Source organism: Luteimicrobium subarcticum (assembly GCF_002798015.1).
Lineage (GTDB): Bacteria > Actinomycetota > Actinomycetes > Actinomycetales > Cellulomonadaceae > Luteimicrobium > Luteimicrobium subarcticum.
Map to the genome: position 1 here is coordinate 854,129 of NZ_PGTZ01000006.1, position 57,671 is coordinate 911,799.

Below are 57,671 nucleotides of genomic sequence, written 5' to 3' on the forward strand. Positions count from 1 at the left end.
TGTCGGACCCGAACAGGTCGCGCAGGCGCTCGGCGCCGACGACCGCGACCGCCTCGAGGCGCTGGAGCTCGGACTGGTCGGCTTCCGTCACGACGACGGACGCGGCCACGCCGTAGCGCGCCGTGACCCGCTGGGCCAGCTCGTTGACGTTGACGTCGCGGTGCACGGTGACGTCGACGATGCCCTCGGCGCGGGCCTGCGTGAGCATGCGTGAGATCGTCGAGCGCGAGAGGCCGGTGATCCGCGCCACCTCCTGCATGGTGCGGTGGTCCAGGTGGTAGAGCTCTGCGACCCGGACCAGGGTGCGCCTCCGCTCAGCAGTGGACGCCATCGCCGCCTCTCTCACGGTCGGACCGCGGCCCCGGGCCGCGGTGCAGCTGCGCGCCCATTGTCCCGACACGGGTCGGGGCCGCGCGCGCCGGGTGGACCGGCGTGCGCGACCCCTGCGGCCGGTGGGCCCGCGGAGCGCCTCAGACGCGCGTCAGCAGGCCACCGGACCGCGCTCCTCGCCGCCGTCCGCGGACGCGTCTGCGGCGAGTTCGTACGACCCGATCGCTGCCACCTTCTCGGCGGACGGCGACTCCGGGTCGAAGCGGTACCCCAGCCACTCGTCGACCAGCTTGCGCGCGAGCTCGAGCCCGATGACGCGCTGGCCCATGGTGAGCACCTGGGCGTCGTTCGACTTCACGGCACGCTCGACCGAGTACGAGTCGTGGGCGGTGACCGCACGGATGCCCGGCACCTTGTTGGCGCTGATCGCGACGCCGAGCCCGGTCCCGCAGAACAGCAGGGCCCGGTCGGCGTTGCCCGCGCGGACCTCGCGGGCCGCCTCGACCGCCACGTGCGGGTAGGCGACGTGCGCCCGCTCGCCACGTGGTGGGACACCGACGTCGATGACCGTCTCGACGCGCGGGTCCTGCTCGAGCTGCGCCTTGAGCGCCTCCTTGTAGTCCACGCCGGCGTCGTCGCTGCCGACGACGATGCGCAGGCGGACGGCGTCCGCAGCGGGGGTCGTGCTCATGGTTGGTTCCTCTCCATCTCGTCCAGCACGCGCGCGAACGCGTCCGGGTCGTGTGCACGTCGACCGAGGAAGATCCCGTCGACGCTGCCGCGCAGCTCGGTCCACGTGCCGGGGCCGGCCGTGCCGCCGTAGAGCAGCCGGACGTCGGTGCCCCAGCGGTCGGCTCGGCGACGCAGGGCGGCGGTGACGCCCAGCACGTGCTCGGCGTCGGCGGGCTGCGCGGCGCCGATCGCCCACCGCGGCTCGTAGGCGACGAGCACGTCGCCCACCCCGGACGTCCCGAGGACCGCGTCGAGCTGCTCGGCGCAGGCGGCCGCCGCGGCGTCGGCGGGGACCCGGTCGTCCTCGCCTACGCACACGAGCGGGACGATCCCCTGCTCGCGGCACCGGGCGACCTGGGCCGCGAACACCCCGTCCGTCTCACCGAGCACCGACCGGCGCTCGGCGTGCGCGATCTCGGCGTAGACGACACCGAGCTCGCCCAGCACGCTCGCGGGCACCTCGCCGGTGAACGCACCGGCCGGGTGCGCCGACACCTGCTGGGCGCCGAGCGCCGCCACGCCTGCCAACCGTCCGCCGACCGCGTCGAGCGCGGTCGCGACGGGGAGCACCACGACCTCGACCGCTCCCGCGGCCGCCCGCACCGCGGGCAGGACCGCGTCGACCCACCGGAGGGTCTCGGACTGACCGAGGTACGCCTTGAGGCTCACCGCGGCCAGCGGACGGGACGTCAGCGCCATGTCACTCACCTGCCTCCGCGGCGACGGTGGCGACGACGAGGGCCAGCGACGTCGCGCCCGGGTCCGCGTAGCCGAGGCTGCGCTCAGCGAGCGGACGCGCACGGCCGATCTGCGGCGTCAGCGACGCCGTGTCGGCAGCCTTCTGCGTCGCGACGCCCGCGGCGACGTGCCAGGCGTCCGCGGCGCCGTCGCCCGCGTCGAGCCGCGTCCGCAGGGACTCGACGAACGGGACGAGGGCGTCGAGCATCGTCTTGTCACCCACGTGCGCCTTGCCGAACGCGAGGAGCTCGTCGAGGCCCGCCTGGACGGCGTCCGCGACCGCGTCCGCGGTGGGGGCGACCTCGTCGTCGAGCGTGCCGGCGGCGGCGCGCAGCGCGGCACCCCACAGCGCTCCGGACGTCCCGCCCGCCTTGTCGCCCCACGCGTCTCCGGCGTCGGCGAGCGCCGACGCGACACCGGCCCCCTGCGTCACGGCCTCCCGCAGCGCCGCGACAGCGGCGAGCGACCCCTTGGTCATGCCCCGACCGTGGTCACCGTCCCCGGCGACCGAGTCCAGCTTGCCGAGGTCGTCCTCGCTCTCGCGGAGCGCGCCGGCGACGCGCTCCGCGTACGACAGCAGGGTGCGAGCGGCGTCCTGCGACTCGGCGCTCGCGACCGCGAAGATGCGGGCGCCCGTCTGCGACGCCGCGTGCTCCGTCTTCTGCGCCGCGTGGAGCCCGCCGCCGATGCGGAACGCGGGTGTCTCCGCTGGCGCGAGCCAGAGCTGCTCGAGCTCGTCGTCCAGCCAGGTCAGGGTCAGGGAGAGCCCGGCCATGTCGAGGCTCGTGATGAACTCGCCGACCTGCGGTGCGACGAGCTGTGTGCCCGCGGCCTCGAGCAGGGGACGGATGTCGTTCCACAGCACGAACAACTCTTCATACTTGGTCCCGCCGAGACCGTTGACCGTCGCGAGCACGCGGCCGTCCACACCGTCGGGCCGCTCCTCGAGGACCGTGTTGACGAGCAGCTCGGCGAGCTCGCGCGACGTGACGACGTCCTCCTCGGAGATGCCGGGCTCGCCGTGCACACCCATCCCGACGCCCATGCGCCCGGTGGGCACGGTGAACAGCGGCTCCGGGGCGCCGGGGAGCGTGCAGCCCGCGAACGCGACAGCGAACGAGAACGTGCGGGCGTTGGCCCGGCGGGCGACATCGGTCACGGCGTCGAGGTCGTAACCTGCCTCGGCGGCGGCGCCCGCGATCTTGAACACGACGAGGTCGCCGGCCGTGCCGCGGCGCTTGTGCGCCTCGTCCGAGGACGCGCTCGTGAGGTCGTCCGTGACGGTCACGGTCTGCGTCGGGATGCCCTCGGAACGGAGCCGCTCCTGCGCGAGGTCGAAGTTCAGGACGTCGCCGGCGTAGTTCCCGTAGCTGAGGAAGACGCCGCCGCCGCGCTGCGCGGCGCGGGCGACCGAGTAGACCTGCTGCGTGGACGGCGAGGCGAACACGTTGCCGACGACCGCGCCGTCCGCCATTCCGGGGCCGACCCACCCGGCGAACGCCGGGTAGTGGCCGCTACCGCCGCCGATGACGACGGCGACCTTGTTCTCGGGGGTCTCGGTCGAGCGGACGACGCCGCCGTAGACCGGCTCGACCAGCTCGGGGTGCAGGCTCGTGAAGCCGGCGATCATCTCGTCCGCGAACTGGGACGGGTCGTTGAAGACGGTGGTCATGACTGTTCTCCTTCGAACGGGTGGGTCACCAGGCGGCGGCGGCGAGGCCGGCGAGCGCTCCGCCGACGAGGGGGCCGACGACCGGGGGCCACCAGTAGCCCCAGTCGTTGGAGCCGCGGTTGCGCATCGGGACGATGGCGTGCGCGACGCGGGCGGAGAGGTCGCGGGCGGGGTTCAGCGACCAGTTGGTGTTCCCGCCGAGGGTCACACCGATGCCGATCACGACGAGCCCGACGGCGAGCGGGCCGAGCCCGGACGGCGTGCTGCTCTGGGAGAGGATCACCCACACGAGCACGAACGTGGCGATGACCTCGACGAGGAAGTTGTGCGAGTGCTTGCGGATCGCGGGGTACGTGACCATGGACTTGAGGCGCACGTCCGGGTCGTCGGTCGCGTCGAAGTGCTGGCGGTAGACGAACCAGGCGAGCAGCGACCCGACGAACGCGCCCAGGAGCTGCGCACTGAGATAGACCAGCGTGGACGCCACCGTGATCGCGATGCCGGGGGCGAACTCGCCGCTGCCCTCGAAGATCTTGCCGATCGTGACCGCGGGGTTGATGTGCGCGCCCGACCTGCCGGCGATGAAGATCGCGCAGTAGACGCCGAGTCCCCAGCCGAACGCCCCCATGAGGGTCGTGCCGTTGCCCCCGTACGTACGGACGAGCTGGAGGTTCATCGCGACCCCGAGGCCCATCAGCAGCAGGAGCCCCGTGCCGAGGAACTCGGAGACGAACACTGTTCCGAGAGAGACATCCATGTCGAACGACCTTTCTGCCCCGCCGCTCTGCGGGCGCCCTCCCATGGTGCGGAGGGGGCAGAGCGGCGTGCGGTCGTCTGCACAGATGCGTCAACCTGCGGCCGGAACGGACCCCGGATCGGCGCGATCCGGTGAGAAGATGCGTCAGCTCACCCCGGCCGACGCGATCGCCGACCCCAGGACGGGGCTCAGCAGCGTCACCGACGCGACCACGGGGACCCACCACGCCGGTCGCCCGGCACGCAGGCGCGCGACCGCCAGGACCACGGCCACGAGGACGCCCACCCAGGGCAGGAGCACGCCGACGTAGAACCCCGCGGTGACGAACCCGAAGCGGCACGACGAGGGGCTGCAGGCGTCGGCCGCCATCGCGATGAACAGGCCGGTGAACGACGCCCCGACGGCGAGCGCGGCCTGGAGCGTGAGAAGGACGACGGTCGCCGGGACGTCCCGGCGACGGCGTGCCGGGACGAGGTCCGCGTCGGGCGGCGCTGCAGGGGACACTGCGGGGGACGCTGCGGTCAGCGGGGTCACGGAGAGAGCGGCCTGCGGGTCCCCCGGCGGCGAGGTCGTCATGAGCGGTGAGTCTAGGGGCGGGCGGAGAATAGGGCCGTGAACCTCCCCCACCTGGCTTTCTACGAGCCGCGCATCGCCGGCAACACGGGCAACGCGATCCGGCTCTCCGCCGTGACGGGCACGACGCTCCACCTGGTCGAGCCGCTCGGCTTCGACCTGTCGGAGCCGAAGCTCAAGCGCGCGGGCCTGGACTACCACGACCTGGCGAGCGTCGTCGTGCACCCGGACCTCGAGGCGCTGCTCGCGGCGCTGCCGGACGCGCGCGTGTTCGCCTTCACGACGAAGGCGACGACGTCGTACACCGACGTGGCGTACCGGCCGGACGACGTGCTGCTCTTCGGCCCCGAGCCGACGGGACTGCCCGACGAGGTCCTGGCGCACCCGCGCGTGACCGACCAGCTCAAGATCCCGATGCTGCCTGCGCGCCGGTCGCTGAACCTCACGTCGGCGGCGTCCATCGCGATCTACGAGGCGTGGCGCCAGGTCGGCTTCGCCGACGGCGCCTGACCCTGCCCGGCGGACGCTGCAGCAGCGCCGCCGTCAGGCGGACGCGCGGACCGTCAGGGTGGGCTCGAAGATCCGGGACGCGGTGGCGGGCGCGGTGCCGTCGAGCTGTCCGAGCAGCAGGTCGACCATCGCTGTCGCCATCTCCTCGAGCGGCTGCCGGACGGTCGTGAGCGCGGGCCGGGAGTAGCGGGCGGGCGACGCGTCGTCGAAGCCGACGACGGCGACGTCGTCCGGGACGCGACGGCCGGCGGCGGCGAGCGCGTGCAGCGCACCGAGGGCCATGAGGTCGTTGGCGGCGAACACGCCGTCGATCGTGGGGTGCCGCTCGAGGAGCTCGCGCATGGCGGTCTCGCCGCTCTCGAGCGTGAAGTTGCCGCTCGCGACGGGGACGTAGGGGCGGCCCGCGGCGGTCATCGCGTCGCAGAAGCCGGCGAGGCGCTCGGACGCGGCGGGCACGTCGAGCGGGCCGGAGATCACGGCGACGTCGCGGCAGCCGCGGCCGACGAGATGGTCGGCGGCGAGGCGGGCGCCGGCCCGGTGGGCGACGTCGACGAAGCTCACGCCCAGCCCGTGAGCGGGCTGCGCGAACACGACGACGCGGCGGCCGGCGTCGAGCAGCTGGCGGGGCAGCGGGTCGGCCGGGTCGGTCGAGACGAGCAGCGCACCGTCGGCGCCGCCGCGCGCGAGGAACGCCTCGACGCGGTGCCGCTCGTCGTCGGTCTCGGCGATCATCAGGACGGGCTGGACGTCGCGCGGCGCGACCGCGCGGACCATCGCGCTGGTCAGCCGGCCGAAGAACGGGTCGCCGTAGACGTCGTCGGGGCTGGGCGCGCCCGAGGGTTCGGCACCGGACACGACGATGGCGAGCGACCCGGCGCGCCGCGTCACGAGCGAGCGCGCGGCGGTGTTGGGGACGTACCGGATCTCGGCCACGGCCCGCTGCACGGCCTCGACGATGTGCGGTGCCACGCCGTCCTTGCCGTTGACGACGCGGGAGACGGAGGCGCGCGAGACCCCGGCCACCCGCGCCACGTCCTCGAGCGTGGGGGTGCCCGTCGGGCGGGCCATCAGGTCGTCGCTCATCCCGGCCACGGTAGCACTCAGAGAACGCTCTCTGGATTCGGCCGCGACCCGGCGATTCTCCGTTCGGTGACAAGGTGTTGACATGCGGGTGAATTTCGGCGCACGCTTGCCCCGGCCCAGAGAGCGCTCTCTGGGATTTTCCCGAACCGCATGCCAGCTCGACGGAGAACTGCGTGCGACCCACCGAGGTCGACGACGTCCTCCGCCGGGCCGGCTCCACCCGAGGAGCCCCATGTCCCCCAGAACGACCCCCCGCGCCGCGCCCGCCGCGTCCCGGGTGCTCGTCGCGACGCTCGCCGCCGGCGCCCTGTGCACCGCGGCCGTCGTCGTCCCGATCGCGACGGCGCACGCCGACCCCGTCCTGCTGTCGCAGGGCAAGGCCGTCACCGCGTCGTCCACCGAGAACGCCGACTACTACCCCGCGAAGTACGCCGTCGACGGCGACGCGACCTCGCGGTGGTCCTCCCAGGCCAAGGACGGCCAGTGGATCCAGGTCGACCTCGGCGCCTCCGCCTCGCTCTCGCGGGTCGAGATCGACTGGGAGGGCGCGTACGCGGACGGCTACAAGCTCCAGACGTCCGCCGACGCGTCCACCTGGACCGACGCGTACACGACCACCACCGGCGACGGCGCCAAGGACTCCGACACGCTCGCCTCCGGGTCCGCCGGCCGCTACGTCCGCCTCCTGTCGACCCACCGCGCCACGGGCTACGGCATCTCGACCTACGAGCTGCGCGTCTACGGCACCGCCGGCGGCTCGACGTCCAGCCCGACGAGCACGCCCACCTCCACGCCGACCGGCGGCACCACCGGCGGGACGCTGCTGTCCCAGGGGAAGACCGCGTCCGCGTCCGGCACCGAGAACGCCGACTACTACCCCGCGAAGTACGCGGTCGACGGCAGCGCGACGACCCGCTGGTCCTCGCCCGCGCAGGACGGCCAGTGGCTCCAGGTCGACCTCGGCGCGAGCGCCTCGCTCTCGCGCGTCGAGATCGACTGGGAGGGCGCGTACGCCGACGGCTACAAGATCCAGACCTCGGCGAACGCCACGACCTGGACCGACGCGTACACCACCACCACCGGCAAGGGCGGCAAGGAGGTCGACACGCTCGCGGCGGGCTCGACCGGCCGCTACGTCCGCCTCCTGTCGACCCACCGTGCCACCGGCTACGGCATCTCGGTCTACGAGCTGCGCGTCTACGGCACGGGCGGCTCCACGCCCACGCAGACGCCCACCCAGACCCCGACGCAGACCCCGACGCAGACGCCCACGAACCCGGGCACCCCGACCGACGTCACCGGCCCCCTCACGGGCGCGAGCGTCGTCAAGGTCACGGGCGGCAACGGCAGCTGGGCGCTCACCGTCAACGGCCAGCCGTACACGGTCAAGGGCATGACGTGGGGCCCGGCGAACACCGCGGGTGACCAGTACCTGCCCGACTTCGTGAAGCTCGGCGCCAACACGCTGCGCACCTGGGGCACCGGCGCGGACAGCAAGCCGCTGTTCGACTCGGCCGCCAAGTACGGCGTGCGCGTGGTCGCCGGCTTCTGGCTCGGCCCGGGCGGTGGCCCCGGCTCGGGCGGCTGCCCCGACTACGTCAACGACGCGTCGTACAAGTCGTCGTCGATGACCGACATCATCAACCAGGTCAACACCTACAAGTCGCACCCCGCGGTGCTCATCTGGGACGTCGGCAACGAGTCCCTGCTCGGCCTGCAGAACTGCTACTCGGGGACGACGCTCGAGGCGCAGCGCGCGGCCTACGCGACCTTCGTCAACGACGTCGCCAAGGCCATCCACCAGGCCGACCCGAACCACCCCGTCACCTCGACGGACGCGTGGGTCGGCGCGTGGGACTACTACAAGAAGTACTCGCCGGACCTCGACCTGCTGGCCCTCAACTCCTACGGCGCCGTGTGCGACGTGGCGGCCTACTGGAAGAACGGCGGCTTCAACAAGCCGTACATCCTCACCGAGGGTGGCCCGGAGGGTGACTGGGAGGCCCCGAAGGACGCCTTCGGGCTGCCGAACCAGGGCACCGACCAGGACAACGCCGACGGGTACACCAGCTCGTGGAAGTGCCTCATGAGCAACACGGGCGTCGCGCTCGGCGGCACCCTGTTCCACTACGGGATCGAGGGCGACTACGGGGGCGTGTGGTTCAACGTCATCCCCGGCGGCAACAAGCGCCTCTCGTACTACGCGGTCGCCAAGGCGTTCGGCGGCTCGGCCGCCCAGCCCGGCGTCAACACCCCGCCGCGCTTCGCGTCGATGAGCATCGACAGCGCGAGCGCCGTCACCGCCGGCTCGACGATGACGATCCGGGCGAGCATCAGCGACCCCGACGGCGACGCCATCACGTACCACACGTCGCTCAACTCGATCGCGATCGACAAGTCGACCGGCACGCTCGAGGTCCCCAACACGCAGGTCTCCCCCGGCGTCTTCCAGATCACCGCACCCACCCGCCCCGGCGTGTGGAAGGTCTACATCTGGGCCGAGGACGGCAAGCACAACGTGGGCGTGCAGACCGTCGACATGCGGGTCGTCCCGCAGCCCGTCGCCGGCACGAACATCGCGAAGGGCAAGACGGCCACCGCGTCCTCGTTCGACGCCTACAACGGCAACTGGTCGCCCGGCCAGGCCGTCGACGGCGACCTCACCACCCGGTGGGCGAGCAACTGGGACGACGACGAGTGGATCCAGGTCGACCTGGGCTCGGTCCAGTCCTTCAGCACCGTCCAGCTCGTCTGGGAGTCCGCGTACGCGAAGGGCTACCAGATCCAGGTGTCGAACGACGGCACCACCTGGACCACGGTCAAGACCGTGACCGACGGGGACGGTGACGTCGACACGCTCGCCGTCTCCGGCTCGGGCCGCTACGTGCGGCTCCACGGCACGGCACGCGGCACCTCGTACGGCTACTCGCTGTACGAGCTCGGGGTCTACCGCTGATCGCACCGGTACCCCGTGTCGGCCGGGGCGGCGGACACCGCCCCGGCCGACCACCCGGACCACCCCGGTCCGGCCAGCACCTCTCAGACGAGCAACCCGTCTCGCACGAGCACGAAGGAGCACGGCATGAGAAACACCCACCACCCCGAGGAGCGGCGACGGAGCCGCGTCCACCTCGCCGTCGCCGGAGCCGCTGTCGCGGCGCTCGCCGCCGCCGGCGGGCTGATGGTCCTGGCGCCGTCCGCGAGCGCCGCGGCCGTCAACATCTCGGACGGCAAGACGGCGACGGCGTCGTCGTCGGAGGGCGCGGACTTCGTCGCGTCCAAGGCCGTGGACGACAACACGGCCACGCGCTGGTCGAGCCAGTGGTCGGACGCGCAGTGGATCCAGGTGGACCTGGGCGCCACGGCGTCGGTCGACCACGTCGACATCCAGTGGGAGGCCGCGTACGCGAAGGCGTTCCAGGTCCAGCTCTCGAACGACGGCACCACCTGGACGACGGTCAAGTCCGTCACGGGCGCCACGGGCGGCAACCAGAGCGTCGCCGCCTCCGGGTCCGGCCGCTACGTGCGCCTCAACCTCACGCAGCGCGCCACCCAGTACGGCTACTCGATCTTCGAGGTCGACGTGTTCGGCACGGGCGGGGCGACCCCGCCGGCGTACACGCCGCGGCCCCTGCCGACGCCGCCCGCCGGCGTCGACGCGACGGTCACGCACCACGAGTTCCAGATGAACTGCACGGTCAACCACACGGCGTTCGACGACCCGCTGGTCCTGCCGGGACAGTTCGGCAAGTCGCACAACCACTCGTTCATGGGCAACCTCGACACGAACGCGGCGTCGACCCCCGACACCCTGATGACGGGCTCGGGCACGAGCTGCACGGTCGCCCAGGACAAGTCGGCGTACTGGTTCCCGACGCTGTACCGGGGTGACAAGCAGGTCATCTCGCCCGACCTGCAGACGATCTACTACAAGTCCGGGATCGTCGACTACAAGAAGGTCCAGCCGTTCCCGGCCGGTCTGCGGTTCTACGCCGGCAGCCCGTTCTACACGTCGCCCACCGACTTCAAGAACGCCCCCGGGACCGTCGAGGGCTGGGAGTGCGGCGACAGCACGAAGAACTGGTCCATCCCGACGTACTGCGCACCGGGCAGCCAGCTCAACATGCGCTACCAGGCGCCGAGCTGCTGGGACGGCGTCCACCTCGACTCGGCGGACCACCGCTCGCACATGGCCTACCCGGTCAACGGCGAGTGCCCGGCCGACCACCCCGTCCCCGTGCCGATGATCGAGATGAAGATCAGCTGGCCCGTCAGCGGCGACATGACCGGCGTGCACCTCGCGAACATGACGATGTCCGACGGCTCGGTCATGTCCGTGACGTGGCACTACGACTTCATGAACGGCTGGGACCAGACGGTCCTGTCCGCCCTCACGCAGCACTGCATCGACGGGGGCCTGCAGTGCAACCCCCACGGCTACGACCTGTACAAGCCCTGGGCCGGGACCGTCCTCGACGACACCGGAAAGCTCGTCTGGCAGCCCGCCTGACGACCACGAGCAGCCGGGGGCGGCGGGCGACGGGAGACGTCCGCCGCCCCTCGGCACGACCTGACCGTGCTCACCGCCGAGCACGTGATCCCGACGGCAGCGACGCCGTCCCCGAACGAAGGACACCCATGAGCACCCCCACCCCAGCACGCCTGCGCAACGCGTTCGGCGTGGCGCTCGCGACGACGCTCGTCGCGGGAGGCGCCGTCGCGGCGCTCGCGCCGAGCGCGCACGCCGCGGACACCAACCTGTCGCAAGGGAAGACGGCGACGGCGTCGTCGTCCGAGAACGCGAGCTACTACCCCGCCGCGTCCGCGGTCGACGGCAGCGGCACGACGCGCTGGTCGTCCGCCGCGCAGGACGGCCAGTGGCTCCAGGTCGACCTGGGCCAGGTCTCGACCATCAGCCACGTCGACCTCCAGTGGGAGGGCGCGTACGCGAAGGGCTTCCAGATCCAGGTCTCGACCAACGGGACGACGTGGACGACCGCCGCGACCGTGACGAACGGGACGGGCGGCAACCAGACCGTCCAGGCCGCGGGCACGGGCCGGTACGTCCGGATCCTCAGCACGCAGCGCGCGACCGGCTACGGCATCTCGCTGTGGGAGTTCCAGGTCTTCGGGACGGCCGGGACCTCCGGCACGACGTCCCCGACCACCTCGCCCACCGCGAGCCCGACCGCGACGGCCACCCCGACGAACGGGACCGGCGGCGCGTGCGGCACGACGAACGTGGCGCTCGGCAAGGCGTCGTCCGCGTCGTCGTCCGAGAACGCCGACTACACGCCCGCGAAGAACGCGTTCGACGGCGACGGCGGCACGCGCTGGTCGTCGCAGGCGACGGACAACCAATGGATCCAGGTCGACCTGGGCAGCTCGCAGAGCATCTGCGGCGTCGAGCTGGACTGGGAGTCGGCGTACGGCAAGGGCTTCCAGGTCCAGACGTCCGTGGACGGCAGCACCTGGACGACCGTCAAGACCGTCACGAACGGGACCGGCGGGGTGCAGAAGCTCGACGTGACCGGCACCGGCCGGTACGTCCGGATGCTCGGCACCGCGCGCGCGACCGGGTACGGGTACTCGCTGTGGGAGATGAAGGTGTTCACGGGCGGCTCGGGGTCGACGTCCTCGCCCACCACCACGCCCACCCAGACCCCCACGCAGACCGCGTCGCCCACCCAGACCCCGACGCAGACGCCCACCCAGACGCCGACGGGAGGCACCGTGAAGGCCGCCGACCCCGCCAACCCGGACTTCGGCAAGAACGTCTACGTGTTCAAGCCGACGGACGACCAGGCGTCGATCCAGAACACGGTCAACGACGTGTTCTCGCGCCAGGAGTCGAACCAGTTCGGTGACGAGCGCGACCAGTTCCTGTTCCTGCCGGGCAACTACGACGTGCAGGCCAACATCGGCTTCTACACCGCGATCTCCGGCGCCGGCCTCAACCCCGACGACGTGAACATCGACGGCGGCGTGTGGGTCGACGCGCAGTGGTTCAACGGGAACGCGACGCAGAACTTCTGGCGCTCGGCCGAGAACTTCGCCGTGACGCCGTCGACCGGTCAGGCCCGCTGGGCGGTCGCGCAGGCCGCCCCGATGCGCCGCGTCCACGTCAAGGGCGACCTCGCGCTCAACTCGTCCGCGTACGGGTGGGCGTCCGGCGGCTACATCGCCGACACGAAGGTCGACGGCAAGACGTCCGCGTGGACGCAGCAGCAGTGGTACACGCGCGACTCGACGCTCACCGGCGGCTGGGAGGGCACGCTCTGGAACATGGTGTTCTCGGGCACCCAGAACGCGCCCGCGACGTCGTTCCCGTCGCCCGCGGTGACGACGCTGTCGACCACCGGCACGGTCCGCGAGAAGCCGTACCTGTACTGGAAGGACGGCAAGTGGGCCGTCTTCGTGCCGTCGGTGCGCACCGGCACGACCGGCGTGACGTGGCCGAACACCCCGGGGACGTCGCTCGGGCTCGACACGTTCTACCTCGCCCACCCGGGTGACAAGGCGTCCACGATCAACGCCGCGCTCGCGCAGGGGCTCAACGTGATCTTCACGCCCGGCGTCTACCACACCGACCAGACGATCAACGTGACCCGACCCGACACCGTCGTGCTCGGCCTGGGCCTCGCGACGATCATCCCGGACAACGGCGTCGACGGCCTGAAGACCGCGGACGTCAACGGCATCAAGATCGCCGGGCTCCTGTTCGACCAGGGCACGACGAAGTCGAACACGATCCTCACGATCGGCTCGTCCGGGTCGCACACCTCGCACGCCGCGGACCCGCAGTCCATCCAGGACGTGTTCATCCGGGTCGGCGGCGTCGTCGCCGGCAAGACGACGAACGCGATCGTCGTCAACGCCGACAACACGATCATCGACCACATCTGGTCGTGGCGGGCCGACCACGGCGCCGGCGCCGGGTGGGACCAGAACGTCGCCGACTACGGCCTGATCGTCAACGGCAACAGCGTCAACGCGTACGGCCTGTTCGTCGAGCACTACCAGAAGTACAACGTGCTCTGGAACGGCGAGAACGGCCGCACCGTGTTCTTCCAGAACGAGCTGCCGTACGACCCGCCGAGCGCGGCCGCGTGGTCGCACGACGGCAAGGTCGGGTACGCGGCGTACAAGGTCGCGGACACCGTGAAGAACCACGAGGCGTGGGGTCTCGGCTCCTACTGCGTGTTCACCACGGACCCGACGATCCAGGTCGCGGACGGCTTCGAGGTCCCTGACGTCCCGGGCGTGAAGATGCACTCGCTGTCGACCGTGTCGCTCGGCGGCAAGGGCTCGTACGCCCACGTCATCAACACCACCGGCCCGGTCGCGCAGGGCACCGACACCGTCCCCGCGACGGTGACGAGCTACGGCGGCTGACCCTCCGCACCACTCCTCCGCACCACGCGTCTGCCGAACGGGCCCTTGTCCACCCTCTGATCGCTCAGGGGGTGGACAAGGGCCCGTCCGGCGTGCGGAACCGCCCACTCGTCGCGCTCCTCTTGACATCAAGTAGTAAACGCAAGCAGGATCAATCCCGACGAGAACGGACTCGTCGCGTTCGACCGAGACATCCGCAACATCCCGCTACATCCGCAACCAGCTCAACGACGATCTGACTGCACCACGATCGGGACGCACCCCCGGTAGGGCTGGCTCTTCTCCCAGGAGCCTGTCGATGAACCTCGCACGACCCTCAGAACACTCAGCCTCACCAGCCGGGCGCAGCCGCGCCCGGGCTCGCAACGTCCTCGCGACGGCCGCCGTCACCGCCCTGGCGTGCGGCGCGGTCGTCATCCCCCTGACGTCGGCGCACGCTGCCGACACCAACCTGTCGCAGGGCAAGACGGCGACCGCGTCGTCCTCCGAGAACGACGGCGTCTTCGGCGCGAAGGCCGCCGTCGACGGCGACACCGGCACGCGCTGGTCGTCGACGTTCTCCGACGGCCAGTGGCTGCAGGTCGACCTCGGCCAGGTCTCCACGATCACGCGCGTCGACCTCCAGTGGGAGGCCGCCTACGCGGACGCGTTCCAGATCCTGGTGTCCAACGACGGCACCACCTGGACCACCGCGAAGACCGTCACCGGCGGCACGGGCGGCAAGCAGTCCGTGACCGTGAGCGCGACGGGCCGGTACGTCCGCATGCTCACCACGCACCGCGCGACCACCTACGGCGTCTCGCTGTGGGAGCTCCAGGTCTTCGGGACGGCCGGCACCTCCACGCCCACCCCGACGCCCACCCCGACCTCCACCCCCACGTCGACCCCCACGGGCGCGTGCGGCACCACGAACGTGGCGCTCGGCAAGGCGGCCACGGCCTCGTCGACGGAGAACGCGGGCACCCCCGCCTCGGCTGCCGTCGACGGCGACGCCGGCACCCGCTGGTCGTCCGCCTTCACGGACGCGCAGTGGCTCCAGGTGGACCTCGGCAGCTCGCAGAACGTCTGCGGCGTCGAGCTCGACTGGGAGGGCGCGTACGGCAAGGCGTTCCAGGTCCAGACGTCCGCGGACGGGTCCACGTGGACGACGGTCTACTCGACGACGACGGGCACCGGTGGCACGCAGAAGCTCACGGTGTCCGGCACCGGGCGGTACGTCCGCGTCCTCGGCAGCGCGCGCGGCACCCAGTACGGCTACTCGCTGTGGGAGCTCAAGGTGTTCACGACGTCGGGCTCCACCTCGTCGCCGACGAGCACGCCGACCCAGACGCCGACGAGCACCCCCACCCCGACCCCGACCTCGACCGGGAACCCGATCCCCGGCGGCGGCTCCCTCGGGTCGAACGTGCACATCTTCACGCCGTCCGACTCGGCCGCGTCGATCCAGTCGACCCTCGACAGCGTGTTCAGCCGGCAGGAGACGAACCAGTTCGGCGACGAGCGCGACCTGCTGCTCTTCGCACCGGGCTCGTACGACGTCAAGGCGAACGTGGGCTTCTACACGTCCGTCGCAGGACTCGGCAAGAACCCGGACGACGTCAACATCAACGGCGGCGTCTGGGTCGACGCCGGCTGGTTCGACGGCAACGCGACGCAGAACTTCTGGCGGTCGGTCGAGAACCTGTCGATCACCCCGCAGGGCTACCCGGAGCGCTGGGCGGTCGCGCAGGCCGCGCCGATGCGACGCGTGCACGTCAAGGGCGACCTGTCGGTGTACCCGTCGTCGTACGGGTGGGCGTCGGGTGGGTTCATCGCCGACTCCAAGGTGGACGGCACCGTGAGCACGGCGTCGCAGCAGCAGTGGTTCAGCCGGTCGTCGACGTTCGGCGGCTGGTCGGGCTCGGTGTGGAACATGGTGTTCGCGGGCGTCCAGGGCGCGCCGTCCGACGCGGCGTACCCGAACCCGCCGTTCACGACCGTGGCGACGCAGCCCGTCGACGTCGAGAAGCCGTACCTCTACATGTCGGGCTCCGCGACGACCGACCTGGCCGTCTGGGTCCCGTCGAAGCAGACGAGCACGTCGGGCGTCACCTGGCCGAACACCCCGGGCCGGTCCGTCCCGATCTCGCAGTTCTACGTCGCGCACCCCGGTGACACGACCGCGAAGATCAACCAGGCGCTCGCGCAGGGCCTCAACCTGATGTTCACCCCGGGGGTCTACCACCTGGACGGCACCATCGCGGTGAACAACCCCGACACCGTGGTGCTCGGGCTCGGGCTCGCGACCCTCATCCCGGACAAGAACGCGTCCGCGATGACGGTCGCCGACGTCAACGGCGTCTCCGTCTCCGGTCTGCTGTTCGACGCGGGGACGGCCGGTTCACCGTCGCTGCTGCGCGTCGGCACGGCCGGCTCGCACGCGGACCACGCGGCCGACCCCATCTCGATCCACGACATCTTCACGCGCGTCGGCGGGGTCGTCCCCGGCAAGACCGGCACGGCGATCGAGATCGACGCGGACGACACGGTCGTCGACCACGTGTGGTCGTGGCGTGCCGACCACGGCGCGGGCGTGGGCTGGACCGCGAACACCGCGGACTACGGGTTCGTGGTCAACGGCAACGACGTGACCGCGTACGGCCTGTTCGTCGAGCACTACCAGAAGTACAACGTCCTGTGGAACGGCAACGGCGGGAAGACGTACTTCTACCAGTCCGAGCTGGCGTACGACGTGCCCAACCAGGCGGCGTGGCAGAACGGCAGCACCCGCGGGTACGCGGGCTACAAGGTCGCGAGCACCGTCACCACCCATGAGGCGTGGGGGCTGGGCGTGTACTGCTACTTCAACGTCGACCCGACGATCACCGTGGACCGCGCCATCGAGGTCCCGGACGTCCCCGGCGTGAAGATCCACCACGCGGCATCCGTGTCGCTGGGCGGCAACGGCAGCATCCAGCACGTCGTCAACAACACGGGAGGGATCGCGCAGGGCACGGCCACCGTCCCGTCCTACGTGACCCAGTACGGAGGCTGACCCACCCCGCCTGACCCGCACCACCCGCACCGCCGAACGGGCCCCTGTCCACCTTCTGAGCGTTCAGGAGGTGGACAAGGGCCCGTTGGCGCGGGAACGACCCCGACCCCACCGCCCAGACCGAGACCGAGACCGAGACCGAGAAGGACCTCAGCGCTCCGGCGTGATGACGACCTGCCCGGCCCAGGTGAACCCTCCACCGAAACCGAACAGCAGCGCGGGCACACCGGCGGGGATCTGCCCGGCGTGCCACCACTTGGACAGCCCCAGCGGGATGCTCGCGGCGGACGTGTTCCCGGACTCGGTGACGTCGGTGACGACGACCTTGCTCTCGAGCCCGAGCGCCTTGGCGAGGGGCTCGATGATGCGCAGGTTGGCCTGGTGCGCGACGAGCACCTCGATGTCGTCGAGGGTCAGGCCGGACTTCTCGACGATGGCGCGGGCGCGGTCGGCGGCCTGGGTGATGGCCCAGCGGAACACGGCCCGGCCGTCCTGGTTGAACGTGCCGGAGGGCTGCTCGATGCGGACGGACTCGGTGATCTCGGGTTCGGAGCCCCACACGACGGGCGAGACCTGGGGCTCGTCCGACGCGCCGAGCACGACGGCGCCGGCGCCGTCGGCGGTGAGGATGCAGGTGGCGCGGTCGGTCCAGTCGGTCACGGCGGTGAGCTTCTCGGCGCCCACGACGAGGGCCGTGCGGGCGGTGCCGGTGCGGATGGCCTGGTCGGCGACGCCGACGGCGTACGCGAAACCGGAGCAGGCGGTGTTGACGTCGATGACGCCGGGGCCCACGATGCCGCGGAGGTCCTCGTCGGCGGGCCGCTCGCTGCCGACGGCGCGGCCGGTGCGCAGCGCGTGGGCGACGCGTCCGGCGGTGTTGGGGCTGATGTCGCGCGCTGTCGCGGTGGCGACGACGACGAGGTCGACGTCGGCGATCGTGATCCCGGCGTCCTCCAGGGCGTGCCGTGCGGCGGCGGTCGCCATGTCGGCGACGGTGGTGTCGTCGTCGGCGACGCGTCGCGTGACGATCCCGGTCCGGGACTGGATCCACTCGTCGTTGGTCTCGACGAGCCGGGCGATGTCGTCGTTGGTGACGACCTTCTCGGGCTGGTGGTGACCGAGACCGAGGATGCGGGAGCCGGCGGCACCGACGGCCGGACGCAGAGCAGGAGCCATGCACCGATCATCGCGGCAGCAGGCCGCTGGTTCCAAACCGAGCTCCCGCACCCGTGGTCCGGGTGGTGTCAGCGACCCGTGCCGTGGACGGCGTGGGGCTCGATGGCGGCGATCTCGTCGTCGGTGAGGGCGGGGGCGCTCGCTGCGGCGACGGAGTCCTCGAGCTGGCGGGCGCTGGACGCGCCGACGAGGGTGGAGGTGACGCGGTCGTCGCGCAGGATCCAGGTGAGGGCGAGCTGGGCGAGGGTCTGGCCGCGTCCCTGGGCGACCTCGTTGAGCGCACGGGCGCGCGCGAGGTACGTCTCGGAGAGGTTGTCGGACGACAGGAACGGCGAGGACGAGCGGGCGGCCCGCGAGCCCTCGGGTGCGGCGCCGGTGAGGTACCGGTCGGTGAGGAGCCCCTGCTGGAGCGGGGAGAACACGACGGCGCCGACACCGAGGTCGCCGAGGACGTCGAGCAGCGACTCCGTCTGGGTGCCGTCGTAGCCGTCCTCGTGGGCGGGGTCCTCGACGTGCCGGTTGAACATCGAGTAGGACGGCTGGTGCACGGTCAGCGGGACTCCGAGCCCGTCGAGGACGCGGGCGGCGTCACGCGTGCGGGCGGGCGAGTAGTTGGACACGCCGACGTACAGGGCCTTGCCCGACCGGACGATGTCGGCGAGCGCCCCCATGGTCTCCTCGAGCGGGGTCGAGGGGTCCGGGCGGTGGTGGTAGAACACGTCGACGTAGTCGAGGCCCATGCGCTGGAGGGACTGGTCGAGCGAGGACACGAGGTACTTGCGCGAGCCGCCGTCGCCGTACGGGCCGGGGCCCATGCGGTAGCCGGCCTTGGTGGAGATGATCAGCTCGTCGCGGTAGGCGCCGAGCCCGTCGCGCAGGTGGCGGCCGAAGTTGACCTCGGCGGAGCCGGCGGGCGGGCCGTAGTTGTTGGCGAGGTCGAGGTGGGTGACGCCAAGGTCGAGCGCGCGGCGCAGGGTCTCGCGCTGGGTCTCGTACCGGTCGACGTCGCCGAAGTTGTGCCAGAAGCCGAGGGAGACGGCGGGCAGGTCGAGGCCGCTGCGCCCGCAGCGGCGGTAGGTCGCGCGGCCGGCGCCCTCGTCGTAGCGGTCGTCGGCGGCGGTCCAGGGGGTGGCGGGGAGCGGCATGCTGTCATCCTCGCACCCGCAACCACCATGACGAAACGATTCGAGCGCGTGGCCCCCCGCGCCGGTGCCGGCGGCCTCCTGGGACAATCGACGGGTGGCACCGACCGACGACCTCCCGCCCGCCGCGCCCGCGACCCGGGTCGTCCTGCTCACCGGCGCGTCCGGCTCCGGCAAGACGTCCCTGACGAGGCGCCTCGGGCTCCCCGTCGTCCCGCTCGACGACTTCTACCGCGACGAGGACGCCCCCGGGCTCCCCCGCCGGTTCGGCATCGTCGACTGGGACGACCCCGCGAGCTGGGACGGCACGGCAGCGCTCGCGACGCTGCACACCCTGTGCACGACGGGTCGAGCCGACGTCCCCGTGTACGACATCGCGACGTCACGCCGCACCGGCACGACGCACCTCGACGTCACGGGAGCACCGCTCGTCGTCGCCGAGGGGATCTTCGCCGCGGAGCTCGTCGGGCCGTGCCGCGACGCCGGCCTGCTCGGCGACGCGATCTGCCTCACCCGCCCCCGCCTCCAGACGTTCTGGTACCGCCTCCTGCGCGACCTCTCCGAGATGCGCAAGCCGCCGTGGACGCTCGTCCGGCGCGGGATCGGGCTGCTGCGCGACGAGCCGCGGCTGGTCGCGGGCTGGACCGCGAAGGGCTGCCGGCCGCTGCACCCCGACGCCGCCGAGCGGGCCGTCCGAGCACTCCTGCCCTGACCTCCTGCGCCACGCGCCCGACCCCCACGCCAGCCCGCGAGAACGTCATGCACTCGTAACAGTCCCGTCATGCCGCGCTCACGCGCGTCCCTCACGCTCACGGCAGGAGGTGGCAACCATGAGCGCACCGGCGCTGCGGGTCCTGTCCTTGTACGAGGGCTTCTTCAGCGGGGGCGCGCGCGCCCTGCACACCACGGTCGTCGTCGGCCTGCACACCGGCGGCAGCCAGGTGCACTCGGCGCTCGCGATCCACCGCACGGTCCAGCGCGAGACGCTGCTGCAACGCATGACGGACGACCCCCGGTACCGAGCGCTGCGCCAGGCCGGGGTCCGCGTCGCCACGCTCGGACGGCCCCACGACCACGCCGCGCCCGGCTTCACGGACCGCGAGCTCGCGACCGTCGCGCGCCACGCCGCCGCCGCCGATCTCGTCGTGTCGCTCAAGGAGCAGCCGCTGCGGCTCGTCAACCAGCCGTCCTTCCCCGGCACCCCGGTCGTCGCGTGCCTGCACCGCTCCGACCCCGAGCACTCCGGCGTCGCGCTCGACGACCTGCTCGCGGCCTCGTCCTCCGGGCGCCTCGCCGGCGCGATCTGCTGCGCCTGGTCCACCCGCGACGCCTACGCCGCGGCCGGCGTGCCCGAGAGCCTGCTCCAGGTCGTCCCCAACGGCGTCGACCTCGCCCGGTTCCGGCCCGTCTCCCCCGCCCGCCGCGGCTCGCTGCGTGCGGCGCTCGGCCTGCCGGTCGACGCCCCCGTCGTCACCATCGCGGCCCGCTACGACACCATGAAGAACGTCGGGCTGTTCGTCCGCGCCGCCCGGGTCTGGCTCGACGCCACGCCCGACGGGCACGCGCTCGCGTGCGGCGCCGGCATGGACCACGCCAACGCCGACCTGCAGGACGACCTCGCGACCGTGTTCGCCGACCGTCCCGACCTGCTCGCCCGCCTGCACCTCCTGGGCGTCCGGCACGACATGCAGCACGTGTACGCGGCGACGGACGTCGTCGCCCTCACGTCGTCGTTCGGGGAGGCCGCGCCGCTGTGCCTCATCGAGGGCGCCATGTGCGGCGCGGTCCCCGTGGCGACCGACGTCGGCGACGCCGCACGGATCGTCGACGGCATCGGGCTCGTCGTCCCGACGGAGCCCGACGCCGTCGCCGCCGGGTGGACCGAGGCGGTCCGCCGACGCGAGGAGCTCGAGCCGGCGCGCGAGGCCGCCCGGACCCGGTTCAGCCACACCCGGATGGTCGCCGCCTACGCGACCGTCCTCGAGCAGCTCCACCGCGACGCCACCGGGATGCGTCGCGCCGCCCAGCCCCGTCCTGCCGTCCGGGTCGGCGCGCGCGGCGCGAGGACGACGGCGTGAGCGTGACGGCGTGAGCGTGACGGCGTGAGCGGGGTGAGGATGACGGGGTGACCACATCCCGAAGCATCCTGTTCCTCGGCGGCACCGGAGTCATCTCGGCCGCGTGCGTGCGCCACGCGGTCGACGCCGGGCACCGCGTCACCGTGCTCAACCGGGGGCGGTCGTCCGACCGTGCCCTGCCCGACGGCGTCGAGCACCTCGTCGCGGACCTGCGCGACCCGTCGTCGCTCGACACGGCCCTCGCCGGCCGCGAGTACGACGCCGTCGCCCAGTTCCTCGCGTTCACGCCCGACCAGGTCGCCGCGGACGTCGCCCGGTTCGAGGGGCGCACCGGGCAGTACCTGTTCGTGTCGTCCGCGTCGGCGTACCAGAAGCCGCCCGCGCGCCTTCCCGTGCGGGAGACGACCCCGCTGCGCAACCCGTTCTGGCAGTACTCGCGCGACAAGGCCGCGTGCGAGGACGTCCTCACCGGCGTGTACCGGGAGCGCGGCTTCCCCGCGACCGTCGTCCGCCCGTCCCACACCTACGACGAGACGGGGCTGCCGACGCTGTTCGGCTGGACGGACGTCGCCCGGATGCGGGCCGGCAAGCCGGTCGTCGTGCACGGCGACGGCACGTCCCTGTGGACCATCACCCACGCCCGCGACGTCGCGGTCGGGATCGTGGGGCTGCTCGGACACCCCGCCGCGCTCGGCGAGGCGTTCACCGTCACGGGCGACCACGCCCCCACGTGGGACCAGGTGTACACATGGCTCGGCCGGGCCGCCGGGGTCGAGCCGGATCTCGTGCACGTCGCGTCCGAGACGATCGCGCTCGCCGCGCCCGACCTCGGGCCCGCCCTGATGGGCGACAAGGCGCACTCGATGGTCTTCGACACGACGCGGCTGCGCGACCTCGTGCCGTCGTTCGGCACCACCGTGACGTACGACGAGGGCGCTGCGGCCCAGGTCGCGTGGTTCGACGCGCACCCCGACCGGCAGGTCGTGGACCCGGACGCCGACGCACTCAGCGACCGTCTGGTCGCGCACGCCCGCGCGCTCTGACCCGCCCCTCCCCCCCCTCTCCCCTCCCTCCGCCGCCGAGGCGCACGTTCCGCACGTTCCGCTCCCGCCGAGGCGCACCTTTCGCACCGTGCATCCGTCGGATGCGGTGCGCAACGTGCGGCTCGGCGGGAGGGGGCGGGCGTGCACATCCCCCGGCGACGCACCGCCCCTCCCCAGGTTCCCGCCACCACGGGGAGGCCGACGACGCTCCCCGCCCTGCCCGGGCACGATCGGCGCCATGCGTCCCGCCCGTCCCGTCCCGTCCGAGCTCGCGTCGGGACCGTTCAGCCGAGCCACCGCGCTCGCGCACGTCACCGACCGCACGCTCGGCGGGCCGGCATACCGCTCCCTCACCCGCGGGGTGCACGCCGCCCGGGAGCTTCCCGTCGACCACGGGGTCCGCATCCTCGCGGCACGCGCCGCGCTCGGCGAGCACGCCGTCGTGTCGGGCGCGAGCGCCGCGTGGGTGTGGGGGGCTCAGCTCGCCGCGCCCGACGAACCGGCCACGATGACCGTGTCCCGGCACGTCCGCCAGCGCCGGGAGCTGCGGGTTCGTGAGGACGTGCTGCGTGCGGGCGAGGTGGTCGTGACCGCTCGCTGGGGGCTGACGACCACACCGGCCCGGACGGCCTACGACCTGGGTCGCGTGCGCTCGCTGACCACGGCCGTCCAGCATCTCGACGCACTCACCGCCACGACCAGGGTCACGCCCGACGACGTGCTGGCCTGCACGGCGGGACGGCCCGGCTCCCGGTGGATCACCACGCTGCGGACCGCGCTCGAGCTCACCGACCCGGGTGCCGAGTCGCCTCGGGAGTCCGCGCTCCGGGTCCTGCTCGTCACGGCAGGACTTCCTCGGCCGGCGACCCAGGTCGTCGTGCGGGACGTCGCCGGGTTCTTCGTGGCGCGCGTCGACCTGGGCTGGCCCGATCTCCGGGTCGCGGTCGAGTACGACGGTCAGCATCACGACCTGCCCGAGCAGGTCCGAAAGGATCGAGCGCGCCTCAACCGGCCCCGGGTCGCCGGCTGGACCGTCATCGTGGTCGACCGGCACCAGATGCGTCGCCCGGACGACGTCGTCGCGACGGTGGCTGCGGCCCTCCGGGCGGCGCGTGGGCGGTGAGCCTCCCGCCGAGGCGCACCTTTCGCACCGCGAATCCGGCTGATGCGGTGCGGAACGTGCGCCTCGGCGGGAGCGGGCGCGTCGGGGGGGACGCGACGAGGCCCGGCCCCCCTGACGGGAGCCGGGCCTCGTGGCGGTCTCGGCCGCGCTCGGCCGACGGCGACCTCAGTCGGCCGTCGCGCCCAGCGTGCCGGTGGACGGCAGGTCGCGCGGGCTGATGCCGGCGGGCGAGTCGAGCACGGCCGCCGCACCCACGGACACCGGGCCGCGCTCGTGCTCGGACTTCGGGACGCCACGGAACGTGAACTCCCCGAGGAGCCCCTCGCCCTCGGCGTCGATGAGGACGACCTCGCCGGCCTTGATCTCGCCGAACAGGATCTTCTCGGACAGCGCGTCCTCGATCTCCCGCTGGATCGCGCGGCGCAGCGGACGCGCACCGAGCACCGGGTCGTAGCCCTTCTCCGCAAGGAGGTTCTTCGCGGCCCGCGTGAGCTCGACGCCCATGTCCTTGTCGTGCAGACGACGGTCGAGCTTCGCGATCTCCAGGTCGACGATCTGCACGATCTCCGACTGCGTGAGCTGCGGGAACACGATGGTGTCGTCGACGCGGTTCAGGAACTCGGGGCGGAAGTGCTGCTTGAGCTCCTCGTTGACCCGGGCCTTCATGCGCTCGTAGCTCGTCGTGGTGTCGTTGCCGGAGTTGAAGCCGGTCTGGACGCCCTTGGCGATGTCTCGCGTGCCGAGGTTCGTCGTCATGATGATGACGGTGTTCTTGAAGTCGACGACGCGGCCCTGCGAGTCGGTCAGGCGACCGTCCTCGAGGATCTGCAGGAGCGAGTTGAAGATGTCCGGGTGCGCCTTCTCGACCTCGTCGAACAGGACGACGGAGAACGGACGACGCCGCACCTTCTCGGTGAGCTGACCGCCCTCGTCGTACCCGACGTAGCCGGGGGGCGAGCCGAACAGCCGCGACACGGTGTGCTTCTCCGAGAACTCGGACATGTCGAGCTGGATGAGCGAGTTCTCGTCGCCGAACAGGAACTCCGCGAGCGCCTTGGCGAGCTCGGTCTTCCCGACGCCGGTGGGGCCGGCGAAGATGAACGAGCCGCCGGGACGCTTCGGGTCCTTGAGGCCGGCGCGCGTGCGCCGGATGGCCTGGGACAGACCCTTGATGGCGATGTCCTGGCCGACGACGCGCTTGTGGAGCTCGTCCTCCATGTGGAGCAGGCGCGAGGACTCCTCCTCGGTGAGCTTGACGACCGGGATGCCGGTCGACATGGCGAGCACCTCGGCGATGAGCTCTTCGTCGACCTCGGCGATCGCGTCGAGGTCGCCCGACTTCCAGGCCTTCTCCTTGTCCTGGCGCTTGAGCGTGAGCTGCTTCTCGGTGTCGCGCAGGCGCGCGGCCTTCTCGAAGTCCTGCTCGTCGATCGCGGACTCCTTGTCGCGGCGCGCCGTGGCGATCTCGTCGTCCAGCTCGCGGAGCTCCGGCGGGGCCGTCATGCGGCGGATGCGCAGGCGCGCGCCCGCCTCGTCGACGAGGTCGATCGCCTTGTCCGGCAGGTACCGGTCGTTGACGTACCGGTCGGCGAGGGTCGCGGCGGCGACGAGCGCGCCGTCGGTGATGGTCACGCGGTGGTGCGCCTCGTAGGAGTCACGGAGGCCCTTGAGGATCTCGATGGCGTGCTGCAGGGAAGGCTCGGCGACCTGGATCGGCTGGAAGCGACGTTCCAGGGCCGGGTCCTTCTCGACGTACTTGCGGTACTCGTCGAGCGTGGTCGCGCCGATGGTCTGCAGCTCGCCGCGCGCGAGCATGGGCTTGAGGATCGACGCGGCGTCGATCGCGCCCTCGGCAGCGCCCGCACCGACGAGCGTGTGGATCTCGTCGATGAACAGGATGATGTCGCCGCGGGTCCGGATCTCCTTGAGGACCTTCTTGAGGCGCTCCTCGAAGTCGCCGCGGTAGCGCGACCCGGCGACGAGCGCGCCGAGGTCGAGCGTGTAGAGCTGCTTGTCCTTGAGCGTCTCGGGGACGTCCCCGCGGACGATGTCCTGGGCGAGCCCCTCGACGACGGCGGTCTTGCCGACGCCGGGCTCGCCGATGAGGACGGGGTTGTTCTTGGTGCGGCGGGACAGCACCTGCATGACCCGCTCGATCTCCTTCTCGCGCCCGATGACCGGGTCGAGCTTGCCGTCGCGGGCCGCCTGGGTGAGGTTGCGGCCGAACTGGTCGAGCACGGCGGAGCCGGAGGGCTGCCCCTCGGCGGGACCGCCGGCGGTGGCGGGCTCCTTGCCCTGGTAGCCGGACAGGAGCTGGATGACCTGCTGGCGCACGCGGTTGAGGTCGGCGCCCATCTTCGTCAGGACCTGTGCGGCGACACCCTCCCCCTCGCGGATGAGGCCGAGCAGGATGTGCTCGGTGCCGATGTAGTTGTGCCCGAGCTGCAGCGCCTCGCGGAGCGAGAGCTCCAGCACCTTCTTGGCGCGCGGCGTGAACGGGATGTGACCGGTCGGCGCCTGCTGGCCCTCGCCGATGATCTCGATGACCTGCGCGCGCACGCCGTCCAGCGAGATGTCGAGCGACTCCAGCGCCTTCGCGGCGACGCCCTCGCCCTCGTGGATGAGGCCGAGGAGGATGTGCTCGGTACCGATGTAGTTGTGGTTGAGCATCCGCGCCTCTTCTTGGGCGAGGACGACCACCCGGCGGGCCCGGTCGGTGAAACGTTCGAACATGTGCTGCTCCTCACGAGCGGCGTGCGCCTGCTCGGGGTTGCAGGCCTGACCGCATCGACTCTAACGGCGGGGCGGGCCCCGGTGTGCCCGTGTTCGCCAGCGGCGTGACGCGGTTTCCGGGAGGGCTCGCCGCGCGCGCCCCGGAGGGTCGCGGGACGATCGGGACGGGCCCGGTGCGCGCCTGCGCGGGAGGGCCGGCACGGCGGAGCGAGCGGCGGACGAGCGGCGGAGCGGGGTGGGCGAGCGGTGGGTGGTGGTCTCGTGGTGGGGGCGGACGGCTCCGCCTCGGGCGGCGCGGCGCTGCGCTGGGCGGTGCGCGAGGCGGTGGCACGCGGCGTCCCCCTGACCGTGGTGCACGCGTGGGTGCAGACGTGGAACGACCCGTCGCGCCACCTGCACGCCCAGGAGCCCGCGGCGGGCCACGCCGTGACCGTCGGGGAGGGCGACGACGTCGAGCCGCACCAGGCGGCCACCGGTCCGGCCGGTGCGGACGCGGAGTTCGCACGGCGGCTGGCGTTCGTCCGGTCGCTCGTCGAGGACGCGGTGGACGCCGTCGACGGGCTCGACGGGCTCGAGGTCGTCCCGCGCCAGGTGCACGGCTGGCCCGCGCCCGCGCTCCTGCAGGTGGCGCGCGAGACGGACGCGGCGATGGTCGTGGTCGGCCGGACGGGCGCGGGCCGGCTCGGCCGGCTGATCCTCGGCTCGGTGTCGGCGTCGGTGGTCCAGGACGCGACGCTCCCCGTGACGGTCGTGCCGGGCGACGGGGACGACCCCGCCGCGCCGCCGGCGGCACGGCGGGTGGTGGTCGGCGTGGACGGCTCGACCGCGTCCGTCGCCGCGCTGCGGGAGGGTGCGCGCGTCGTGGCGCACGCCGGCGGCGTGCTGGAGGCGGTCGTCTGCTGGCAGCTCACGACGACCGCCCGCCCGCCGGAGGGCCACGGCTGGGTGCCACCGGTGGACGACTTCGCGGACTGGGCCCGCACACGCCTGGAAGCCACGATCGCCCGGGCCGCGGACGAGGGTCCCGGCCTCGCCGTGCCCGCTGACGACGTGGTCCGCGAGGTGCGGCACGCCCGCCCGGCCGCAGGGCTCGCGGAGGTCTGCCGGGGCGCCGACCGGGTCGTCGTCGGCGACCGCGGGACCGGCGGCCTCGAACGGCTCGTGCTGGGCTCCGTGAGCCGGCAGCTCCTCGAGGCGGCACCGTGCCCGGTGACCGTCGTGCGCGCCTGACGCGACCCGTCGGGCACACCGACCGCACCACCGGATCACCCGGGTGAACCGGACCGTTCCCGGCCGCCCTCCAGCGCGCGGCCCTAGAGTGTCCGCCATGTCCTCCGACCCCTCCCTGCTGCCGGGGAGCCCGTCGCACGCCGCGCGGCGTCCGCCGCGGCGCCGCCGCTGGGTGCGCTGGGTCGTGCTGGGCGCGTTCGTGGTCGTCGTCGTGGCCGTCGCCGCCGCGGCGTGGACCGTCAAGGGCGCGCTGACGGCCCGGGACGCCCTCACCTCGGCCGTCGCGGACGTCCCGACGGTCGAGGACGCGCTGCTCGGCGGTGACACGCAGAGTGCGCGCGCCGCGCTCGCGCGGGTCCAGGACGACACCTCCCGGGCGCGCGCGGGCACCAGCGGCCCGGTGTGGGCGGTCGTGGGCGTGCTCCCGGGCGTCGGGCACGACGCCGCCGCGTTCCGCGACGCGACGCACGCCGTCGACGACCTCGCGCAGGACGTCCTGCCGCCGCTGGTCGACGCCGCCGACGAGGTGGACCTCGACGACGTGTCCCTGCAGGGGGGCCGTGTCGACCTGGCTCCGCTCGAGCGCGCGGCTCCGCAGGTCGCGTCGGCAGCGACCGCCCTCGACGACGTGCGGGCGACCCTGGACGGCATCGACACGTCGACGCTGCGTCCCGCGCTCGGCGACCCGGTCGCCACCCTGCAGGGCAAGGTCGCGTCGCTGGCCGTGACGGTGTCGACCGCGCACCGCACGACCGCGCTCCTCCCCGCGATGCTCGGGGCGGACGGGCCGCGGACCTACCTCCTCCTCTCCATGAACAACGCGGAGCTGCGCTCCGCAGGCGGCATCCCGGGCGCGATCACGGTGCTGCGGGCCGACGACGGCAAGGTCACGGTCGTCGGGGACGCCTCGTCCGGCGACCTCGGGCCGTACGCGAAGCCGGTCGCTGACCTCGAGCAGGGTTTCGCGGACCTCTACGGCGACCAGCCGACCCGGTACCCGCAGGACACCACGATGGTCCCGGACTTCCCGACGGCGGCCGGCCTGCTCGCGACGATGTGGAAGACGTCGGAGCACCAGGACGTCGACGGGGTCGTCGCGACGGACCCGGTGGCGCTGTCGTACCTGCTGGGCGCGACGGGCGGCGTCACGGCGGGGCCGGTCACCCTCACGTCCGACAACGCCGTGGACGTGCTGCTCTCGAAGGTCTACGCGGAGCTCGAGGACCCGGACGCCCAGGACGCGTTCTTCAACGAGGCGGCGCACGCCACGTTCGACCGGGTGCTGTCGGCCCGGACGTCCGCGCGGGACGTGCAGCGGGCGCTGACCCGGTCGGCCGACGAGCACCGCCTCCTCGTGTGGTCGCGGCACGCGGACGAGCAGTCGCTGCTGACCGAGACCGAGCTGTCGGGCGCGGCGACGTCGTCGACCCGCGGTGACCACGCGCTGGGCGTGTTCCTCGACGACGGCACGGGCGGCAAGATGGACTACTACCTCCGCACGAGCGCCCGGCTGGTCTCGAGCACGTGCACGAACGGCGCACGGACCGACACGGTGCGCGTCACGCTGCGCTCGACCGCGCCGAAGGACGCGCGGCGGTCGCTGCCGAGCTACGTGACGGGCGAGGCGTCGCGCACCGTGACTCCGGGCGTGATCCGGACGAACGTGGCCGTGTACACGCCGGTGGGCGCCCAGCTGCCGGTCCTCACCCGCGGCGACCGGTCGGTGGGGGCGAGCACGTTCGACGCGCTGGACCGCACCCTGACGCAGATCTCGATCGACCTGGCTCCCGGTGCGTCGAGCGTCACGGACGTCACGATGACGACGCCGGCGTCGGCGCTGCGGTCGGGTCCGCTCGAGCTGTGGACGACGCCGACGACGACCACCTCGGGGCTCGCGGCGCTCGACGTGGCGTCCTGCGGCTGAGACGCCCGTCAGGGGTCGTCGTCATCCCGCCAGGGACCGTTTTCATCACGAGGTGGTCTCGATCCCGAGGATCACCCCCGGTTCACCCCGTGGGACTGGTCCCGGAGGGCGCCGATCTCAGTAGGATGCGTGGTGCCTCGCGATGACGTATGTTTCGCCGTCCTCCGGGGGCAGCACCTGTCCGGACCGCACCCGCGGTCCGAGAGCCGTGGCCCGTGATGACGAGAAGAGTCCGTCGATGAAGTCAGCAACCACCTGGCGCCGGGGTGCGGTGGCCGCCGCACTGGCCCTGCCCCTCGCGTTCGCGTCGGCGGGTGCGGCGCTCGCCGCGGACCCTGCCGGCACCCCCACCGGCGGCTCGACCGGCTACCCGGCCGAGACGCCTCCGCCGCCGCCGAGCCTGGCCGTCAAGTCGCCCGTGTGCGACGGCAACGTCCCGTACCTGAGCTACGTCGTGGACGTCAGCAACGACCCGACGGCCACCTCCGTCGACCTCACGTGGACCAGCCTCGACGGCACCCACTCCGAGACGCAGACCGGTCTGCCGGTCTCCGGCAAGGTCCTCTGGCTGGGCGCCACGGAGTCCGGCGGCAAGCCGACGGGCTGGCCGGGCTGGGTCTTCAAGAACGGCACGTGGGAGGAGGGCGGCGAGTACACCTGGGTCCGTCCGACGGTCCGCGTGACGTTCACCGTCCACGACAGCGAGTACACGTCCACCCCGACCGCCACCGGCGCCGCGGCCTCCTCGGAAGCGGCGTTCAGCGACGGGGTGTACCGCTCCGGCACCGGGTCGACCGGTGACGCCGCGCTCCGCCTCCCGAGCGTGAACGTCGTCTCCGGCATCGTGAGCTACCCGCCGGCCACCACGGCCTGCGCCAACCCGACGCTCACCACGCCGTCCGGCTCGATGACCACGCCGGCCGGAGGCCAGACCACGCCCGGCCAGGTGCCGACGACCCCCGGCAAGAAGACCCTCGCGGAGACCGGCGCGGACGTCGCGCCGTTCGCCGGTGCAGCGGTGCTGCTCCTCGGCATCGGCGGGGTGCTCGTCCTGCTCGGACGCCGTCGCCGCAGCCACCTCCCGCACGGCAGCTGATCCGCGCCGGACGGCCCGCACGACGAAGGACCCCGGTCACCCTTGCGGGTGACCGGGGTCCTCGTGTGTCGGACGACGGTCCGGGCGGCTGTGTCAGCCGGCCCAGGTCGCCGCGGCCAGTCGCGCGTCCAGGCCGTCGAACGCCCACCGGTCCACCACGAGGACCGGGCCCTCCGGGCTGTTCGGGACGTACCACTGGATCTGCGTCGTCGTGAGCCCGACGTTGCCGTCGTCGTCCACGCAGGCGAGCACGATCTCGGACCGTGTCGCCTCCGAGCCAGCGACGACCGTCTTGGTCACCGTCGGCTCGTGGTCGCCGGAGACGGACGGGGTGAGCGCGTCCTTGCCGGGGCACTTCGTGCCCTTCGGCAGGTACGCCGTCGTCCCGTCGTCGCCGACCGCCTGGGTCACCGCGTCACCGGTGATGATGTCGAAGCCGGGGCACGGCTTGCCGTCCTCGCACCCGCGCGCGGTCACGTGGGTGATGCCGCCCTTCGGGGCCTTCGCGTACCAGTAGTCCGCCGCCATGATGTCGAGCGGTCCGATGGTGCGCTGCTCGCCCGACTCGGCGCCCCCGACGGGTGCCGTGGAGGTGGCCCCGGGCTGCGCGCTCGCGGCGTCGTCGGAACCCGACAGGAACGAGCAGCCCCCCAGCAGGGGCGCCGCGAGCAGCGCCCCTGCCGTGAGCAGACCGAGGGTCGTGCGGCGCATCAGCAGGCCCCGTTGTCGGTCCAGGGTCCGGTCGCGGCACCCGGGGCGTCGCCCTGGGTCCACCACTTCGCGGTCCACGTGTGGCCGTTGTAGGAGACCTTCTGGCCACCGGTGTAGACGGTGGTCGACGACCACGCGGTGGCCGTGCAGGTCCCCGTGCCGCCGCCCGACGTGGACGTCCCCGTGGACGTCGGGCTGGACGTGCTGCCCGTGCTCGGCTCGACGACCGTGACACCCCGCGGGTTGTCGTAGGTGGCCGCGTACGTCGTGCCGTTGATCGTCACGCGCAGGTTCGAGAGCTGCGCGATCGGGAGCTGCCAGGAGAACTTCGTCCACAGCGAGCCACCCGCGGCGATGCCGCCCGAGGGGACCTTCACGGTCGCGGTGTAGAAGTCGAACTTCAGGCCACCGACGTTGTTCGCCGGCTTCGTGTTCCCCGTCTGGGTCAGGCCCCAGCCGTTCTGCTCGCTCATGGCGCCCGTGTCGCTGGACGCGTAGTCGAACGTGATGGTCGAGCCCGCGGGGATCGCCGTCTTGCTGTTGTTCGTGAAGGTGACCTTGGGGTTGATCGGGTAGTTGTTGTCACCGAGCGCGAAGTCGGAGTACGACACGTCGAGCGCGATGGCCTGCGTCGGCATGGTCACGTCCGCCTTGGTGGCGCCGTAGGGCGCGGCCTTCGTGAACGCCGCGTGGATCTTGTCGACGAGCGTCGAGCCCATCTCGTACTGGCCCTTCGTGGCGTTGTACGAGTAGTCGCCCGCGAGCTCCCAGATCATGATGCCGCCGATGCCGTTGTCGGCCACGTACTGCGTCTTCGCCGCGATGGCGTCGTCCGCGTCGCCCGACAGGAACACCTTGGTCGTCGGGTTCCACCACCACTCGGTCTTCGAGACGGAGTCGAAGTTGTGCTGGTAGGTGCCGGTGATCGTCGTGGGGGTGCCGTACGACGCCGTGTAGTCGCCGACGACGCCCTTGGCGAGGTTCAGGACGTGCCAGATCGGGTTCGACCCGGCGGCCTCCTGGTTGCCGGACGAGTTGGTGTCGTGCCACAGGTTGTCGATGCCGTCCGCGCCGTTGCCGCAGGGCGTGGTGCCGCCGGCCTTCGAGCCGGTGCCGTCCGCGCACTTGGTCTGGTCGGGCAGTGCCGACGTCCCGTGCAGGCCGCTCGTGCCGCCCGAGACGTTCTTCCAGCCTCGCGTGTAGAACGGCACGCCGAGGTTGATCCGGCCGGCCGTCATGGCACCGCGGAAGTAGTGGTACGCCCAGTCGCCGTTGAGGTAGCCGATGCCCTTGTACGCCGTGTAGACGCCCGCCGCGGCGAGCTCCGCGTCCGCACCGTCGTCGAACAGGGGGGCGTTGCCGCCGACCTTGTCGTTCCAGGCGCCGTGCAGGTCGTACGACATCATGTTCGCGAAGTCGAGGTACTGGACCATCTGGCTGACCTCTTCGCCGCGCAGCAGCCAGCCGGAGGCCGGGACGGCCGCGGTGAGCTCGTAGTACTTGCCGTCGGCCGCGCTGGCCGCGTCGAGCTTCTGGCGCAGCGTCTTCATGAGGTTGAGGTAGTTCGCCCACAGGACGCCACGGCTGCCGTTCGACACCGAGAAGTCGAGCGGGTTGCCCGCGTTGTTGTTCGACGTCGGGTACTCGTAGTCGATGTCGACGCCGTCGAAGCCGTACTGGCGGATGAACGACACGGCCGAGTCGGCGAACGTGTTGATCGACGCCTGCGACTTGGTCATCGAGTAGAAGCCGCCCGACGCGACACGGGAGCCCGACGCGTCGAAGTAGCCGCCGGTCTCGGCCCAGCCGCCCACGGAGATGAGCGACTTCACGCCGGGGTGCTGCGCCTTGTACTTGTTGAGCAGGTTGAGCTCACCCGTGTACGAGTAGTCCTTGCTCATGTCGGCGCCCGCGACGCCCGGGAAGGTCATGTCGGTCGCGGCGTTGCCCTTGGCGTCCTGGTTGACGGACACCTTGCCGTTGCCGTCGATGTGGCCGAACGCGTAGTTGATGTGGCTGACCGAGTTCCACGGGATGTTGTTCGGCAGGTACGACGGCGTGCCGTCCGTGCCGGTGCGCCAGCTCGTGAAGTAGCCGATCACGCGACGCTGGAGGCTGTTCGGGAGCTTCTCGCGGCCGTTCGTGTCGTACACCGAGCAGTACGGGACCTTGACGCCCGGCGTCGTGTACAGGCCGTCGGGGCGGCACGCCTCGTCACCGGACGCGGTGGGGGTCGACGTCGCCGTCGGCGTCGCGGTCGCCGTGGGCGTCGCGGTCTTCGTCGGGGTGGCGGTGGCCGTCGGGGTGGCGGTGGCCGTCGGGGTGGCCGTCGGCGTCGCGGTCTTCGTCGGCGTGGCCGTCGGGGTCGACGTGGCCGTCGCGGTCGGCGTGCTCGTGCCGCAGGCACCCACGGACGCCCACACGCCCGAGGTGTTGGTGCTCGGGACCTCGTTCTGGGTCCACCACTTGGCCGTGTAGTTGACGCTCTGGTACGAGACGGCGGCACCGCCGCTGTAGGCGGTGGCGGCGTTCCAGGCGGTGCTGCACGCCGCGGCGGCCTGCGCGGTGGGGGCGAGTGCGGCGACACCGACGCCGGCGAGGCCGAGGGCCGTCGCCGACGCGGCGAGCGCTGCGACGATGCGGCGCGCTCCCGCTGCTCGGATGGGTGATGACATGGGTTGTGCTCCTCCGGGTGTGGGCGCCGCCAGGGCGACGCATCACTTGACGGTATTTTGTGAGGTTCGCTTCCGATATCGGGTGAAGCCACACTCCGACCCGGTCGTCCCCGGTCGTCGTACGGGTATCCCCTCATCGGGTCGCGATCCTCGGTCCCTCTCTTGCTGCCCCCTGCCCCCCTGCGCCCGCTGCGCTGCGGGCGCGCGCCCCGCCGTCCGGCGGCCGCGTCGGCTCAGTCCCCCGAGCCCGGACCTCCTCGGTGCGCGAGGACCGTCAGCTCGAGGCGCGACCGCACCCCGAGCTTGCGGAACACCCGGCCGAGATGGACCTCGACCGTGCGGACCGACACGAAGAGCGTCTCCGCGACCTCACGGTTGGACGCGCCCTCGACGACGAGCAGCGCGACGTCGAGCTCACGGTCGGTGAGGACGCCCGCCCAGCGCGTCCGCAGCCGGTCGGCGAGCTCGAGCACCGTGACCCCCGACGCCGGCTCCGCGGTGCCCCCCTGCGGGGCGTCGCCGCCGGAGCCGCGGCCGTCGACGGCCGCCAGGTCCGCGAGGACGACGTCCGACCACGCGGACGCCCCGGCCTCCCGGAACAGCTCGAGCGCCGAGAACAGGTGTCCGCCGCCCCCGAGCTCGTCGCCGAGACCCACGAGGGCGCGCCCCACGACGAGCTCGGTCCGGGCACGCTCGAACGCGGACGCGAGCGACCGGGAGACCATCGCCCCCCGCTCGGCCGCCGCCAGGACGGAGCCGGGCTCCGCGAGGAGGACGTCGAGGCGCGCCTCGGCCGCGACCCGCATCTCGCCCGGCAGGGCGGCGGCGCGGGCCCGGGCACGCGCCGCGGCCCGGGCGGCTGCATCGGGTCGCCCGGCGCGGCACCACACGGCGACCTCGTCGTCGGCGGGGAGGGGCAGGAGACGCGCGTCGTGCGGCAGCTCGCGCCCGTCGGACAGCTCCAGGAGGGTCGCCGCCTGCGCGGGCTCGTCGTCGAAGATCGCGAGCAGGGCCCGGTCCTCGAGCGCCGCGTGGCGCAGCGGCAGGCCCGGCTGCCCGGGCATGGTCTCCTCGAGCGCCGACGCGAGCCGACCGACCGAGCCGGTGACGAGGACGTCGAGCCGGCGCGCGAGCGCGACCCCGAGGCCGGCGAACGGCATCCCGACCGGGAGCCGGTACGCGGCCTCCGCGAGGTCCTGACGCGCCGTCGCGAGCTGCCCCGACCACACGTCGACGAGGACCTTCGCGACCCAGAGCTGCGCCTCCTCGAGCGGCGTCGCCGCGACGCAGTCACCGAGCACCCGGCCGGCCCCGTCGCTGAGCGGCGCGAGCTCCGACAGGGCGGACGCGAGCGCCGCCGACGCCGAGGCCAGGTTGCCGGCCTGCGCGGCGCGGATCGCCATCGCGGCCCGCGTGCCCGTCCGGCGGACGGTCCCGGGCGGCACCGCGCGGGGGGACGACGTCGTGACCCCGAAGACCTCGCAGACCACCCGCGTCTCCTCGAGCACGGCGCCCAGCCGGTCGGTGAAGCCGTCACCGAGCGCGTCGGCGAGACGCTCCGCGAGCGCGAGGGCCTCGCGGGCGGCCGTGCCGTCGCCCCGCTCGGCGTGCAGGGTCGCGGCGCGCGCCGCGCCCACGACGACGCCCGCGACCTGGTCGGGGTCGCCCGCCGCACGCCGCTCGGCCTTGTCGAGGACCTCGTCGGGCACCTGCCCGTCGGTCAGCGTGACGGCGGTGAGGAACGCGCCGATCCCGCGGCCGAGCACGCCGTCCTCGTGCGAGCGCATCCCGCCGCGCCCCCAGCCGGCGGCGTCGACCACGTAGCCGGCGTGCAGCGCGGCGCGCACCACGAGCTCGATCGCCGACTCGAGGTCGGGGCCCGAGCAGTGCGAGGCGGCCTCGCGAGCCACGTCGTAGGCGCCGTCCGCGTCTCCGTCGCGGAACATGCGTGCGGCGAGCGCGACGAGCGGTGCGCCGAGGGCGGGGTCGGTCTGGATGGTCGCGAGCGCGGCGTGCCAGGTCGCGGCGTCGCGCTCGCCGGTGGCGGCGTGCACGCGGGCCAGCGCGTGGTGCGCGGCGGACCGCTCGGAGAGCGACGCGTCGCTGTGCACGACGGCACGGACGCGGGGGTCGACGAACGCGAACCGGGACGCCGTGAGGTCGAGGTGGCGTGCGCACGGCCGCGTCAGGAGGTCGTCCCCGGTGATCCCGCACGCCGCGAGCAGCACGTCGGTGCGCCGGACCGACGCGAGCGCCGCGACGAGGAGGATGCCGCGGTCCGCGGCGCCGAGGTCGTCGAGAGGGCCGACCGCCCCGCGTGCCGCCGACGTGACGGGCAGCGGCTCGGGCAGGGCGGACCAGCCGGCGAGCTGGTCGCCGGTCAGCACCTGGGCGACCTGGGAGACGGCCGCCGCGTTGCCGCCGAGCGCGTCGACGAGCCGTGCGGCGACGTGCGGAGCGCAGGCGACGCCGACCTCGTTCCAGAGCAGGTCCAGCGCGTCGCCCCAGCCGAGCGCCGGGACGTCACGGACCTCGATCGGGTACGTGAGCCCGGGCACGTCGCGGGTGCCGCTGATGGTGCCGAGCAGGACGAGCCCGCGGGTACGGCGGCCGACCAGGCCGAGCAGCACGTCGATGCACGTCGGGTCGACGAGGTCGAGGTCGTCCGCGACGAGGACGACCGTCGTGTCGTCCTGCACGGCACCGAGGTAGTCGGCGAGCGCGACGACGACGCCGCCGGGGTCGGTCCCCTCGCGCACGAGCGTCTCGACGCTGCACATCCAGGCGGGGGCGTCGATCCCGGTCGCCTGCTGGACCTGCGTGACGATCGAGGTGACCGCCGCGCCCTGCTGCTTGACGCTGCCCGAGCGGAGGCGGACGACCACGAGCTCCTGCGTCGTGGGGCGCGACAGCAGGTGGTCGACGACGCGGTCCAGCGTGGCGCTCTTGCCCATGCCGGGCTCGGCGCGCCAGACGATCCCGCCGCGACGGTCGGCGACCAGCGCGGCGGCCCGCTCGAGCTCGACCGTCCGGGTCGAGTACGTGCCGGTGCGGCCGCGCCGATGGTCGCGCCGGCGCGGCGCGACCGTTCCCCCTGGACGGTTCGGGAACGTGACGATCACGAGGAACCCTCCTTCGCTGAACGGCATCGGTCAGTGTGGTGAATGTTAGCCGCCCTGCGATTCCCAGGAGAGCATGGAGGGGTTGCGATCGTGTTTCGGCTGACGCCCTGGAATGTTTCGGACTAAACGGACATCGGCGGGATTCTGCGGCTGAGAGCGCTACCGGGCGGTACGCCCACCCCGAAAAAACCCGAAAGAATCCTTCGAGCAGCCTGTCCGACATGTGGGACAGTCGTCCCGGACGAGTGCCCCGGACGACAGACACGGGTCGTACGGGGCCGCGCAGCAGGTCGGAGCACGCGCCGGGCCCACCCCGCCGAGCAGGCGGTCGTCGACCCCGGAACGGCGGTTCAGGGCGATGACCGCCACCTCGGCGGTGGGCAGGCGCCTGCTCGACACCGGGCGCAGCGCACCCGTCGCCGCGAGCGCACCGGTCAGACCTCGACGAGCACCGTGAAAGGGCCGTGGTTGACCGATGCGACGTCCATGTCGGCACCGAACCGGCCCGTCTCCACGACGACGCCGGCGGCCCGCAGCTCCGCCACCACGGCGTCGACGAGCGGCTCCGCGACCGCGCCGGGTGCGGCCGCCGACCACGACGGGCGCCGCCCCTTGCGCGTGTCGCCGTACAGCGTGAACTGGCTGACCACGAGGACCGGCGCCCCCGCGTCCAGGACGCTCACCTCACCCGGCAGGATGCGCAGCCCCGCGACCTTGCGGGCCAGCGCCAGCGCCCGCTCCGCCGTGTCGGCGTGCGTGACCCCGACGAGCGTGAGCAGACCCGGGCCGATCGCGCCGACGACCTCGCCGTCGACCGTGACGGAGGCCGAGCGGACCCGCTGCACCACTGCTCTCATCGGACGCTCACGCGGCGTCGCCGGGCAGCGCGCCCGGGGCGTCCGGCAGCGCCGCCTCGACCCGGCCCACGGGACGTCCCCCGCCCTCGACCGGCCACGCGGGCAGGACGCCGGCGACGTCCACCCCGAGCCGGTCGAGCACCGCCGTCGCGACCGCGGCGAGCGGCCGCTGGCCGCCGTCCGCGATCTTGAGCGCGAACGCCCGCCCGTCGGGCAGGGCGGCGGCCAGCACGCCGTCGGCACCGTCCTTGACGACCATGCCGGGCACGGCGTCCATGAGGAGCGTCGTCTCGCGACGGGTGCCCGCGACCATGTGCGGGTGCTGCGTCATCGCACGGGCGACGAGCGCCTCCGGGGCGAGCGGATCCCGCCCGGGAGCGGTGGCGATGCGCCGGAAGGCGCGCAGCAGCCCGGCGGTCGACGCCGAGAAGAGGGGCGCACCGCACCCGTCGACGGTCACGTGGGCGGCGCCGGTCTCCTCGGGCGGCGCGCCGGCCGCCTCGGCGTCCGGCGCCGTCAGCTCGCGGACCACGTCCCGCAGCGCGACCTGCAGCGGGTGGTCGACCGCGAGGTAGCCCGACGTCGGCCAGCCCGCGGCGACGCACGTCGCGAGCATCGCCGCGTGCTTGCCCGAGCAGTTCTGCGTCAGCCGCTCCGGCCCGTGGCCCGCCTGCTGCCACTCGCGGGCGATCTCGGGGTCCAGCGGGAGCGTGGGCTCGTTCGCGAGCGCGCGCTCGTCGAGGCCGTACGTGGAGAGGATCTCGAGCACGCCGTCACGGTGCGCCTCGTCCCCGCTGTGGCTCGCGCAGGCGAGCGCGAGCAGCCGGTCGGGCAGCGCGAGCCCGTGCCGGAGCATGGCGACGGCCTGGACCGGCTTGAGCGTGGACCGCGGCCACAGCGTCGCGGCCGGGTCGCCGACCTCGACGACCGTCCGGCCGTCGGCGTCCGCGGCGCGCAGGTGCCCCGCATGGACGGACTCGACGAGATCGCCCCGCCGCACGACCGCGAGGACGCCCGCGCCCCGGCCCGGCAGGCCGTACGAGGTGGTCGCGGCAGCAGGCACCGCGCTCACCAGCCGCCCGACGACGGACGCCGCCCCGGGCCACCGCCCTGACCGCCGCCCCGTCCCCCGCGCCGCGCCGAGTAGGGCTCGAGCCGCGGGCGCACGTCGGCGAGGTAGACGATCGCCGCGACCGCCACGATCAGCGACAGGAAGCCGGGGAACCCGACGATCCCGACGCCGGCCGCGGCGAGCAGGATGGCCAGCCAGATCGGCTTGCTGAGCTTGCGCTCGGACCGGAACGCGTGGGCCGGGCGGCGCAGCGCGTCGACGAACGCGTAGAGCTGGAGGGCGTACGACGCGAGCGTCAGCGTCAGCAGGATCCAGTACTGGACGGGGCCCACTCGTCTCCTTCGGTCGGGTCCTTCGGTCGGACGCAGGGTCGGGCTCGGCCTGACCTCACGGCTGGGCCCGCGGCCTGGCTCACTGTCTGGCGCTGCCCGGCTCGGAGTCGAGCCTACGTCGTGCGCGGGCGCCCGGGCTGGGCTGCGGCAGGCCGGGCACGCCGTGCTCGCCCGGCACCACCGTGAGGCCTTCGGCCGCAGCGGCGGCCGCGACGTGCTCGTCCCAGACGGCCATCACGACGTCGGGGGCCAGGACGAGCGCGGACGCGAGGTGGACGGCGTCCCCGCCGCGCAGCGGGTGCCGGCCGACGAGGTCCGCCGCGAGCGCGGTGACCGCCGCGAGCGGCTCGACCACGTACACGCCCGCCCACAGGGACTCCCACAGCTGCAGCGCGGCCGCGTGCTCGGACGGGTCGAGGAGGCCGCGGCGCACGCCGGCGGCCAGGACGGCACGCAGCTCGACGTCGCTGAGGCGGCTGGTCGCGACGAGCGGGGCGCGGTTCCAGAGCTCGACGGCGAGCTCGCTGCCGTGCTCGCGCCGGACGAGCCGCACCAGCGCGGTCGTGTCGAGGTAGACGGTGGTCACGGCGGGGCCCGTCAGCGGCGCAGGCGGCGGACGAGCCCGGACACGGCGTTCTGCCCGCGCGCGGGGTGCTCGCCGTCGGGGGTGGTCGCGACCGGGCGCTCGTGCTCGGGCGCGGTGAGCAGCCCGTCGCGGAGCAGCCCGGCGACGAGGTCGGCGCCGTCGAGCCCGGAGAGGCGGGCGACCGGGATGCCGCGGTCGGTGACCACGACCTCTTCGCCCGTCCGGGCCCGGTCGATCCAGGTCTTGAGCTCGGCGCGCAGGGCGCTCACGGAGACCTCCATGCCCGGACCGTACACCTGACCCGATGCGGACTGTACGTCGACCCGCCGCGTGCAGGCGGCGGGACCGTGCGCACCGCCGTCCGCCCGGGAGGCAGCCGGCTCAGAGGTCGGGGAGCGCGTCCCGGGCCGCGCCGGGCTCGACGCCCGCGGCCTCGAGCGCGTCGACGACCGCGGACCGCACCAGGAGGACGAGCGCCTGCACCTCCCAGTCGTCGGCCGCGACGGTGCGCGGCTCGAGCCGGCCCGCGAGCGTCAGCAGCTCGTCCCGCGCGCGCACGGGGTCGGTGCCCTGCGAGAGCGCGGTCCCCAGGTCGCGCACCGCGACCGCGAACAGCCCGACGAGCTCGCCCAGCACCGCCGTCTCGCGGTCCGGACCCGTCAGCGTGACCGCACGCCGCGACAGCACGCGCACGGTCCGGATGACCCGGTCCACCAGCACGACGCGCTGTCCCGCGAGCTCGACCTCCGCGAGGTGCCGCCGGGCGCGCGCGTTGACGCGCGCGACGTCGCGCGCCGAGGCCGCGGCGTCGCGCCACTCCACGAGCGACGGCTCGCTCGCCCGACCACGGGCGAGCGCGGCCCGCGCCAGGTCGGTGTCACGCTCCTGGAGCGACCGGGCGAGCAGGTCGAGCGTCTCGCGGAGCTCCTCGACGGCCTCCTGAGCGAGCGCGGACAGGCGCCGGCGCGGGTCGTTGGGCGAGAACGCCGCGACGGCGAGCGCGACCCCGCCGCCCACCAGGGCGTCGACGAACCGGCTCGCGGGAGCGCCGGGCGTCGGCGGCAGCAGCACGATGACGACGGCCTGCACGCCCGCCTGCGTGGTGAGCAGCGGACCCCGGTCGATGAAGCGCGCGAGCAGCGCCGACACGGCGAGCACGAGCGCGACCTGCCACGCCCCCGACCCGATGACGTGCGTGACGGCGTCGCCGAGCCCCACCCCGATCGCGACGCCGATGGCGAGCTCGAGGACCTTGCGCGGCTGCCGGTCGCGGGTGAACCCCAGGCAGACCCACGCCGCGACGGGCGCGAAGAACGGGTACGGGTGACCCAGCGGCCAGTGCGCGATCGAGTAGGCGACGCCCGCGGCCACCGACGCGACGAGGACGGGGACCAGCGCGACCTTGACGCGTCCCGCGCCCTGCCGCAGCCGGGCGCGACCGACCAGCAGGCGCAGGTTCCGCCAGGTCGCCGCAGCCGACGGTGACCGTCCACCGGGCGCGGGGGGCTGCGGCGACGTCGCCGGACCTCGCCCGGGCGGGACCGTCACCCCGGCGCCCCGGTCAGACCAGGCCCGTGCGCGTGCCCAGCCCGCGCGTGAGGGGGCCGCGCGCCTCGGGCCGGTCGACCGACGTGCCCTCGCCGGGCACGACGACCTCCTGTCCCGCCGAGACGGCCCCGCCGTCACAGTCGACCAGCAGCTCGCCGTCCGTCGCCGAGCGCTTGAGGACGACGAGCGCGACCGGCCCGAGCTCGTGGTGCCGCGCGACGCTCGTCACGCGGCCGACGGGCCGGCCCTCGGGCAGCGCGCCCGGGCCGCCCGGCCAGACGTCGGCGCCGGCGGCGGGCAGCAGGTGCCCCGACCCGTCGAGGTGCGCCATCGCGAGCCGGCGCGGCGGCCGACCCAGGTTGTGCACGCGCGCGACCGTCTCCTGGCCGCGGTAGCAGCCCTTGTGCAGGTGGACGGCAGTGCGCAGCCAGTCGAGCTCGTGCGGGATCGTGCGGTCGTCGACCTCGGTCGCGAGCCGGGGGCGCCACGCGGCGACACGCGCGGCCTCGGTCGCCCACGTGCCCACGAGCCGCCAGCCTGCAGCCTCGCGCGCCGCGACCGCGGTCGCCAGCTCGCCACGCGGCACGAGGACGAGGCGCCACGGACGGTCACGGCCCGGGTGGTCGTCGTCCGCCGGCCCGTAGCGCGTGCCGCCGGGAGCCGTGCGGGGCCAGGGGTCGCGCCACGTCACGGGCTCGTCCGCGGTGCCCTCGGCGTCCACGGGCTCGCCGATCGCGGCGACCTCGGCGGTCGCGTCCGTGATCTCGACCCGCAGCGAGAACTTCATGCGGTCGAGCCATGCCGCGAGCGGCGCGGCGTGCGACGCCTCGGTCACGAGCCACACCCCCTCGCCGTCGTCGACGACTCCCGCGCTGTGCTCGACGTGCCCGTGCGGGTCGAGGACGAGCAGCTCGGTCGACGTGCGGGGGGCGAGGCCCGCGAGGTCCTGCGACGTGATCGAGTGCAGCCACGTCAGCCGATCAGGCCCGGTGACGCGCACGACGCCCAGGTGCGAGAGGTCCGCGACGGCGCCGTGGCGCTCGAGCGCACGCTGCTCGGCCGTCGGGTCGCCGTAGTGCCACGCGACGCCCGCGTCGGGACCCGCGCCGGCCACGGCGCCGGACCGGTCGAGCAAGGGGCTGCGGTACGTCGGCTGGTCGGCGGTCTGGTCCGTCACGGGCTCAGCCGTCCTGCCGGACGAGCCGCGCGGACGCGTAGTTCTGCAGCGGGTTGCCGAACGCGGCGAGCTCCCAGACCCACATGAGATCGCCCTCGACGAGGCCGTAGAGACGCTTGGACGCCGTCACCTCGGCGGCCGACGACGTCCGCGCGATGAGGTCGTGCACCAGGTCGATGCGCCCGTTGCCGATCGCGCCCACGTAGAGCGTGAGCCAGCCCGCCGGGTCCGCGAGAAGCACCTCGAGCGGGTGCTGGTGCTCGGCCAGGTCGTCCGGACGCTCCGGCGGGACCCGCCAGAAACCCGTCTCGGTCTCCCACACCGGCAGGCCGGAGGACGCGTCGCGGGGCGCGGTCGCCGGGGCGGCGTCGTCGACGTCGGTCGTCTCGGCGGACCAGTCGTCGGGCACCGTGCCCGGCACGGCCGCCTCGACGATCCGCAACGTGGACTCGTACCGCAGGTACGGGCCGCCGTCGTGGTCGAAGACGACCTCCTGCACGAAGGCCACCTCGTCGATCCCGGGGTACTCGATGACGCCCTCACCGCGCCACCGACCCACGAGCCAGGCGAGCGGGTAGACCTCCGGCGCGAGGCCGTCCGGAACCGTGAACGACATCAGCGCTGGCCGGAGTACAGCCGGTAGACGGCGTAGCCCGCGAACCACACGATGACGAGGGACGTCACCGACAGCAGGGTGACGAAGAAGATCTCGGTGCCGGTCATGAGGCGATCCTACGTCGCGACGCGCCCGCCGCGACGCTCCTGCGGCGTCGGCGGATACGCTCGAGGACGTGATCCCCGACACTCTCCCCGACGTCTCCGCCGGACCGGCGGCCGCACCGGTCCCCGCGCGCAGGACGCTCGTCGTGAAGACGACGAGCGGGACGGACCGCCCCGAGGCGGCCAACCAGGCGTTCACCGTCGCCGCGGCCGCCGTCGCCGCGGGCGTCGAGGTGAGCCTCTGGCTCACCGGCGAGGCCGCGTGGTTCGGCGTGCCCGACCGCGCCGCCGAGCTCGTGCTCGAGCACGCCGCTCCCCTGCCCGACCTGCTCGAGGCGGTGCTCGCGGCCGGGAGCGTGACCGTGTGCACGCAGTGCGCGGCCCGCCGTGGGATCTCGCCGGACGACGTGCTGCCCGGCGTCCGGATCGCGGGCGCGGCGGTGTTCGTCGAGGAGGCGCTCGCCCCCGGCGCGCAGGCGCTCGTGTACTGACGGGTCCGTCCGCACGGGCCCGTTCGTCAGCGCGGCGGCAGCGTGAGGATCTCGGCGCCGTCCTCGGTGATCGCGACCGTGTGCTCGGTGTGCGCCGTCCGGCAGCCCGTCGCGCTGCGCAGGGTCCACCCGTCGTCGTCCGTGACGAGCTCGTCGGTGTCGACCATGACCCACGGCTCGAGCGCGAGCAGCAGGCCCGGCCGCAGCGCGAAGCCCCGGCCGGGTCGCCCGGCGTTGGGGACGTGCGGCTCCTGGTGCATCGTCGTCCCGATGCCGTGCCCGCCGAAGTCCGTGTTGACGGGGTAGCCGGCCGCGTCGAGGACCGTCCCGATCGCGTGGGACAGGTCGCCGGTGCGCGCGCCCGGGCGGGCGGCGTCGATGCCCGCCGCGAGGGCGCGGCGGGTCGCCTCGATGAGGGCGTCGCTCTCGTCGTCGGACGACCCCACCACGAAGCTGATCGCCGCGTCGGACGCGATCCCGTGCAGCGACACCGCGAGGTCGAGCGTGAGCAGATCGCCGTCAGCGAGGGCGTAGTCGTGCGGCAGGCCGTGCAGGACGGCGTCGTTCACCGACGTGCACACGTAGTGGGCGAAGGGGCCGCGGCCGAAGGACGGCGCGTAGTCGACGTAGCAGGACTGCGCGCCGGCGCCGTCGATCATCTCGTGCGTCCAGCGGTCGAGGTCGAGCAGGTTCGTGCCGACGGTCGCGCGGGTGCGGAGCGACTCGAGGATGCTGCCGACGAGCGCGCCCGTCTCGCGGGCCCGGGCGATCTCGCGGGGACTGAGGATCTCGATCATGGGGGCGCCCTTCTCACGGCCGGCACGGGTCGTGCCCACCGTATCGGGCGGCGGCCGTCGGGGTGCGGCGGCCGGTGGTGCGCCGGTCAGCGCGCCGGGCGCACCCGCCGCAGGAGCACGTACAGCTCGCACCCGAGGCACAGCCCGAAGACGGCGTTGAGCAGCGCCGCGACCAGCGCCACCGCGGCCGCCACCGCGACGGCGACCGCGACCCCTGCGAACCCGAGGACGACACCGACACCGGTGACGACCAGGCCGACGACCTGCGCGAAGCGCGGCGGGCGCGGGTCCTCGAGCTCCTCGGGCGGGGCGAGCCGCGGCCGGACGAGGCGCCGGAAGAGCACGCTCTGCCAGGTGTGCTGGACGCCGCGCGCCACGCCCAGCGCGAACGACAGCGCGACGAGCAGGAGCAGCCACAGGGCGGCCGGGGTCCCGGCGAGCAGGAGGACGACGGCCAGCAGGACCGCGGTGATCCCGGCGGTGAAGCGGGGCCCGCGGGGGTCGATCCCGGGCCGGGTGCCGGGCTGTGCGGCGCCGGAGGCCGGTGCGGTGTCGGTCACGGGGTCTCCCGGTCTCGTGGGGCGGTCGTCGGGGCGGTCGTCGGGGCAGGGTCAGACGGGGACGAGGTCGAGCGCCTCGCGCGCCTGGCGCGGCTGGACGGCACCGGTCATCCGGGCCACCTCGTGCCCGTGCGCGTCGAGCACCACGACGGTGGGTGCGCGCAGCACGGACAGCTGGCGGACGAGCACGGGGTACCGGTCGACGTCGAGCTCGACGTGCCCGACGCCGGGGGTGTCGGCGCGGACCGCGTCGAGGGTCCGTGACGTCGTGCGGCACGGGCCGCAGAACTCGGCCGAGAACTGCACGAAGGTGGCGCGGGGGGCGAGGTCGACGCCGGCGTCGGCCCACCGTGGACCCTTGTCGCGGTGCCCCGTGTCCCCCGCGCGCCCGGTGCGGCCCGCGTCGGGCTTGGCCGACTGGCGCACACGCCCCTGGCGCGAGCGCCACCAGGCACCGGCGACGAGGGTGAGCGCGACGATCGCGACGACGAGGAGGACACGGACCACGGGATCATGGTCCGCTCCCGACGTCCGCGCACCACGACACGTCTCACATCACGGGACGGTGAGTCGGTGGAGCGGGGCGCCGGCGCAGCGTGCGACGCGCCTCAGGTGACGACGAGCCGGCCCACCACGAAGATGAGGATGCCGCCGACCGCGACGGGCAGGGTGGCGGCGCTCAGCGACGCGAGCCGGCCGCGCGCGGTCGGCAGGTGTCCCAGCAGCGCGTACACGGCAGCCACCAGGACCCCGGCGACGAGACCCGCCCAGGCCCCCGCCGGGATGAGCAGCTTCGGGAGCGCGGCGCCGATCCCGGCGCCGGTCGCGACCGCGAGACCCGTCGTCACGACGGCGTTCGCCCACCCGCGCAACGGCATCGCGCACACCACCGCCGCGACCGCGAGCGCCGCCGCGCACGCCACCACGAGCTGCGCACCCTCGTCGCTCATGCCCGCCGCGAGCCAGCCCGAGCAGCCGACCGCGACGACGATGCCGCTCACGACCCCCGAGACGTTCTCGACGAGCGCGTCGCGCGGGTGGCGTGCGAGCTCGTTGACGAACGCGAGGAGCAGGCCCATCGCGACCACGACCGGGAGGTTGCGGAGCACGGGCTCGCCGTCCGTCACGGTGACGACGCCCACGGCACCGAGGCCGACCAGCGCCACCACGAAGCCGGACGTGCCGGGCGCCCGCAGGTGCAGCAGCGCGGGCCAGCCGAGCGCCACCCCGACGACGAGCACGACGACCGCGCCGGTGAGCGCCATCGTGCCGAAGTACGCCGCGCCCGCGACGAGCGTCGCGATGCACGCCGTCACGACCGAGCGCGTGGTGACCGTCATGCGACCGACCCGCCGCGCGTCGTCCGGCGGCGCGCCGGGACGGGACGCCGGCACCGGGCACGGCTGTTCACGGGGAGAATGCGTACGGGCACGTCACCGAGTGTCCCAGACCGGCACCCCTCGCCCGAACCCGCCACCGCGGCCGGGCACGAAAGGCACGATGGTGAGCGATGCTCCGAGATGATCGGTCGGCGGTCAGTGATCGCCGCGGACTCGCGGGTCGGGCAGGATACGGTGGCGGTGCCCGACGAGCGCGAGTGGAGGTGAGACCGTGGCGACCCTGCTGATCCTGACCCCGGCGACGGGGAGCTCGGCCGAGATCCTGCCCGCCCTCGGGCTGCTCTCCCACAGCATCCGCGTCCTGCCGATGGAGCCGTCCGCCCTGGTGGACGCGCCGGACAGCGACGTCATCCTGCTCGACGCGCGGCGCGACCTCGTCGCCGCCCGCACGACGTGCCGCCTGCTGCGCGCGACCGGCCTCACCGTCCCGCTGCTGCTCGTGCTCACCGAGGGCGGCCTCACCGTCGTCACGCACGAGTGGGGCGCCAGCGACCTGCTGCTCGCCGACGCCGGCCCCGCGGAGGTCGAGGCGCGGATCCGGCTCGCGGTGGAGCGGTCCCGGCAGGCGGCCGGCGCGTCCGCCCAGGAGGAGATCGCCGCGGGCGACCTCGCGATCGACGCGTCCGGGTACACGGCCCGCCTGCGCGGCCGCCCGATCGACCTCACGTACAAGGAGTTCGAGCTCATCAAGTACCTCGTGCAGCACCCGGGCCGCGTGTTCACCCGCGCCCAGCTGCTCCAGGAGGTCTGGGGCTACGACTACTACGGCGGCACCCGGACCGTGGACGTCCACGTGCGGCGCCTGCGCGCCAAGCTCGGGCCTGAGCACGAGCAGCTCATCGGCACGGTCCGCAACGTCGGCTACCGGTTCGACCCGCCGAAGGAGCGCCGCGGAGACAAGTCCGCGGACCGGTCCGGTGCCCTCGCGGGCGACGCCGCCGACGGACCCGCCGTCGCCGCGGGCGGCGGGGCGCCCGGCCCCGGGGCACGGGGATGATCGCCGACTACTCGACGGCTCTCGTCGACGGGCCGTGGCGCCACGAGTTCGTGGCGGCGAACGGCGCACGGTTCCACGTGGCCCTCGCGGGCCCGGACCCGACGGAGCGCGTCGGCGGCGAGCCGGCCCCGCTCGTCGTCCTGCTGCACGACTTCCCGCAGCTGTGGTGGGCGTGGCGCCACCAGATCGTCGCGCTCGCCGACGCCGGCTACCGGGTCGCCGCGATGGACCTCCGGGGCACGGGCGCGTCCGACAAGCCGCCGCTCGGGTACGACGTGCCCACCCGGACGCGCGACGTCGCCGGCGTGGTCCGGTCGCTCGGCGCCGACCGGGCGACCGTCGTCGGGAACGGCTTCGGCGGGACGGTCGCGTGGGCCATGGCCGCGATGCAGCCTGCCGTGACGGCCGCCGTCGCGGCCTTCGCCGCACCGCACCCCGCGCACCTGCACACGTCGCGCAACGCGCCGTACACCCGGGCGTTCCACCGGCGGCTCGCGTCCGCACAGGCGCCGTTCGCGCCCGAGCGCGGTCTCGTGGACGGACGCCTCGTCGACTCGTGGCTCCAGGGCGGGGCGCACGTGCCGTTCGACGACGACGTGCTCGAGACGTACCGCACCGCGGCCCGCATCCCGTTCGCCGCGCACTGCTCGGTCGAGGCGCTGCGCTGGTGGATCCGCTCCGTCCCGAGGATGGACGGCCGCCGGTTCACGACGGCGGTGCGGCGCCGGCTCGACCAGCCCGCGCTGCTCGCGCTCGGTGCCGACGACCCGTACCTGCGGACCGACGCGTCGACGCTGGACGCCGCCGCGTTCGCGTCCCACCTGCGGGTCGAGGTCGTCGACGACGCCGGCCACTACCTGCCCGAGGAGGCGCCCGGCGCGGTCTCCGAGCTGCTGCTCGACTGGCTGAAGGGCGCCCGCCGCCCCTGACGCCGGTCCGGACCACACCGCCCGGCACCGCAGAATGTTCCCCGTGCACCCCCAGCCCCCCACGTCGTCCCCGGCGACCGCCCGCCGGCCGCGTCGCGCCGCCCGCGCCCTGACCACGGGGACGACCGCGCTCGTCCTCACCACCGCGCTCGCCGCCCTCGCCGGCTGCGCGCCCGCCACCGAGGGCCACGCCGCCGCGACCCGCAGCGGCCACGCGTCGGCCGGCGCCTCGAAGCCCCGGGCGACCACCACCGACCGCCCCCAGGCGTCGCCGGCGCCGAGGAAGACCCCGAGCACCCGCTCGAGCGGGGGCACGACCAGCACCGCAGGGTCCGCGGGGACGGCCGTCACGGTCCTCGCGACACTCCCCGTGAAGGGACGCGCCCCGATGACGGGCTACGAGCGCGACCAGTTCGGACCCGCGTGGGCCGACGTCGACCACAACGGCTGCGACACGCGCAACGACATCCTGGCGCGCGACCTCACGCACGTGACGACCAAGGCGGGCACGCACGGCTGCACCGTCCTCACGGGCACCCTCGCCGACCCGTACTCGGGTCGCGCGATCGCGTTCCAGCGCGGCGCGACCACGTCGACCGCCGTCCAGATCGACCACGTCGTCGCGCTCGCCGACGCCTGGCAGACGGGCGCCCAGAAGCTCTCCGCGGACCAGCGCGAGGCGTACGCCAACGACCCGTACGTCCTGCTCGCGGCGGACGGGCCGCTCAACGGGCAGAAGGGCGCGGGAGACGCCGCGACCTGGCTGCCGCCGAACAAGGCGTTCCGCTGCCAGTACGTCGCCCGGCAGATCGGCATCAAGCACAAGTACCACCTGTGGGTCACGGCCGCGGAGCACGACGCCATGGAGTACGTCCTCGCGACCTGCCCGACGCAGCCGGTACCGACGGGCGGCGGCGCGGTCGTGAAGCCGACCGGCGCGGCCTCGGCGAGCACCCCGCACGCGACGGCGACGAGCACCCCGGCCGCGAAGGCCGCGACGGGCGGCACGGCGGGAAAGCACCCGTCCGTCGCCCAGCCCGTCTCCCACTGGGACTGCCCGAGCTGGGCGCCCATCAAGGGCAACGCGTCGAGCCACATCTACCACGTGCCGGGCGGGGCCTACTACGACCGCACCGCCCCCGAGGTGTGCTTCGCGTCGGCGTCCGCGGCCGTCGCCGACGGGTACCGCGCGTCGAAGCGGTGAGCGGCCCGCGAGCCGCCCGGGTCGGCGACTCTCAGCAGGAGTCGCCGCCTCTCAGCAGGACCGGACCCGCACCCACGAGCTCCACGCGCCGCGCTCGGGTCGGTTGCCCTGGTTCCACCACAGGGCGCGATAGAGGTAGCCGCCGTACGTGACCTCGGAGCCCGCCTTGTAGGCGCGCTCCTTCTGCCAGGCCGGTGCCGTGCAGCGCGGACGGGCGGGCACGGTGGGCGAGGGCGCGGACGCGGTCGCGGGCGGTGACGCCTCGACGGTCACGGTGACCGTCGGCGTGCTCACCGGCGTGCTCACCGGTGCGGCCGTGCGGGTCGCCGTGGCGGTGGGCGACGCGGTCGGTCCGGCCGTGACCGTGGGCGACGGCCCGATCGCCGTGCCCCCCGACGGGACGCCGGCGGACGTCGGCCGGACGGCAGGCTGGGCACCTGCGGGGGGAGCGACCGACGCCGGGGCGACCGCGGCGGTCGCCGACGGTCCCGGGGCGTCGGTGGCCTGCCCGAACGCCGCCACGACGGGCACGCCCGCCGTCACGAGGCGTCCGGCGCCCGTCACCGTGTTGTCGTCGTAGACCGTCGTCGGGCAGGTCGACCGGTCGTAGCCGACGACCTCGATCGCGATCGGGTGGGCGGTCGTGGCGGCCTCCAGGTTGGCGGCGTTGCCGCTCACCTCGGTGCCGCAGCCCCAGCCCGCGACCTGCGACCCGATCGCGTACCCGGCGCGGCCCGCGTGAGCACCCGTGTTGCCCGTCAGCGTGTACTCGTTGCCGCGGACCTCGACCCACGCCTCGCCCGCGGTGCCGCCCGGCGCCGCACCGTCGAGCACGTTCCGGGCGACCGTGCCGCCCGCCGTCCCCTCGTGCGCGACGACCGCCGGCCCCCCGACGAGCGGGCCGATGACGTTGTCCGCGACCGTGACGTGGTCGGACGTGTCGGACACGACCTGCGGGCTCCCCACGACGACCCCGCCCGGCGCGCTCGGCCCCTTCGACTGCCCGATGTCGGAGATGGTCGACCCGACCACGGAGCCGAAGCTGCTGGACGACCAGAACCGGACCGCGTCGACGTCGAGGTCGTGCGCGAGGACGCCCTCGACGGAGACGTGGTCGGACGCCTCCACGAGGACGCCCTCCTGACCGTGCTCGACCGTGATCCCCCGGACCGACCAGTAGTCGGAGTCCACGAGGTGGAGCGCCGCGCCGGCACCGGTCCCCGTGCGGAGCACGGCGCGCCGACCACCGGACAGCGTCACGGGGGCCGCGGACGTCGCCGGCCGGTCCACGACGGACCAGTTGCCGACGTAGGTGCCGTCCGCGAGCTCGATGGTCTGCCCGGGCTCCGCGTCGGCGAGGGCCCGACGCAGCTCGTCGGCGTTCGCGACCCGCACCGTCACCTGGGCGCGCGCGTCGGACGCGTGCCCGATCGTGAGCCCGATCGTGATGGCTGTGGCTGCCACGACCGCCCCGACCGCGAGCGGTCGGAGCGTCCGGTGACGTGCAGGGAGGTCGTACATGTTCAGGAGCCTCACTTATCCACGTGACGCAGGTCAACCAGCGCCCGGGTCGACATCGGGAAGAGTGGGGACATCACGTAGTGCGATGCCTCAGGCGAGCAGGTCGACGAGCTCGCGAAGCCGGGACGTACCCGCCCGATACCGGTCGAGATCGGCAAACCGGTCACGGCACGCGACCTCCGCGATCCACCGGACGAGCGGGCTCGGCGCGAGCATGATGAACCGGTCCAGGTCGGCGTCGGGCAGGCCGAGGACCCAGCGGGCCACGCGCGCGTTCGGGACGTGCCCCGGCGCACCGGCCAGCGCGAGGAGGTCGGCGAGCGTGCCGACGGCGACGGCGTTCAGCGCCGCCTCGGCCTGCGGTGCGCAACCGGCGGCGTCCACGACGAACAGGTGGTCCACGCGCCGTGCGCCGGCGCGGTGCAGCGCGGCCTCGATGGCACGCTCGTGGACGCCCGTGACCCGGACGTCGTCGAGCGCGACCACGCGCGCACCCCCGACGACGTCACCCGGGGCGACGTGCAGGGCCGACGGGTCGAGCGCGGCGCGGCGCTCGCGCAGGCCCATGGACGCGTAGTCCCCGTCCGACGGCCGGGTGCGCAGGACGACCACCGACCGTGCCCGCACCCCGTGCGCGGCGAGGCGTCCGAGGAACGGTGTGACGAGCGCGTGCGCTGCCGGCGGCGCGACGTCGAACCCGGACCCCGTGACGACGACCTCGTCCTCGTGCAGCGACGGTCCCTGCTCGGCGACGTACAGGTCGGCGAGGGCGACCCCGAAGTCGTGCGCGGCCGACCCGTCCCCGTGCTTGAACCGGCTGTACCGGGCGGCCGTGAGCACGCCCGGGGCGAGGGACGCCGCCGTCGCGCCGCCCGGGACGAGGTGCAGACCGTCGGGGCCGTCGTCCGTCCTCGCGACGGCCAGCGAGCTGCGCCAGGTCACGCGGCCCCCGCACGGACGGCGCGCTCCGCCGCCACGTCGGCGAGACCGGCGGCGTAGGTCGCGCAGAACGCGTCGCCCGTGGCGCGCGCGCCGTCGAGCACCTGGTCGAGGAGCGGCGGCGGGCACGCGGCGAGGAACGCGGCGCGCTCCGGGCCCGGCGCCCCGAGCAGCCGCTTGAGGAACCGGATCGTCAGCGCGAAGCGCCCCCGGCCGACGACGGGGGCCAGGTCGGCGACCGACGTCACGGCGGCGTGGTTGAGCCGCGCCTCGACGCCCGGATCGGCCGCGAGACCACGGTCCGCGACCGCGACGTACGCGACGACGCACCGCTCGGGCGCGACGCCCGCCGCGTCGAGAGCCCGCAGGACAGCCACCTCCGCCAGTCCCGTGACCCGGATGTCGTCGACGACCACGACCTGACCGTCGGAGACGTCCTCGGTGAGCCGGAAGCCGATGCCGGCGAGCTCGGCGCGGCGTGCCTGCTGGGACGCGGTCGCGTAGTCGGTGTGCGTCACGGAGTCCTTCTCGACCCGCACGACGCGGCCCGGCGGAAGCCCCCGTGCGACGCGGACGGCGTCGAGGTCAGCGAGGACGCGCCGGGCGAGCAGGAGGCACGCCGGCGGCACGGCGAGGTAGGCGACCGGCAGGACGGGTGGCGCGGGGTCCTCGACGAGCGCCGGGACGCGCCGGGCGAGCTCGGCGGCGAGCTCCGCGCCGAGGACGTCGACCGCGTCGAGGTCGCCGTGCTTGGCCCACGAGTACGTCCGCGCGTCGAAACCCGTCGGTCCGGCGGCGCCCGCAGCCGCCGCGGAGCCCCCAGCGGCCCGCGCGGGGCGGCCCGGGTCGTCGTCCGCGGGGTCGTCGTCCGCGGGGTCGTCGTCCGAGGAGAGGGTGTGCACCGCGACCCGCGTGACGCGGGCCGCGCGCAGGACGTCCGCGAGAGCGGTCTCGACGGGTGCGACGTCGTCGACGAGCAGGCCGACGAGTCCGGCCGCACCGGCGCCGGCGACGTCCGCTCGGGGGTTGTCGCCCACGTGCACGACGTGCTCGTGGCGCAGCGGCGTGGCGCCCTCCGGGAGGACCGTGGCGAGCCCGCGGACGGTCGCGTCGAACAGGCGCCGGTCGGGCTTGGGCGCGCCGACCTCGTCCGAGAACGTCAGGACGGAGAACGGGGCGAGCAGGTCGTTCGCGGCGAGCAGCGCGCGCATGGTCGTTCCCGGGATCATGCCGGTGTTGCTCGTCACCGCGAGCGGGACGTGCCGCGCGAGCCGGGCGAGCAGCGCCGGCAGGTCGGGGTGCAGCGGCCGCGGGGGCAGTTCGAGGGCGAGCTCGTGCTGCTGCGCGAGCAGGCTGCGGACGGTCGCGGGGTCGGCCAGGGCGCCGGCGGCCGCGCTCGCTCCCGCCGCGTCGAGCGCGCCGGCCGCGACCAGACCGTCGAGCGTGAGCCGCAGCCGGTCGGCGAGGGCGTGGTCGCGACCCGTCGTCTCGGCGAAGTCGTCGGCCCGACGGTCCGCCGACCGGAGCGTCGCCGCGAACACGGCGTCGTCGACGTCGAGGCCCAGCCCGGCGCGCAGCATCGCCGCGCGCCGGGCCTTGAACTCGGGGTGGCTCCGCAGGAGCGTCATCCACAGGTCGAGACTGACCGCCCGGACCGTGCCCGCCGGCTCCCCGAGGACGTCCACGACCGCTCAGACCGCCTGGAGCGCGAGCGGGGCGAGCTGCTGCACCGTCCGGCCGTTCCCGGCCGTGCCGAGGGCCGTGAGCTGCCACCCCTGCGTCGTGCGCGACACCTTCGCCATGACGAGCGCGGTGTGCGGGCCCGAGCCCGTGAGCGTGTAGCGCGCGAGCTCGGCGTCGCCCGCGGACGAGTCGACGACGCGCACGTACGCGTTGTCGACCTCCGCGAACGTCTGGCCGCTGTACGAGTTCACCGTGAACACGATGTGCTCGACCGCCGGGTGCACCGCCGTGAGGTCGACGACGATCGACTCGTCGTCGCCGTCACCGCGACCCGTGAGGTTGTCGCCCGTGTGCTGCAGCGAGCCGTCCTTGGAGCGGAGCTGACGGAAGTAGACGGTGTCCTGCACCTGGCCGCCGCCGATGAGCAGCGCGGACGCGTCGAGGTCGATGCTCTTCTGCACGACCTTCGACCCGCCGAACAGGCCCTTCTTCTCGACCTTCTTGGTGTCCCAGCCGAGACCGAGGCGCACGTGCGTCAGACCCTGCTCGCCGCCGTCGGTCGTGGCCTTGGACAGGTTGATGGTCTGACCCTTGCTGAGGCTGATCGCCATGACGTTCCCCTTACTGGTGGGCGCGGACTACTTGTAGGCGTTGACGGGGCCGGCGTCCATGACGACCTGCCCGTCCGGACCGATCACGGGCCGGCGCTCGGAGCCGGGCGCCGAGTAGAGCTCGAGCGCCTCGACGCGCACGCCGTCCGGCCCGTTCAGGACGATGCCCGGCACGCACGTGTAGACCGTCGACGACTTGCTCGCGTTCGGTGCGTCGACGACGACCGCCTCGCCGGCCCCGTTGTCGATGCGCATCGAGACGCGGTACTTGCGGAACGAGCCCGTGCCGTTCGACTGGGCCGAGTAGGCGACCGGGACGACGGCGGCGACGTCCGGGCCGAGCCGGATCTCGACGGTCTCCGTCGCGACCGCGCCACCGCCGCGCTGCACGTCACCGAGGTGCGTGACCGCACCGTCCTCGGTGGCGAGCGAGAAGTCGCGGGGCGCATCCTTCGTGCCGAACGCGCTCACGGTCACCTGGCGGCCGTCGCGGTAGAGCACGAGCGCGTACACGTCGTAGTCCGTCGCGGGCGGCCACGAGATCGTGGCGGTGACCAGCGGCGTCTTCGTGAGGCGGATGCCCTGGCCCTTGGACAGGTTGATCACGCCGCCCGTCGGCACGCGCGCAGGGGCCGCGGGGGCCGCAGCCGGCGCACCCTGCGGGGTGGCCGGCTGCGCCGCGGGCGCGGGCGTGCTGCGCGAGAAGAGGCCCACGGTCAGTCGTCCTGCTCGGTGGTGGTCGCCGCGGCGACGACCGCGTGCTCGTGCTCCGCGCCGGACTCGAAGATGCCCGGCGCGGGCGCCGCCTCGGCCGCGATCTCGTCGGCCGCGTCCGCGACCTCCGCCTCACGACGGTTCGCGACCACGGACGTCGCGAGCGCGGCGCCGATGAACGCGATGCCGACCAGGCCGATCACGACGTCCGGGATGTCGAACTCGAGCGTCACGAACAGCAGCAGGGCGAGCGAGCCGATGGCCCAGTGGGCGCCGTGCTCGAGGTACCGGTACTCGGCGAGCGTGCCCCGCTTGACCAGGAACACCGTCATCGACCGGACGAACAGCGCGCCGACGCCCAGGCCGAGCGCGATGATCACCGGGTCCGGCGTGATGGCGAACGCACCGATGACGCCGTCGAACGAGAACGACGCGTCGAGCACCTCGAGGAACAGGAACAGCGAGAACGCCGCCTTGCCCGCGAGCAGGACCTGCTGGCCGGCGGACGGGCCGGCGCTGGTGGTCGCGCCCTCGTCGTCCGACTCGAGGTGCAGCTGCTCCGCCTTCGCCGCCTCGGCGTCCTCCATGACGGACGCGAGCCCGTTCACCGCCAGGTAGACGACGATGCCCAGGACGCCCGCGAACAGCACGGTCGACTGCTCGTCGTCCGCGGCGAGCGTCTGCGACGCGACGAGGAGGACGGCGGCGACGACGATGACGCTGAGCTGGTCGAGCTTGCCCACCTTGAGGAGCGGCTTCTCGATCCACGACAGCCACGTCGAGTCACGCTCGGTGTCGAACAGGAAGTCCAGGAAGAGCAGCAGCAGGAAGACGCCGCCGAACGCCGCGATCGCGGGGTGCGCCTGGTCGAGGATGTACCCGTAGGTGCCCGGCGTGTGCGGGTCGCCCTTCTCGAACGCGAGACGGATCGCCTCGGCCGGCCCGACGCCACCCGTCAGGCAGACGATGACGAACGGGAACACGAGACGCATCCCGACGACGGCGATGAGGATGCCGACCGTCAGGAAGATGCGCTGCCACGCGTCGTTGAGGCGCGCGAGGTACTTCGCGTTCACGGCCGCGTTGTCGAACGAGAACACGATCTCGACGACCACGAGGATCATCGCGAGCCACAGCGCGGCGGTGCCGCCGTACCAGAAGGCCACGCCGAGCGCGGCGAGCAGGACGACGAAGTCCCACTTGAAGTGACGCAGGGCGTCCACGGAGGTCTCTCTTTCGGTGGTGGTTCGGTGGTTCGGTGGTTCGGGCGGCAGATCAGCCGGCCGGGCAGCCCGGCCGGTCAGCCGGCGCTGAGGCCGTAGTCGGCGATGACGCCCTCGAGGCCCGACGTGTAGCCCTGGCCGACGGCCCGGAACTTCCAGTCGGTGCCGTTGCGGTAGACCTCGCCGAAGACGAGAGCCGTCTCGGTCGACGCGTCCTCGCCGAGGTCGAACGTCACGACCTTGTCGGCGTCGTCGGGGTGGTCGCCGTCGTACACCCGGATGTACGCGTCGGAGACCTGGCCGAACGACTGCCGCCGGGTGTCGGCGTCGAAGATGCTCGCCAGGAAGACGATCCGGTCCACGCGGGCGTCGACCGCGGCCAGGTCGACGGTGATGCTCTCGTCGTCGCCCGAGCCGTCGCCCGTCCGGTTGTCGCCCAGGTGGCGCACGGCGCCCGTCGGGTCCTGCAGGTTGTTGAAGAAGACGAAGTGCTGGTCGGACAGGGCCCTGCCGTTCTCGTCGACCAGGATCGCGGAGGCGTCGAGGTCGAACGCCGCACCGTCGGTGGTACGGGGCTTCCAGCCGAGGCCGGCGACCGCGTGGACGAGGCCGGGCGCGACCTTCGTGAGCGAGATGTTCCCGCCCTTGCTGAGGTTGACTGCCATCTCGGTGCTCCTTCGGTCTGGGTCGTGCTGGGGCTGCTCGTGCTGGTCTGTCGTGCTGGTCTGTCGTGCTCGGTGGCGGGTCAGCTGCCGCCGAGCGGGGTGTCCGCGCTGCGCCACGTGAGCTCGCGGTAGCCGAACGCGCCGGCCACCTCACGCAGTCCGCCCTCGACGACGAGGTCCTCCGCCCGCAGGACGAGCGCGCCGCGCACCCGGTAGGCGCTCAGGGCGACGAGGTCCGTCGAGGGGGCCGCGGACCCGGCGGGCGTCCGCGTGTCCGTGCGCATCGGGACCTCGAGGCGCGCGCCGCCGACCGTCCGGACGACGAGCACCCCGTCGAACCGGGTGCCGCGGACGGCGACGAGGAACCGCTCCAGGTCGCGCACCAGGCGCAGGTCGAGCTGGATCTTGTTCCCCGTGAGGCTCACGACGGGTCGGCGGTGGTCGGGGGCGAACCCCGGCTCGGGCCCGCGCAGGACGCCCTGGGTGCCGCCGAGCTCGTACAGCACCGCGAGCCCGGACGGGACCGCGGTCTCGAGCGTCAGGACGAGCCCGCCGACGCCGCTCGTGACCCGGCCGAGCTGCACGACGGGGGTGTCGTCGTCGAGGACGAGCCGCTCCCCCGGTCCGAGCCGGCGCAGACCGCCGAGCAGCGGGGCGAGCGGCTCACGGCCGGGCGCGGCGGGAGCTGCGGCACCCGCCGGCGGCGCGAGGTCGAGGACGGCCGGTGCTGCGGGGACGACGGAGGCCACCGGGCCGGGCGCTGGCGGC

49 protein-coding genes (2 of these 49 running past the window's edge) are annotated in these 57,671 nt (G+C 73.7%); 16 read left to right on the forward strand and 33 right to left on the reverse strand.

Translation table 11 applies throughout. The annotated features are described in order from the left end of the window. From CLV34_RS04515 to CLV34_RS04540, 6 genes are all read right to left on the reverse strand, one after another. Window positions 1-331 carry the beginning of a sugar-binding transcriptional regulator gene (locus tag CLV34_RS04515; protein WP_100348982.1) on the reverse strand. Its footprint begins 653 nt before the window's first position, so 331 of the gene's 984 nt are visible here — the first part of the coding sequence; the start codon lies at window positions 329-331; its stop codon lies beyond the left edge, outside the window. Window positions 332-481: 150 nt separating this feature from the next. Continuing rightward, window positions 482-1,021 (reverse strand): ribose-5-phosphate isomerase, encoded by a 540-nt coding sequence (locus CLV34_RS04520; RefSeq protein WP_100348983.1) that lies wholly within the window; start codon window positions 1,019-1,021, stop codon window positions 482-484. Further along, complete coding sequence (locus CLV34_RS04525; RefSeq protein WP_100348984.1) at window positions 1,018-1,761, reverse strand: triose-phosphate isomerase; 744 nt, start codon at window positions 1,759-1,761, stop codon at window positions 1,018-1,020. Before CLV34_RS04525 ends, CLV34_RS04520 begins: the two co-directional genes overlap by 4 nt. 1 nt (window position 1,762) lies before the next feature. After that, window positions 1,763-3,472: a dihydroxyacetone kinase family protein gene (locus CLV34_RS04530; protein WP_100348985.1), complete on the reverse strand. Its 1,710-nt coding sequence runs from the start codon at window positions 3,470-3,472 to the stop codon at window positions 1,763-1,765. A 25-nt stretch (window positions 3,473-3,497) separates the two neighbouring features. Beyond that, window positions 3,498-4,229 carry an MIP/aquaporin family protein gene (locus CLV34_RS04535; protein WP_100348986.1) on the reverse strand — a complete coding sequence of 244 codons (732 nt, stop codon included), beginning with the start codon at window positions 4,227-4,229 and terminating at the stop codon, window positions 3,498-3,500. Window positions 4,230-4,373: 144 nt separating this feature from the next. Then, entirely contained in the window at window positions 4,374-4,805 is a 432-nt protein-coding gene (locus tag CLV34_RS04540) for a hypothetical protein (protein WP_157803693.1), read from the reverse strand. Between the two features lie 36 nt (window positions 4,806-4,841). Between CLV34_RS04540 and CLV34_RS04545 the strand changes: the two genes are divergently transcribed. After that, window positions 4,842-5,312 (forward strand): tRNA (cytidine(34)-2'-O)-methyltransferase, encoded by a 471-nt coding sequence (locus tag CLV34_RS04545; protein ID WP_100348988.1) that lies wholly within the window; start codon window positions 4,842-4,844, stop codon window positions 5,310-5,312. A 33-nt stretch (window positions 5,313-5,345) separates the two neighbouring features. Here CLV34_RS04545 and CLV34_RS04550 read toward each other — a convergent pair whose 3' ends face one another. Next, complete coding sequence (locus CLV34_RS04550; RefSeq protein WP_100348989.1) at window positions 5,346-6,395, reverse strand: LacI family DNA-binding transcriptional regulator; 1,050 nt, start codon at window positions 6,393-6,395, stop codon at window positions 5,346-5,348. Window positions 6,396-6,627: 232 nt separating this feature from the next. Between CLV34_RS04550 and CLV34_RS04555 the strand changes: the two genes are divergently transcribed. From CLV34_RS04555 to CLV34_RS04570, 4 genes are all read left to right on the forward strand, one after another. Further along, window positions 6,628-9,351, forward strand: a complete 2,724-nt coding sequence (locus CLV34_RS04555) for a discoidin domain-containing protein (protein WP_100348990.1) — start codon at window positions 6,628-6,630, stop codon at window positions 9,349-9,351. Between the two features lie 126 nt (window positions 9,352-9,477). Further along, window positions 9,478-10,905, forward strand: coding sequence for a DUF1996 domain-containing protein (locus tag CLV34_RS04560; protein WP_211289341.1), 1,428 nt, complete (start codon window positions 9,478-9,480; stop codon window positions 10,903-10,905). A 128-nt stretch (window positions 10,906-11,033) separates the two neighbouring features. Continuing rightward, window positions 11,034-13,790, forward strand: coding sequence for a discoidin domain-containing protein (locus CLV34_RS16875; protein WP_100348991.1), 2,757 nt, complete (start codon window positions 11,034-11,036; stop codon window positions 13,788-13,790). A 298-nt stretch (window positions 13,791-14,088) separates the two neighbouring features. After that, entirely contained in the window at window positions 14,089-16,824 is a 2,736-nt protein-coding gene (locus CLV34_RS04570; protein ID WP_100348992.1) for a discoidin domain-containing protein, read from the forward strand. Window positions 16,825-16,974: 150 nt separating this feature from the next. Here CLV34_RS04570 and CLV34_RS04575 read toward each other — a convergent pair whose 3' ends face one another. Both CLV34_RS04575 and CLV34_RS04580 read right to left on the reverse strand, forming a co-directional pair. After that, on the reverse strand, window positions 16,975-18,000 hold the full coding sequence (locus CLV34_RS04575) for a beta-ketoacyl-ACP synthase III (protein ID WP_100348993.1): 1,026 nt from the start codon (window positions 17,998-18,000) through the stop codon (window positions 16,975-16,977). Window positions 18,001-18,068: 68 nt separating this feature from the next. Beyond that, complete coding sequence (locus CLV34_RS04580; protein WP_100348994.1) at window positions 18,069-19,145, reverse strand: aldo/keto reductase; 1,077 nt, start codon at window positions 19,143-19,145, stop codon at window positions 18,069-18,071. A 94-nt stretch (window positions 19,146-19,239) separates the two neighbouring features. Between CLV34_RS04580 and CLV34_RS04585 the strand changes: the two genes are divergently transcribed. The 4 genes from CLV34_RS04585 to CLV34_RS04600 all read left to right on the forward strand — a co-directional run bounded on the left by CLV34_RS04585 (window position 19,240) and on the right by CLV34_RS04600 (window position 23,386). Further along, window positions 19,240-19,854, forward strand: coding sequence for a uridine kinase family protein (locus tag CLV34_RS04585; protein ID WP_100348995.1), 615 nt, complete (start codon window positions 19,240-19,242; stop codon window positions 19,852-19,854). 118 nt (window positions 19,855-19,972) lie between these two features. Further along, window positions 19,973-21,220, forward strand: coding sequence for a glycosyltransferase (locus tag CLV34_RS04590; protein WP_100348996.1), 1,248 nt, complete (start codon window positions 19,973-19,975; stop codon window positions 21,218-21,220). Window positions 21,221-21,267: 47 nt separating this feature from the next. Then, window positions 21,268-22,263 carry an SDR family oxidoreductase gene (locus CLV34_RS04595; RefSeq protein ID WP_100348997.1) on the forward strand — a complete coding sequence of 332 codons (996 nt, stop codon included), beginning with the start codon at window positions 21,268-21,270 and terminating at the stop codon, window positions 22,261-22,263. Window positions 22,264-22,501: 238 nt separating this feature from the next. Then, window positions 22,502-23,386, forward strand: a complete 885-nt coding sequence (locus CLV34_RS04600) for a PDDEXK family nuclease (RefSeq protein ID WP_100348998.1) — start codon at window positions 22,502-22,504, stop codon at window positions 23,384-23,386. Between the two features lie 165 nt (window positions 23,387-23,551). On the opposite strand, the gene CLV34_RS04605 is transcribed toward CLV34_RS04600, so the two are convergent. Further along, window positions 23,552-26,119 carry an ATP-dependent Clp protease ATP-binding subunit gene (locus tag CLV34_RS04605; RefSeq protein ID WP_100348999.1) on the reverse strand — a complete coding sequence of 856 codons (2,568 nt, stop codon included), beginning with the start codon at window positions 26,117-26,119 and terminating at the stop codon, window positions 23,552-23,554. 246 nt (window positions 26,120-26,365) lie between these two features. Here CLV34_RS04605 and CLV34_RS04610 point away from each other — a divergent pair, with 246 nt between their 5' ends. From CLV34_RS04610 to CLV34_RS04620, 3 genes are all read left to right on the forward strand, one after another. Next, complete coding sequence (locus tag CLV34_RS04610; protein WP_100349000.1) at window positions 26,366-27,349, forward strand: universal stress protein; 984 nt, start codon at window positions 26,366-26,368, stop codon at window positions 27,347-27,349. 97 nt (window positions 27,350-27,446) lie between these two features. Continuing rightward, window positions 27,447-29,273: a DUF4012 domain-containing protein gene (locus CLV34_RS04615; protein ID WP_157803694.1), complete on the forward strand. Its 1,827-nt coding sequence runs from the start codon at window positions 27,447-27,449 to the stop codon at window positions 29,271-29,273. Between the two features lie 238 nt (window positions 29,274-29,511). Then, window positions 29,512-30,369: a hypothetical protein gene (locus CLV34_RS04620; protein ID WP_157803695.1), complete on the forward strand. Its 858-nt coding sequence runs from the start codon at window positions 29,512-29,514 to the stop codon at window positions 30,367-30,369. A 93-nt stretch (window positions 30,370-30,462) separates the two neighbouring features. Here CLV34_RS04620 and CLV34_RS04625 read toward each other — a convergent pair whose 3' ends face one another. The 11 genes from CLV34_RS04625 to CLV34_RS04675 all read right to left on the reverse strand — a co-directional run bounded on the left by CLV34_RS04625 (window position 30,463) and on the right by CLV34_RS04675 (window position 43,065). Continuing rightward, a complete protein-coding gene (locus CLV34_RS04625) occupies window positions 30,463-31,080 on the reverse strand; it encodes a hypothetical protein (protein ID WP_100349003.1) in 618 nt (205 codons plus the stop codon). Beyond that, window positions 31,080-33,755, reverse strand: coding sequence for a glycosyl hydrolase family 18 protein (locus CLV34_RS04630; protein WP_100349004.1), 2,676 nt, complete (start codon window positions 33,753-33,755; stop codon window positions 31,080-31,082). Before CLV34_RS04630 ends, CLV34_RS04625 begins: the two co-directional genes overlap by 1 nt. Before the next feature lie 233 nt (window positions 33,756-33,988). Continuing rightward, the gene (locus CLV34_RS04635; protein ID WP_100349005.1) at window positions 33,989-36,904 is read right to left on the reverse strand and encodes a response regulator transcription factor; all 2,916 of its coding nucleotides are present in this window, start codon (window positions 36,902-36,904) and stop codon (window positions 33,989-33,991) included. Between the two features lie 407 nt (window positions 36,905-37,311). After that, window positions 37,312-37,734 (reverse strand): D-aminoacyl-tRNA deacylase, encoded by a 423-nt coding sequence (gene dtd, locus CLV34_RS04640; protein ID WP_100349006.1) that lies wholly within the window; start codon window positions 37,732-37,734, stop codon window positions 37,312-37,314. Window positions 37,735-37,741: 7 nt separating this feature from the next. Then, entirely contained in the window at window positions 37,742-38,806 is a 1,065-nt protein-coding gene (locus CLV34_RS04645; RefSeq protein ID WP_342747198.1) for an asparaginase, read from the reverse strand. After that, window positions 38,803-39,138: a DUF2516 family protein gene (locus tag CLV34_RS04650; RefSeq protein ID WP_100349007.1), complete on the reverse strand. Its 336-nt coding sequence runs from the start codon at window positions 39,136-39,138 to the stop codon at window positions 38,803-38,805. Before CLV34_RS04650 ends, CLV34_RS04645 begins: the two co-directional genes overlap by 4 nt. A 79-nt stretch (window positions 39,139-39,217) precedes the next feature. Beyond that, entirely contained in the window at window positions 39,218-39,724 is a 507-nt protein-coding gene (locus tag CLV34_RS04655) for a type II toxin-antitoxin system VapC family toxin (RefSeq protein WP_100349008.1), read from the reverse strand. An 11-nt stretch (window positions 39,725-39,735) separates the two neighbouring features. After that, window positions 39,736-40,005, reverse strand: a complete 270-nt coding sequence (locus CLV34_RS04660) for a type II toxin-antitoxin system Phd/YefM family antitoxin (RefSeq protein ID WP_100349226.1) — start codon at window positions 40,003-40,005, stop codon at window positions 39,736-39,738. A 100-nt stretch (window positions 40,006-40,105) separates the two neighbouring features. Then, window positions 40,106-41,272, reverse strand: a complete 1,167-nt coding sequence (locus CLV34_RS04665) for an FUSC family protein (RefSeq protein WP_100349009.1) — start codon at window positions 41,270-41,272, stop codon at window positions 40,106-40,108. Between the two features lie 13 nt (window positions 41,273-41,285). Beyond that, window positions 41,286-42,449 carry a CAF17-like 4Fe-4S cluster assembly/insertion protein YgfZ gene (gene ygfZ, locus CLV34_RS04670; protein WP_245858971.1) on the reverse strand — a complete coding sequence of 388 codons (1,164 nt, stop codon included), beginning with the start codon at window positions 42,447-42,449 and terminating at the stop codon, window positions 41,286-41,288. Between the two features lie 4 nt (window positions 42,450-42,453). Further along, window positions 42,454-43,065, reverse strand: coding sequence for a heme-binding beta-barrel domain-containing protein (locus CLV34_RS04675; protein ID WP_100349010.1), 612 nt, complete (start codon window positions 43,063-43,065; stop codon window positions 42,454-42,456). A 178-nt stretch (window positions 43,066-43,243) separates the two neighbouring features. On the opposite strand from CLV34_RS04675, the gene CLV34_RS04680 reads away from it, so the two are divergent. Next, a complete protein-coding gene (locus CLV34_RS04680; RefSeq protein ID WP_100349228.1) occupies window positions 43,244-43,660 on the forward strand; it encodes a DsrE family protein in 417 nt (138 codons plus the stop codon). A gap of 26 nt (window positions 43,661-43,686) precedes the next feature. Here CLV34_RS04680 and map read toward each other — a convergent pair whose 3' ends face one another. The 4 genes from map to CLV34_RS04700 form a co-directional block, all read right to left on the reverse strand. Continuing rightward, complete coding sequence (gene map, locus CLV34_RS04685) at window positions 43,687-44,457, reverse strand: type I methionyl aminopeptidase (RefSeq protein WP_100349229.1); 771 nt, start codon at window positions 44,455-44,457, stop codon at window positions 43,687-43,689. 86 nt (window positions 44,458-44,543) lie between these two features. Then, complete coding sequence (locus CLV34_RS04690; protein ID WP_100349011.1) at window positions 44,544-45,017, reverse strand: DUF4395 family protein; 474 nt, start codon at window positions 45,015-45,017, stop codon at window positions 44,544-44,546. A gap of 51 nt (window positions 45,018-45,068) precedes the next feature. Next, a complete protein-coding gene (locus CLV34_RS04695; RefSeq protein ID WP_100349012.1) occupies window positions 45,069-45,524 on the reverse strand; it encodes a thioredoxin family protein in 456 nt (151 codons plus the stop codon). Window positions 45,525-45,625: 101 nt separating this feature from the next. After that, window positions 45,626-46,357: a hypothetical protein gene (locus CLV34_RS04700; protein WP_100349013.1), complete on the reverse strand. Its 732-nt coding sequence runs from the start codon at window positions 46,355-46,357 to the stop codon at window positions 45,626-45,628. Window positions 46,358-46,628: 271 nt separating this feature from the next. Between CLV34_RS04700 and CLV34_RS04705 the strand changes: the two genes are divergently transcribed. Genes CLV34_RS04705 through CLV34_RS04715 form a run of 3 tightly spaced genes read left to right on the forward strand, consistent with a single transcriptional unit; the run spans window position 46,629 to window position 49,547 of the window. Next, a complete protein-coding gene (locus CLV34_RS04705) occupies window positions 46,629-47,414 on the forward strand; it encodes a winged helix-turn-helix transcriptional regulator (protein WP_100349014.1) in 786 nt (261 codons plus the stop codon). Further along, a complete protein-coding gene (locus CLV34_RS04710; protein ID WP_100349015.1) occupies window positions 47,411-48,343 on the forward strand; it encodes an alpha/beta fold hydrolase in 933 nt (310 codons plus the stop codon). The genes CLV34_RS04705 and CLV34_RS04710 overlap by 4 nt, the downstream gene beginning before the upstream one ends. A 43-nt stretch (window positions 48,344-48,386) precedes the next feature. After that, window positions 48,387-49,547 (forward strand): HNH endonuclease family protein, encoded by a 1,161-nt coding sequence (locus CLV34_RS04715; RefSeq protein ID WP_245858972.1) that lies wholly within the window; start codon window positions 48,387-48,389, stop codon window positions 49,545-49,547. 51 nt (window positions 49,548-49,598) lie between these two features. On the opposite strand, the gene CLV34_RS04720 is transcribed toward CLV34_RS04715, so the two are convergent. The 8 genes from CLV34_RS04720 to CLV34_RS04755 all read right to left on the reverse strand — a co-directional run. Continuing rightward, window positions 49,599-51,068, reverse strand: a complete 1,470-nt coding sequence (locus CLV34_RS04720; protein WP_100349017.1) for a carbohydrate-binding protein — start codon at window positions 51,066-51,068, stop codon at window positions 49,599-49,601. 90 nt (window positions 51,069-51,158) lie between these two features. Next, entirely contained in the window at window positions 51,159-52,010 is an 852-nt protein-coding gene (locus CLV34_RS04725; RefSeq protein ID WP_157803696.1) for a phosphoribosyltransferase family protein, read from the reverse strand. Further along, window positions 52,007-53,692, reverse strand: a complete 1,686-nt coding sequence (locus CLV34_RS04730; protein ID WP_100349019.1) for a phosphoribosyltransferase family protein — start codon at window positions 53,690-53,692, stop codon at window positions 52,007-52,009. Before CLV34_RS04730 ends, CLV34_RS04725 begins: the two co-directional genes overlap by 4 nt. A 6-nt stretch (window positions 53,693-53,698) precedes the next feature. Beyond that, a complete protein-coding gene (locus CLV34_RS04735; RefSeq protein WP_100349020.1) occupies window positions 53,699-54,301 on the reverse strand; it encodes a TerD family protein in 603 nt (200 codons plus the stop codon). Between the two features lie 27 nt (window positions 54,302-54,328). Next, entirely contained in the window at window positions 54,329-55,015 is a 687-nt protein-coding gene (locus tag CLV34_RS16290; protein ID WP_157803697.1) for a TerD family protein, read from the reverse strand. 2 nt (window positions 55,016-55,017) lie between these two features. After that, entirely contained in the window at window positions 55,018-56,238 is a 1,221-nt protein-coding gene (locus tag CLV34_RS04745; protein ID WP_100349021.1) for a DUF475 domain-containing protein, read from the reverse strand. 77 nt (window positions 56,239-56,315) lie between these two features. Beyond that, window positions 56,316-56,903, reverse strand: coding sequence for a TerD family protein (locus CLV34_RS04750; protein ID WP_100349022.1), 588 nt, complete (start codon window positions 56,901-56,903; stop codon window positions 56,316-56,318). Between the two features lie 80 nt (window positions 56,904-56,983). Beyond that, window positions 56,984-57,671, reverse strand: partial view of a hypothetical protein gene (locus tag CLV34_RS04755; protein WP_100349023.1) — the 3' portion only. Its footprint extends 122 nt past the window's final position; the window shows 688 of its 810 coding nt (coding positions 123-810); the start codon falls outside the window, past its right edge; the stop codon is at window positions 56,984-56,986.

Bases quoted from the DNA above. Each gene is read 5' to 3' on its own strand.
- CLV34_RS04590 (WP_100348996.1), top strand. From the start codon at position 19,973: ATGAGCGCACCGGCGCTGCGGGTCCTGTCCTTGTACGAGGGCTTCTTC.
- CLV34_RS04635 (WP_100349005.1), bottom strand. From the start codon at position 36,904: ATGCCGTTCAGCGAAGGAGGGTTCCTCGTGATCGTCACGTTCCCGAAC.
- CLV34_RS04575 (WP_100348993.1), bottom strand. From the start codon at position 18,000: ATGGCTCCTGCTCTGCGTCCGGCCGTCGGTGCCGCCGGCTCCCGCATC.
- CLV34_RS04675 (WP_100349010.1), bottom strand. From the start codon at position 43,065: ATGTCGTTCACGGTTCCGGACGGCCTCGCGCCGGAGGTCTACCCGCTC.
- CLV34_RS04735 (WP_100349020.1), bottom strand. From the start codon at position 54,301: ATGGCGATCAGCCTCAGCAAGGGTCAGACCATCAACCTGTCCAAGGCC.
- CLV34_RS04530 (WP_100348985.1), bottom strand. From the start codon at position 3,472: ATGACCACCGTCTTCAACGACCCGTCCCAGTTCGCGGACGAGATGATC.
- map (WP_100349229.1), bottom strand. From the start codon at position 44,457: ATGATCGAGATCCTCAGTCCCCGCGAGATCGCCCGGGCCCGCGAGACG.
- CLV34_RS04580 (WP_100348994.1), bottom strand. From the start codon at position 19,145: ATGCCGCTCCCCGCCACCCCCTGGACCGCCGCCGACGACCGCTACGAC.
- CLV34_RS04570 (WP_100348992.1), top strand. From the start codon at position 14,089: ATGAACCTCGCACGACCCTCAGAACACTCAGCCTCACCAGCCGGGCGC.
- CLV34_RS04520 (WP_100348983.1), bottom strand. From the start codon at position 1,021: ATGAGCACGACCCCCGCTGCGGACGCCGTCCGCCTGCGCATCGTCGTC.
- CLV34_RS04615 (WP_157803694.1), top strand. From the start codon at position 27,447: ATGTCCTCCGACCCCTCCCTGCTGCCGGGGAGCCCGTCGCACGCCGCG.
- CLV34_RS04620 (WP_157803695.1), top strand. From the start codon at position 29,512: ATGAAGTCAGCAACCACCTGGCGCCGGGGTGCGGTGGCCGCCGCACTG.
- CLV34_RS04525 (WP_100348984.1), bottom strand. From the start codon at position 1,761: ATGGCGCTGACGTCCCGTCCGCTGGCCGCGGTGAGCCTCAAGGCGTAC.
- CLV34_RS04605 (WP_100348999.1), bottom strand. From the start codon at position 26,119: ATGTTCGAACGTTTCACCGACCGGGCCCGCCGGGTGGTCGTCCTCGCC.
- CLV34_RS16875 (WP_100348991.1), top strand. From the start codon at position 11,034: ATGAGCACCCCCACCCCAGCACGCCTGCGCAACGCGTTCGGCGTGGCG.
- CLV34_RS04560 (WP_211289341.1), top strand. From the start codon at position 9,478: ATGAGAAACACCCACCACCCCGAGGAGCGGCGACGGAGCCGCGTCCAC.
- CLV34_RS04600 (WP_100348998.1), top strand. From the start codon at position 22,502: ATGCGTCCCGCCCGTCCCGTCCCGTCCGAGCTCGCGTCGGGACCGTTC.
- CLV34_RS04535 (WP_100348986.1), bottom strand. From the start codon at position 4,229: ATGGATGTCTCTCTCGGAACAGTGTTCGTCTCCGAGTTCCTCGGCACG.
- CLV34_RS04550 (WP_100348989.1), bottom strand. From the start codon at position 6,395: ATGAGCGACGACCTGATGGCCCGCCCGACGGGCACCCCCACGCTCGAG.
- CLV34_RS04625 (WP_100349003.1), bottom strand. From the start codon at position 31,080: ATGCGCCGCACGACCCTCGGTCTGCTCACGGCAGGGGCGCTGCTCGCG.
- CLV34_RS04630 (WP_100349004.1), bottom strand. From the start codon at position 33,755: ATGTCATCACCCATCCGAGCAGCGGGAGCGCGCCGCATCGTCGCAGCG.
- dtd (WP_100349006.1), bottom strand. From the start codon at position 37,734: ATGAGAGCAGTGGTGCAGCGGGTCCGCTCGGCCTCCGTCACGGTCGAC.
- CLV34_RS04720 (WP_100349017.1), bottom strand. From the start codon at position 51,068: ATGTACGACCTCCCTGCACGTCACCGGACGCTCCGACCGCTCGCGGTC.
- CLV34_RS04700 (WP_100349013.1), bottom strand. From the start codon at position 46,357: ATGACGGTCACCACGCGCTCGGTCGTGACGGCGTGCATCGCGACGCTC.
- CLV34_RS04555 (WP_100348990.1), top strand. From the start codon at position 6,628: ATGTCCCCCAGAACGACCCCCCGCGCCGCGCCCGCCGCGTCCCGGGTG.
- CLV34_RS04750 (WP_100349022.1), bottom strand. From the start codon at position 56,903: ATGGCAGTCAACCTCAGCAAGGGCGGGAACATCTCGCTCACGAAGGTC.
- CLV34_RS04710 (WP_100349015.1), top strand. From the start codon at position 47,411: ATGATCGCCGACTACTCGACGGCTCTCGTCGACGGGCCGTGGCGCCAC.
- CLV34_RS04660 (WP_100349226.1), bottom strand. From the start codon at position 40,005: ATGGAGGTCTCCGTGAGCGCCCTGCGCGCCGAGCTCAAGACCTGGATC.
- CLV34_RS04540 (WP_157803693.1), bottom strand. From the start codon at position 4,805: ATGACGACCTCGCCGCCGGGGGACCCGCAGGCCGCTCTCTCCGTGACC.